Source organism: Streptomyces sp. CLV115 (genome assembly GCF_038448545.1).
Lineage (GTDB): Bacteria > Actinomycetota > Actinomycetes > Streptomycetales > Streptomycetaceae > Streptomyces > Streptomyces sanglieri.
The window spans coordinates 1-45247 of record NZ_JBCEWQ010000065.1 but is presented as its reverse complement, the minus strand read 5'-3'; the positions used below and the strand labels follow the sequence as shown (position 1 = coordinate 45247).

Here is a 45247-nt window from a genome sequence, read left to right as displayed (position 1 = left end):
CCACCCACCCGCTTCCGGGGCTCCCCGTCCAACCCCGGACCTCCCTCCCGGCACGCGCCCGGCACGCGCCCGGCACGCGGTCCCGGTCCGTCACGGCACCGACGCGAGCTCCTTCGCGGCCTTCTGACGGTCTGTCGAGCGCTTGGCTCCGGAACCGTTCGGTTTCCCCGGATCGCCCGGATCGCCCAGGACTTCCGGGTCGTCCGGCCCGGTGAACCCCTCCGGCCGTGCCGATGCACCCGACCTCTCGGCGCTGCCCGCCCGGGCCGTCAGCGCGGGCTCGCCCCTCAGCACCCGCCGGAACGCGGACGTCCCCCGGGTCAGATCGTGACCCACCGCGACCGCCTCGATGTCCACGAACGTCCTGCGCTGCCCCTCCCGTTCCTCCTCGCGCACTTTCAACCTGCCGTGCACAACCAGTGGTTCCCCGACGGAAACGGAACCGGACAGATTCAAGGCCAGAGTCCGCCAGGCCCACACCGTGAAAAAGCTGGTGTGCCCGTCCGACCAGAGCTGTTTCTCGCGGTCCCAGCGGCGTGGCGTCACCGCGAACCGGAATCGCGCCATTCCACCGGTCGCGGTCTCCCGGAACTCCACGCCCGTAGCCGCGTTGCCCACCAATGTCACCAAGGTGTCGTTCATGACTCCGCCTCCCCTTCGGCCTTCGGAACAGCGATCGCGTCCGCGCGGTCACTGATCCCAGGTTGAAGGGAAGGCGGAAATCCTGCCGGGGCCTGTGGACTACCCGCCGGTTGTGGAAATCTCCGTCACCGCCGCGTACCTCTCGCGCACCTCGCGGTACCGCACGAGCTCCGCGGCCACCGGATCGAGCACCCGGGCCCGCCCGCAGGCCGCCGCCGCCTCGCGCAACTGCCGGTCGGCCTCCTGCCCGTACCGTCGGGCCGGCCCGCGCGCCGCCGCCGCGCACGACCACTCCACGAGGGGCCCGCCGACCACCCCGGCCAGCAACACCAGGGCGGGCGTGAGGTAACCCGCTTCGAGCACGCCGACGATCTGCCCGAGCAGCCAGAGCCCGCCGAAGATCTGCAGCAGCGTCATCGCGGCCTGCGCCAGCACCGCGGCGGGCCACCACTTCGGCCGCGGCGGCTTCCCGCCCACCCGGCCGCTGTGTGCCACCCCCGAGGCCCCGGCCACGCCCGTCGCCACCACCGGCGGACCGCCCGGGGCGTGCTCCGCGCCGGCCCGTTCCACCAGCGCGTCCAGCGCCTCCGGCAGCCCGTCCGCGCCGTGCACCGCCGCCTCGCGGACCGCCTGGGCCCAGGGCCCGGGAAGCCCGTCGGCGGCCTCGTCCGCCACCGTCCGTACCGCCTGCTCGACGCGCTGCCGGGCGGTGATCTCCTCCTCCGGGGGCTCGGGCCGCGCCGGGCGTTCCGGGCTTCCGGGCCGCCGGGCCGACTCGTACCGGCGCCACAGCCGCAGCCACGGCGTGCCGCACGCCCGTCCGGCGTTCCTGCGCCACTCGCGCTCGGCCGTCTGGCCCGCCGCGGCCGCCCCGACGGCCTCCGCCAGCCGGTCGGCGAACTCCTCGCGGGTCTGTTCGTCGAGGCCGGGCCGCCCCTCGGCCACGTACACCGGGCGGAGCCTGGCCGCGGCGGCGTCCACGTCCGCGGAGAGCCTGCGCGCCGCCGCGGTCCGTTCCTGGACGAACCGGCCGAGCACCTCGCGCAGTTCGCCGACGCCCTCGCCGGTGAGCGCGGACAGGGGCATGACGGTGGCGCCCGGTTCGCCGTGTTCGCCCAGTGCCATGCCGTCCTCGTCGAGCAGCCGGCGAAGATCGTCGAGGACCTGGTCGGCGGCGTCGCCGGGCAGCCGGTCGATCTGGTTGAGGACGACGAAGGTGACCTCGGCGTGCCCGGCGAGCGGCCGCAGATAGCACTCGTGCAGGGCCGCGTCCGCGTACTTCTCCGGGTCGACGACCCAGATCACGGCGTCGACCAGCGCCAGTACCCGGTCGACCTGTTCGCGGTGTTCGGTCGCCGCCGAGTCGTGGTCGGGCAGGTCGACGAGTACGAGTCCCTGGAGGGCCTCGTCGGTGTCCGCGCCGCCCTGCTGCGGCCTTCGCCTGAGCCGCCCCGGAATGGCGAGCCGGTCGAGCAGTCCGGCGGCCCCGTCGGTCCAGGAGCAGGCGATGGGGGCGGCGGTGGTCGGCCTGCGCAGTCCGGTTTCGGAGATCTGGGCGCCCGCGAGGGTGTTGAAGAGCATCGACTTGCCGCTGCCGGTGGCCCCGGCGATGGCGACGACGGTGTGCCGGGAGGAGAGCCGCTGCCGGGCCGCCGCCTCGTCGAGCACTCGTCCCGCCTCGTCGAGGGTGTCCCCGTCGAGCCGGGCCCGGGACAGCCCGACGAGTTCGCGCAGCGCGTCCAGCCGCGGCCGGAGCGGGCCGCCGGAGGGCACATAGGCCTCGACCTGGGGCGGCCGTACGTCGTCGTCCCGGGCGGTCCCGGGCTCGAGATCCACCGCCTTGGCCACCGCCCGCCGGGCGATGAGCCCGTCGTTCCACTCCCGGCCCGGCTCCGGCACCCGGCCGGTCCCCGGCACCGGGACCGCCCCGTCCGCGTCCTGGTTCTCGTGGGAAGCGGGGCTCCCGGCCGGGCCGGTCCCCTCGTCAGTGACGGCAGTCATCGCTGCCACCTCTCCTTCTGCAGTACGGACAGCGCGGCGATCAGTTCGGCCTGCGGCTCCGGGGCCACGTCGAGCGCGTCGAGCGGTGCGAGCCGCCGGTCGCGCTCGCCGTTCAGCACCCGGTCGAGGCATTCGGTGAGCAGTACCCCGCCCTTGTCGCGCAGCCGCAGCGCGCCCTGGGCGCCGATCCGTTCGGCGAGCTGCTCCCCGGCGCCGCGGGTGCGGCGGCCGCCGAGCAGTGCGGCGGCCAGCAGCGCCGCCACGGTCTCGGCGTCGGGTGCGGCGTTGCGTTCCAGCCGCCGCACCTCTTCGTCGGCCAGCTCCTCCAGGACCCGCCACCAGCGCCTCACGGCCATGGCGATCCGGCCCCGGATGTCCTCGGCGGGCCCCCATCCCCCGGCTTCCCGGCCGACGTCCTCGAAACCGAACTCCCGGGCCGCGGGTTCGCGCTGCCAGGTCGAGCGGATCTGTTCGTCGGCGGCGGCCACGGCGCACTGCAGGAGTGCGGCGAGGCTTTCGATCAGCGCTTCGAGGAGCTCCCCCGAGGTGCTGTACTGCGGGTGGCCCCGCCATCTGGTCCGGGCGTCCCCGGCGAGCACGCCGCCGTTGCGGAGCCGGCGCCGGACCCGGGCACCCTCCGCCCGGTACGCGTCCTCGACCACGGCGGTCAGCCGTACGGCCGCCGCGTACTGCGCCGCGACGGCCCCGGCCAGCTCGGGCATCCGTACGTCCAGCGAGTCGATGACCCCGGCCGCCGTACGCCCGACCGCCTGCTGGCGGGCCGCCGGGTCCTGGGCCCGGTGGCTGAGCCAGGCCCGCAGCGGGGCGACGGCGGTGGTGGGCAGCAGCCCGCTGCCGCCACCGGCCGATTCGGGCAGTTCGGGGATGGTGAAGCGCGGCACCTCACCGAGCCCGGCCCGCGTGAGCAGCGCCCCGTACTGCCGGGACACCTCGGCGATCACCTGGTGCGGCACCCGGTCCAGGACGGTGACGAGGGACGCGTCGTACTGCTTGGCGGTACGCAGCAGATGCCAGGGCACCGCGTCCGCGTACCGGGAGGCCGTGGTCACCATCACCCATACGTCCGCGGCGCAGATCAGCTCGGCGGCCAGCCTCCGGTTGCGCACCACGAGCGAGTCGATGTCGGGCGCGTCGAGCAGCGCGAGCCCGCGCGGCAGCCCCGGTGAGGTCTCGACCCGCAGCGAGATCCCGTCCTCCTCGTCCCCGTCGAGTCCGTCGAGTCCGTCGAGGCCGTCGCACCCGCCGGGCTCCCCGGACTCCTCCGGCGGCAGCCAGACCCTGGTCAGCCGCGGCAGTACACGTGCCCCCGCGAACCAGTGGTGATCGTCCGGGTGGCAGACGAGCACGGGGGTCCGGGTGGTCGGCCGCAGCACCCCGGCCTCGCTGACCGGCCGGCCCACCAGCGAATTGACCAGCGTCGACTTCCCCGCCCCGGTCGAACCGCCGACGACCGCGAGCAGCGGCGCTTCGGGATCCCTGAGCCGGGGAAGCAGATAGTCGTCGAGCTGGGCGAGCAGCTCACTCCGGGTCTGCCGGGCGCGCCCGGCCCCCGGGAGCGGCAGGGGAAGACGCACGGCAGCGACACGGTCGCGCAGGGCGGAAAGTGCGTCGATGAGCTGAGGCCGTACGTCCAAGGTCACCACATGCGAAGAATGCCCAATTTTGGAGCCTTTTTGAAGCGTATAGCCACCTCTGCGCGCCGGTTCTCTCCCAGGGATGAAGTCGGGACAGAGGGGATGAGTGGGGCGCAGGCATAACGAGTGCACAACACCCGGGGCGCGAGGCGTCAAAAGCGGTGCACGAATCCCACCCACCTGCGATTATCGGTTCGCTTCACCGAACCTCCACATCGTGCCACGCAGGTGAAGCAACCAGGACGAGGCGATCGGAGCCCTATCCTTGTCCCGGCAGGTCACCGACCGGCCCGGCCCCAGGGCACCAGGCCGCCGAGGCCAACACCCGGCCCCCGTAGCTCAGTGGATAGAGCAGGCGCCTTCTAAGCGCTTGGCCGCAGGTTCGAGTCCTGCCGGGGGCGCAACAGGTCATTGACCGGCGCGGACGCACCAGAGGTGCGTGTGGCACCCAAGTGTCCGGCGGTGTCGGGCCAAGCGCCTTGCCGATTCCGCCTTCTCCGGCGCCCGGCCTCTCCCGGGCGCGTACGGATCCCGTACGGACGGATCCGTACGGACGGATCCGTACGGACGGACGGATCCCGTACGGCCTTCTCCTTCTCCGGCCCCGGCCCGGCGTCGACCCGGCAAGGGGGACGCCGGGGTCGACGCCGGGCGGGTCCAGGCCCTCCGGGGCGATTTCCGCGAGGGACGACAGCGGGCGGCCGGCTCCGCGTTGCCGTCCGGTTCCGCCGCGCGGAGTGCTGCGGGACGGGCATGCGCACCCCGTCCCGCAGCACTCCGCGTCGCACAGCGCGCCCCGTCCCGCGCCCCGTCCCGCGTCGCGGTCGGCGGCCAGCGGTCAGGCGGCCAGCGGTCAGGCAGTCAGCGGTCAGCGGTCAGCGGTCAGCGGTTGAAGGACGAGCCGAGTTCGGCGGACTTCGCCACCGTGCCCAGCGTTCCGTGGCCGAAGGTGAACGAGCCCTTCGCCGTCGGGCCGGCCGCCGTGGTCGGGAAGATCCACAGGGAGCCGGCGCCGGCGTTCTCGCCGGGGGCGCCGACGGCCAGTTCGCTGCGGCCGTCACGGTTGGCGTCGACCAGCTTGGCGGCGCCGCCGAACCGGTCGTTCGCCTCGGCCGCCCCGGGCACGTCCGCCGTGTCCTGGTTGAAGCCGACGGTGCCGGTCCCCGTCGGGCCGGACGCGGTGCCGGGGAGGACCAGGACGGAGCCCGCGTCCTTCGTCGTGCCGAGGTCCTCGCCCGGGACACCGACGGCGATGTCGCCGTAGCCGTCGCCGTTCATGTCACCGATCGACACCGAGGCCCCGAAACCGTCGCCCTTCTCGGCGGCGCCCGGGACACCGGCGCTGTCCTGGTTGAAGACCTTGGCCCGGTCGCCCCGCGGGCCGTTCGCGCCGCCCGGTACATAGGTGATCATGCCGCCCTTGGCGAGCGGGAGGTCCAGGTCGCTGTCGTAGCCGTCGACCGGGCGGCCCACGACGATGTCGGCGTACTTGTCGCCGTCGACCCGGCCGGCCGTGATGGTCTCGCCTGCCTGGAGACGGTTGCCATCGGCCTTTTCGACGACCGTGTAGTCCTCGGCGAGGCCGGTGGCGCCGCCGTCGCGGACGAGGATGCGGCGGGCGTCGTACTCGTCGCCGTCGTGGACGACGCCGGCCAGGTCGTCACGGCCGTCGCCGTCGAAGTCGCCCGCGGTGACGTCCATGTAGCGCAGGTCGTCCATGTCGAGGATCTCCCTGGCGGGGGCCGCCGCGCTGCCGTCGCGCTTGAACGGGCCCGACAGGACATGGGTGTTGTGCGAACCGATGGTGGCGATGTCCATGGCACCGTCGCCGTCGAAGTCACCGGCCGCGGTCAGCGCGCCGACCTCGTCGTACTGTTCGTCGCCGTTCAGGAGGGTCGCGCCGCCGGACAGGCCCTGCGCACCGCCCCAGATCACGGTGAGCGTTCCGGCGGACCCGGCCGTGCCGACCTTCTCGTTGCCGGCGCCGACCACGAGGTCGCTGTATCCGTCCTTGTCGAGGTCGGCGGAGACCATCGAGCTGCCGAACCCGTCGCCGGCCTCGGCGGAGTCCGGTATGCCGGGCGAGTTCTGGGTGAAGACCTGCTTGGTGGAGGTCTGCGGCCCGTTCTTGGAGCCGTACACCACGGCCACGTATCCGGCCTTGGCCCTGCCGTCGACCGTGGCGCCCGGAGCGGTGAACGCGAGGTCCGGGTAGCCGTCCCCGTTGAAGTCGTCACGGCGCGGGGCCGGTGCGGACACCGCCCCGTTCGCGGACGCCGACGCCGAGGTCGGGGCGCGGTCCGGCGTCGACGCCTGGGCGGTGGGGAAGGTGGTCACGGCGGTCGCCACGGTGATGGCGAGGACCACGGTGGTTCCAAGGGCACGGGATGCCACGTGCACTCCTTCGTTCGGGTGTGGGAGGTTTGCGCAAGCGGAAGTTCACCGGCGGTTCGCTGCGCCGGTACGGCACCGTTGCTGTGCAGAGTCAGACCGGCCGGGACGCGTGCCGGTTGCGTTTGCACGGCAACCGTCACAGCTCCTCCACTCGCACGGACGGTGACTGCCGGGGCCTGCCGGGCCCCTGGACGACAGGTCCCAAACGGCCGTGTTCACCGGCCCATTGACTGTGCCCGCACTCCCCGTCTAGCTTCCCAGCTACCTCATTGAATCCTTTCACGGTGTGTGGGGCACCGCGTCCCACCGGTGCGTGCCTCCGCTGAGGAGCCCTCATGAACCAGCCCGCCAAGGGCCCGGCCCCGGCACCCGCCGGCCCGGTCCTGGCGCTGAAGGACGTGAGCAAGTCCTTCGGCGCCGTACGCGCCCTGCACGAGGTGTCGCTGTCCCTGTGCCCCGGCGAGATCCACGCGCTCGCCGGGGAGAACGGCGCGGGAAAGTCCACCCTCATCAAGACGCTCGCCGGGGTGCACCGCCCGGACGGCGGGCAGGTGCTGCTCGACGGCCGGCCGGTCGCCTTCCACGGGCCCGCCGCCGCCCGCGACGCCGGGATCGCCGTCATCTACCAGGAACCGACCCTCTTCCCCGATCTGTCCATCGCCGAGAACATCTTCATGGGCCGTCAGCCCCGGCGCGGCCTCGGCCGGATCGACCGCCGCGCCCTGCGCGGGGCCACCGCGGAGCTGATGCGCCGGCTCGGCGTGGACCTGGCGCCCGAGCGACCGGCCCGCGGCCTCTCCATCGCGGACCAGCAGATCGTCGAGATCGCCAAGGCACTCTCCTTCGACGCCCGGGTCCTGATCATGGACGAGCCGACGGCCGCGCTCACCGGCGCCGAGACGGCCCGGCTCTTCTCCGTGGTGCGGACGCTGCGCGACGAGGGAGCGGCCGTGCTGTTCATCTCGCACCGGCTCGACGAGATCTTCGAGCTGTGCGAACGGGTCACGACGCTGCGCGACGGCCGGCTGATCTCCTGCGAACCGCTGGCCGGGCTGACCGAGGACGATCTGGTGCGCCGGATGGTCGGCCGCGAGTTGGCCGGGCTCTATCCGAAGCAGCGGGCCACCGTCGGCGAAGTCGCGCTGTCCGTCGGCCGGTTGACCCGCGAGGGCGTGTTCCGCGATGTGTCGTTCGAGGTCCGGCGCGGGGAGATCGTCGCGCTCGCCGGGCTCGTCGGCGCGGGCCGGACCGAGGTCGCCCAGGCGGTCTTCGGCGTCGACCGCGCGGACGCCGGGGAGGTACGGGTCGACGGCACCGCGCTGCGTCCCGGGTCGCCGACCGCAGCGATGGCCGCCGGGCTCGCGCTCGTACCGGAGGACCGCCGTCAGCGCGGGCTCGTCATGGCGATGTCCATCGAGCGCAACATCGGCCTCACCGGCCTCGGCGCCGTCCGCCGGCGCGGACTGGTCCGCCGGGCCCTGGAGCACGACCGGGCCGCCGACTGGGCGGTGCGCCTCCGGCTCAAGTACGACCGGCTCGCGGACTCCGTCGGCGTGCTGTCCGGCGGCAACCAGCAGAAGGTCGTGCTCGCCAAGTGGCTGGCGACCGAGCCGGCCGTGCTCATCGTCGACGAGCCGACCCGCGGCATCGATGTCGGCACCAAGGCCGAGGTCCACCGGCTGCTCTCCGCGGCGGCGGCGGACGGGCTCGCGGTGCTGATGATCTCCTCCGATCTGCCCGAGGTGATCGGGATGGCCGACCGGGTGCTGGTGATGCGCGAGGGCCGGCTCGTCGCCGAACTCCCGCGCCGCGCCGCCACCGAGGAATCGGTCATGGCCGCGGCGACCGGCCTGGGCGGGAGGACGGCTCCATGACCACCACCGTCGAAGGTCCGCCGGACATCGGTGCCGGGGCCCCGCCCCGCAGCGCCGCCGCGCTGGTGGACGCCGTGTTCCGGGCCCGGGAGATCTCCATCGCCGGGGCGCTCCTCCTGCTGGTCCTCGTCACCTCCGTCGCCAACCCGCGGTTCCTGTCCGGCCAGGGCATCAAGGACCTGCTACTCAACGCGTCGATCCTGGTGCTGCTCGCGGTCGGTCAGTCGGCCGTCGTCATCACCCGCAACATCGATCTGTCGGTCGGGTCGGTCGTCGGTCTCTCCGCCTTCGCCTGCGGCAGGTTCGTCGCCGGGACGGATCACGGGGTGCTCACCGTGCTGCTGCTCGGCGTCGCCGTCGGGGTGGTCTGCGGGCTCGTCTCCGGCGCCCTGGTGAGCTTCGGCGGGGTCCCGGCGCTCGTCGTGACGCTGGGCATGCTCTACATCATCCAGGGCGTCGACTACTGGTGGGCGCAGGGCGACCAGATCAGCGCCGCCGAGGTGCCGGACCGGGTTCTCGGGCTCGGCAGCGGCGGCGTTCTCGGAGTGCCGTACCTGCCGCTGATCGCCCTGCTGCTGCTCGCCGCGACCGCGTACTTCCTGCGCTGCCACCGCTCGGGCCGGGAGCTGTACGCGATCGGTTCGAGCCCGGAGGCCGCCCTGCTCGCCGGAGTCCCGATCCGCCGCCGGATCCTGGCCGCGTACGTCTTCTCCGGGGCCGTCGCCGGTTTCGCCGGGGCCCTGTGGCTGGCCCGGTTCGGCACGGTCGTCGCGGACAACGCGCACGGCTGGGAACTGACCGTGGTCAGCGCCGTGGTCGTCGGGGGTGTCGCCATCACCGGTGGTACGGGGACGGTCTGGGGCGCGGCGCTGGGCGCGCTGCTGCTCACCACCATCGGCAGCGTCCTGGTCGTGCTGAAGGTCGACTCCTTCTGGCAGGGCGCCATCACCGGTGCGCTGCTGCTGCTCGCCATCGGTGTCGACCGGATCGTGAACCTGCGGATGACCGCCGCACTGAGGAAGAGGAGCGCCCGGCATGGGAACGGCGGCTGAGACGCGGGAGGCGGCGGACATCGCGCGGTCCGGGAAGGGCCGGGCCGGCCGGGTACGGAGCCTGGCGCTGCGCTGGGACACCGCGGTCGGGGTGCTCCTGGTGGCGGTGGTCGTCGTGGGCCTCGGTTCCACGGACGGCTTCGGCTCCGGCGAGAACCTCGCCTTCGCGTTCAACGACATCGTCGAGGTCGCCCTGATCGCGCTGCCGATGACGCTGCTCGTCGTCGCCGGTCAGGTCGATCTGTCGGTCGCCTCGATGCTGGGCCTGGGCGGTGCGCTGACCGGTGCGCTGTGGAACGCCGGCTGGGCCTTCGAGACGATCGTGCCGGTGGTGCTGCTGGCCGGTGTGGCGGGCGGGCTGCTCAACGGCTGGCTGGTCACCCGGGTGGGACTGCCGTCGCTGGCCGTCACCATCGGCACCCTGGCCCTGTACCGGGGTCTGGCCTCGGTGGCGCTGGGCAGCGACGCGGTGACCGACTTCCCGGCCACGTACGCGCGGTGGACCGTCGACACGACCACGGTGCCCGGCACCTTCCTCACCTACCCGGTCCTGATCTTCGCGGTCCTCGCGGTGATCACCGCGGTCGTGCTGCACGCCACCGGGTTCGGCCGTTCGCTGTTCGCCATCGGTGCCCAGGAGGAGGCCGCGTACTTCGCGGGCATCCGGGTCAAGCGGATCAAGCTGCTGCTGTTCGTCGTGACGGGGCTGTTCGCCTCGTTCACCGGTGTTCTGTTCACGCTGCGGTACGGCAGTGCCCGCGCCGACAACGGTCTCGGCTTCGAGATGCTCGTGATCGCCTCCGTGCTGCTCGGCGGGATCGACTTCGACGGCGGGAAGGGCACCCTCTTCGGCGCGGTCGCCGGGGTGCTGCTGATCGGAGTGCTGAAGAACCTCCTGACTCTCAACGACATCGCCAACGAGGTGCAGGTGATCGTGACCGGCCTGCTGCTCGTGGCGTCCGTACTCACTCCCCGGGTGATCGCCGCCGTCGTCGAACGACGGCACCGGCGTGCCGCCGGCACCCCGTCCTGAGCCCTCCCCCGTACCTCGTCGAAAGGCAGATCGCCGCCATGATGCTCCGCTCCACCGCCGGGCGCCGCGCCGTCGCGACCGCCGCGGCCGCCGTGTCCCTCGCCCTCGCCCTGGCCGCCTGTTCCGGCACCACGAAGGACAGCGTGGGCAAGGACTCCGCGAAGTCCGGGGCCACGGCGAAGGCCGATCCGGACGCGCCGCTGAAGAAGGGCCTGAAGCTGGCCTTCCTGCCCAAGCAGATCAACAACCCGTACGAGAAGATCGTGGACGACGCGGGCATCGCGGCGGCCCTGGAGTACGGCGGCACGGGCAAGGAGGTCGGCCCCTCCGACGCCGGTGCCTCCTCGCAGGTCAGCTACATCAACACGCTGATCCAGCAGCGCCAGGACGCGATCCTGGTCGCGGCCAACGACCCCAACGCGGTGTGCGGACCGCTGAAGCAGGCCATGAAGAAGGGCATCAAGGTCGTCGCGTACGACTCCGACACCGCGAAGGACTGCCGTCAGCTCTTCATCAACCAGGCGAGCTCCGAGCAGATCGGCCGCAGTCTGGTGCAGCACCTCGGTGAGCAGATCGGCTACCGGGGGAAGGTCGCGATCCTCTCGGCCACCCAGAACGCCACCAACCAGAACACCTGGATCGGCTTCATGCAGGACGAGTTGAAGCTGCCGAGGTACAAGGACATGAAGCTGGTGAAGGTGGCGTACGGGGACGACGCCGACCAGAAGTCGTTCCAGCAGACGCAGGGCCTGATGCAGGCGTATCCGGACCTGAAGGGCATCATCTCGCCCACCACCGTCGGAATCGCCGCCGCCGCCCGCTATCTGAGCGACTCCTCGTACAAGGGCAGGGTCGTGCTGAACGGTCTGGGCACGCCGAAGCAGATGCGCAAGTACGTCAAGGACGGCACGGTCGAGCAGTTCTCGCTGTGGAACCCGCAGGAGCTGGGCCACCTCGGTTCGTACGCCGCCGCCGCGCTGGCGTCCGGGCAGATCACCGGTGCGCAGGGGGAGAAGTTCAAGGCGGGCAGGCTCGGCGAGTACACGGTCGGCAAGGACGGTGAGGTCGTCCTCGGAGAGCCGACCGTCTTCGACCGCAAGAACATCGACAAGTTCGACTTCTGACCGGACACCGGGAGCCCCGCACCATGCAGCGCGTCTGTTTTCCGCCGACCGTACGCAGGGACCGGATCGACGAGTACCGCGAGCGCCGCGCCGCGGTCCGGCCGGACATGCTCGCCGCGCTCCGTGCGGCCGGCCGGCACAACCACTCGCTCCTCCCGCGGGAGGACGGCGATGTCCCGCTCACCGAGGTCTTCCACCTCGCGTGAGCGGGGCCGCCGCCCGGCTCAGAGATCGGCCCCGACCGCTGCCAGCAGGGCGAACGCGGCGAGGGAGAGCGCCGTCCGGACCAGGTGGAGCCTGTTCCAGGGGGCCTCGAACGCCGCGCGGGCCGCGCCGTCGTCGCCGCCCTCGGACTCCGCGAGCGCCTTGTTCAGCGGAATGTTGCCGCCGATCGTGATCAGGTGCCCGGCGACCGCGCAGCCCAGCGCCACGACGGCGAGCACCCGGTCCGTGCCGCCGTCGCCGCCGAACACGACGACCGCCGGGAGGGCGATCACCCCGAGGAAGAGAAGCAGGAAGGCCGGGCCGGGCACCTTCTCGTTGAAGCGGCGCATGGCGTCGGTGAACCGCTCGTCGGTCAGTGCCGCGATGCCGGGCATGATCGCGATCCGGAACGTCAGCATGAATCCGGCGTAGAGGCCCGTCGTGATCACGGCGAGCGCCAGGAACAGGGAGGACAGGGAGGACGACATGCCGAACATCATGGCGTCGTCGGGCGCCCCGCACAGCCGGCTTGCGCAGGTCGGTGCGGACCGCGCCGGCTCTCCCCGGACCCACGTGGAGGCCGGTGCGGACCGCGCCGGCTCTCCCCGTCCCCGTTCAGTCCAGTTCGCCCTCCCGTGCTCCCCCGGAACCGCCGTCGCCCGAGCCGCCCCTGAGCCGGTCGGCCTGCCCGATCGCGGTCGCCAGCTTCCGTACGGATTCGTCCTCGGTGGCGTCCGCCAGTCCGCCCGCCCGCGAGGCGAGTTCACCGAGGCCGGGCGCGCCGGGCAGCTGTTCGCCGCGCAGCGACTCGGCGAACCAGGCCGCGATCGCGGTCACCTGGAGGCGCTTGCTGTCGCCGCCCCACAGCGGTCCGTCGATCGCACCCGTCGCCACCGTGCCCTTCTCCTCGTGCGGTGCCCGGGTCTTCGGGTCCAGCCAGCGCACGGTGGCCGTCGCCACGTGCCCCGAGGCGCCCGCCCTGAGCCGTACGGCGTAGAGCGCGGTCACCGTGTGGCCGGGGCCGACCTCGCCGCCGTCGACGCGGTCGTCGCGGAAGTCCTCGTCGGCGACCTTGCGGTCCTCGTACCCGATGAGTTTGAACTGCTTGACGGTCTTCGGGTCGAAGGCGACCTGGGCCTTGGCGTCGCGCGCGGTCAGTTCGAGGTGGGCGGGCAGCTGGTCGACGAAGACCTTGCGGGCCTGCTCCTCGTCGGCGATGTAGGTGGTGTGGCCGTCGCCCTTGTTGGTGAGCTGCTCCATGAACGCGTCGCCGTAGTCGCTGCCGACGCCGACCCCGAAGAGGGTGATGCCGTGGTCCCGGCGGGCGGAGCCGATGCGTTCCAGGACGGCCGCGGCGTCGGTCTCGCCGGTGTTGGCGAGGGCGTCGGAGAGCAGCACGACCCGGTTGTTGGCGCCCTCGACGTGGCCGTCGACCGCCTCGTCGTACCCGCGGCGGATGCCGGCCTCCACGTTGGTGGAGTCGGTGGGTTCCATGGAGTCGACCCGGTCGCGGATCCGGCCCCGGTGGTCGCGCAGCCGGGTCATCGGCAGCAGGGTCTTCGCCTCGTCGCTGAAGGTGACCAGGGAGACGGAGTCGTCGTCGCGGAGCTCGTCGGTGAGGATGTCCAGGGACTTCTTCACCAGGTCGAGGCGGCCCGCCTCGGCCATCGAGCCGGAGATGTCGACGACGAAGGTGAGTGCGGCGGGCGGGCGTTCGTCACGGTCGGGGGCGGCCCGGGTGGCCAGCCCGACCCGTACCAGCGACCAGTCCTTGCCCTTGTCCCCGGCGCGGGCCCCGTCGACGTTCACGCTGAAACCGTTGCCGTCCGGGCGCCGGTAGCCCTGGCGGAAGCTGTTGACGAACTCCTCGGGCCGCACGGTCGACGGCTCCGGCAGCCCGCCGTCGGCGAGGGTGCGGCGGGCGTAGCCGTACGAGGCGGTGTCGACGTCCAGGGCGAAGGTCGACAGGTAGTCGGGGGGTGCGGACTCCCGCAGCCCGTCCTGCTTCTTCGCGCCGTCGCTCTCGGCGGCGCCGGCCGAGGCGGCGGGCCCGGGGCCCGGACGCGAGCCGGCCCGGCTGTCGGTGGCGGCCCTGGTGTCGCTCGACGTTCCCGAGCACCCGGTGAGCAGCACCCCGCCCGCCACCAGCGCCCCGAGTGCGGCCCGCGCTCCCCGCCGTGTCCGTACCTGCCGCCCTGTGTGTTTGTCCGTCCGGCGTTCCATCGCCTGCCCCCAACGTCGTCGTGCCAGCACTTGTGAATGTGACGTGCGAGGCGGCGCCGGGGAGCAGACGAAGACGTTGCGGATCTGTCTCGATGCGGCAACAGAGGCCGGGAATCCGGCGGAACGTCAAGGTCAGGACACGATGTCCTTACGACTGAACCCCCGGAAGGCAAGCGCGAACAGAATCAGGGCACAGGTCACCGAGACCGCCGCCCCCTTGGCCATGCCGCCCCATTCCAGGTCCGGCTGGAGCGCGTCCGCCCAGGCGAACTGCCAGTGCGCGGGCAGGAATTCGCGCCAGGACCCGAGCGCGGTGACGGCGTCCAGCACATTGCCGACGATGGTCAGTCCGACCGCGCCGCCGACCGCGCCGAGCGGTGCGTCGGTCTTCGTGGACAGCCAGAACGCCAGTCCGGCGGTGACCAGTTGGGACACGAAGACGAACGCGACGACGAGCGCGAGCCGGGGCACGGTCGCCGAGGCGGCGAGTGCGCCCCCGGTGGGCAGTTCGAGCGGCCCCCAGCCGTACGCGGCGGCTCCCGCGGCCAGCGCGACGAGCGGCAGCAGCACCATCGCGGCCAGGCTGAAGCCGAGCGCCACGACGAGCTTGCTCCACAGCAGCCTGGCCCGTGGCACGGGTGCGGCCAGCAGGTAGCGCAGCGACGACCAGCCGGCCTCCGAGGCGACGGTGTCGCCGCAGAACAGCGCGACCGGGATGACCAGCAGGAAGCCGGCGGAGACGAACAGGCAGGTCGCGGCGAAGTTCGCGGCGGACGCGGTCGCGGTGTCCATCAGGGTGATCCGGTCGCTGCCGCCGCCCCGCGAGTCCGGGGTGCCGCCGATCGCGAACGCGACGATCAGGACGAACGGCAGCGCGGCCAGCACCCCGCCCATGATCAGGGTGCGGCGCCTGCGCAGCTGGCGCATCGCCTCGACGCGCAGCGGCAGGGTGTGCCGGGCCCGGTAGCCGGGGGCCGCGGCGCCCCCGGTGAGATCGACTGCGGCAGTCATGCGGAGCCTCCGGAGATCAGGGTGAGGAACGCGTCCTCCAGGCGGCGGTGCGGTCCGACACCGGTCAACGGCACGTCCAGCCTGACCAGTTCGGTGATCAGCCCGGACGCGGTGGCGCCGTCGAGCCGGACCAGCAGTCCGAGTCCGTCGTCGGTGCGGACCGCCGAGCCGATCCCCGCGAGCGCGGCGATCTTCTCCACCAGGGGCTCGGGGACCTCCCGCGCGCTGGTGACGAGCAGCATGTCGCCGGAGCCGGTGATCTCGGCGACCGGGCCCGCCTGGACGAGTCGGCCGCGGTCCATGACCACGAGGTGGGTGCAGGACTGTTCGACCTCGGAGAGCAGGTGGCTGGAGACGATGACGGTCCGGCCGCCGGCCGCGTAGCGGATCATCACGTCACGCATCTCGCGGATCTGGGGCGGGTCGAGGCCGTTGGTCGGTTCGTCGAGGATCAGCAGGTCCGGCATGCCGAGCATGGCCTGGGCGATGGCGAGCCGCTGCCGCATGCCCTGGGAGTACGTGCGGACGGCGCGGGCCAGGGCGTCGCCGAGCCCGGCGATCTCCAGGGCCTCCTCCAGGTGCGCGTCCTCGGCGGGGCGCCCGGTGGCCTGCCAGTACAGCTCCAGGTTGGCGCGCCCGGACAGGTGCGGCAGGAAGCCGGCGCCCTCGACGAACGAGCCGACCCGGGACAGTACGGGCGCCCCTGGCCGGATGGCCTGGCCGAAGACCCGGATCTCGCCGTCGTCGGGGGTGATGAGCCCCATCAGCATCCGCAGGGTCGTGGTCTTGCCCGCGCCGTTGGGGCCGAGCAGTCCGAGCACCTGGCCCTTCTCGACCCGGAAGGACAGCTCCCGCACGGCGTACCTGTCGGCGGATCCGGAGTACTTCTTCGACAGGCCGGTGATCCGCAGCGGTACGTCGGCCAGGGCCGGATCGGGTGCGGGCGTCGCGGTGCGGCGGCGGGCGGTGAGCAGCAGCAGGGCGGCGATCACGGCGGCGGCGGCCGGGAGTCCCCAGGTCCACCAGGGCAGCCCGGCCGCGGCGGTCTTCAGGGCGGGTGCCGTGGGCAGGCTCAGCGGTCCCGCGGGGGTGACGGTGTACGTCGTCGGCTCGGCCGGTGAGGCGTAGCCGAGGTCGGTGGCGGCCAGGACGAGCCGGAGCCGGTGTCCGGCGTCGAACCGGTGGTCGATGGCGGGGAGGGTCAGCCGGACCGGCTTGCCCTGCTGGTCCGGGGTGATCCGGAAGGGGGCGACGAGCTGGGCGGGCAGCACCTGCTGCTTGCCGTCCGGCGACACGTCGTACACCTTGCCGAACAGCACCGCGTCGCCGTGCCCGGCCCTGACGTCGACCTGGACGGCCGGCGAGCCGGTGACGCTCAGCGGCTCGTCCAGCGGGGCGGAGTCGAAGCCGGCGTACTGGCCGGGGAAGTCGATGGAGAGGCCGACGCCGAGGGAGGACAGCCGGGCGAGGCCGCCGCCGACTCCGGGTACGGCGGAGATGGCGGGCGGGTTGGCCCCGGCGGGGTTGCGGAACGTCTTGGTGCGCCCGCCCAGGCCGACGCTCCGTGCGCCGCTGTTCAGCCCCGGGTAGGTGGCGCTGGTCGCCCCCCGGGTGAGGGCGGCCCCGTCGGTGGAGTCGATGCCTCCGGTGCGGGTGACGCGGAAGCCGGGACCGGTGCCGGTGCCCTCGTCGTCCTTCAGGTAGCGGTCGAACCAGTCGCCGATCCGCCGCTGGACCCGGTCGGTCTCCGGGTCGCCGCCGTCGTGTCCGCCGGCGATCCAGTCGACGGCGACCGGTGCGCCGTTGCCGCTGATGGCCTCGGCCATGGCGTCGGCCTGGCCGAGCGGGAAGAGGGAGTCGGACTGGCCCTGCACGATGAGCGCGGGCACCTTGATCCGGTCGGCGACGGCGCTCGGCGAACGTTCGGTGAGCAGGGCGCGCGCCGCGGCGTCGGGCTTGCCGCTGACGGCGACGCGTTCGTACATCTCGCAGAGCCGCTTCTCGAACTTCTGGCAGCCGCCGCCGGTGGTGACGAAGATCCCGGCCCAGAGCTTCTTGAAGACCCCGTCGGGGAACAGCGCGTCGGCGAGGTTCCAGTAGGTGATCTGCGGGGCGATGGCGTCGACCCGCTTGTCGTACCCGGCGGCGAGGAGGGACACGGCTCCGCCGTAGGAGGCGCCGGTGACCCCGACGCGGGGGTCGCCCTTGGCGTCGAGTTCCACCTCGGGCCGGTCCGCGAGCCAGTCGATCAGCCGGGACACGTCCGCGACCTCGCGGTCGGGGGCGTTGAGTGAGATGTCCCCGCCCGATTTCCCGAACCCGCGGGCGGACCAGGTGAGCACGGCGTACCCGGAGCGGGCCAACTGCTCGGCCTGCGCCCGCACGTCGTCCTTGCTGCCGCCGAAGCCGTGCCCGATCAGCACGGCGGGCCGGCGCCCGGTACCGCCGGCGGTGAAGTACGAGGTGTCGACGGACACTCCGTCGGCCTTCATCATCCGGTCCTGGCGGTGCACGGCGGGCCCGCTGTCGTCGGCCGCGGCGTTCCAGGTGCCGGCTCCGGCCACCACGGCGAGGGCCGCGAGGCCCGCGGCCCACCGGCCACGTCTGCGGCGCGCCGGCCACCGCCACCTGGACCTGCTCGCTTCGGGAGTCTCCATGGTGCGACTTTAGGCGGGCTGCCGCGGCGGGCGGCCAGCCACCAGGGGGAGGTCTCCGGCCTCCTTGCGGCGTACGCGATCGGCGCCCGTACTCCATGTGCGGTATGCCGGGCCGTCGGTGTGCGGAGGGCGGCCGGACGCCTGGTGGCTCACATGGTGTTGACGATGAGGCCGATGTGGGTGAAGTAGTTGAGCCCGCCGAAGAGCAGGAACGCCAGACCGGCCAGTGCCCAGACGACGCCGGTGACCGGGGCCAGCCGGCTCGACGGCCGCCGCAGCACGAACGGGAACAGCAGCGCGCCGATGCCCACCAGGACGTACAGCCCGGACATGAAGCTCGCCTCCAGGATCGGCCACCGCGCGAACTCCCCGGAGATGGGTTCCTCGGGCGGTGCGGCGAAGAGGGTGTACTTCCAGCCCGCGGCGGCGATTCCGAAGCAGGCGAGCCCCATCCCGAACACGAAGACGGAGATGGGCATGGCGACGCGGGCCGACTGGACGATGCGGTCCGCACTGTTGAGTTCGGCCCCGCGTTTCCAGAGGTAGAAGGACGCGGCGAAGAGGAAGACTCCGAAGGCGAGCGCCGGTTCACCGAAGATGACGTTGTCGAACGGGAAGCCCTGCCCGGCGAGCGGCCAGGTCAGGGTCATGTGCAGGCCCGTGGTGACCAGGGTGAAGCCGAGGGCTCCGAACGCGAGGACCCAGCCTTCGGGGTTGATGGTGCGTCCGGGCGTGAGGAGCTGACGGCCCAGCACCACCACGAGCAGCAGCCCCGCGCCGGCGGCCACCGACATGATCGTGTTGTACGTCGGCATCCTGGCCCAGTCGATCTTCAGGCCGGATGCCGCCAGGGGGATGACATGGTGAATCATTCCGGGAGCGTATCGATGAATATGCACCTCATGCGGCATTTGTTCCCTCACTGGGGTCGCAGGTGCGCGTGAGCACCTCCCCCTCGGGGCCCGGCCGTCACGCATCGGTGACGGCCGGCCGCAATCCATGCGGTCTTGTCATGAACACCCGGTCGCGCTCTACTCGCATAGACCGATGCGACCGCTCCCTCCCGCTCACCGGATGCCGGTGGTCGCGTCGGCACCCCCGCAGTACTCCGACTCCCGGCAGGAGAGACCCTCTTGAGTACTTCCACACCGCTGCGCACGGCACTGATCGGTGTCGCCCTGGCCGCGACCGCCCTGGTCCCGCTCCAGGGCACCGCGCTGGCAGCACCGTCCGGAACGGAAACGGCGGCCGCCACCACCGCCTCCTCCTCGGTCTCCGGAATCGAGGACGCCACCGCGCTCACGCTCGCCCGGTCCCTGGCCGATCCGGACTGGAACAGAGAGGTCCGCAGAGCCACCCTGGCCGCGGATTCGGTCGGCCTCGGCGCACTGGCCGGCGACGCCACCGCCCCGGCCGGCCGGAAGCTCGCCGCCCGGATCACCGCGGCCGACCGGGGCGTCGCCGCAGCCAAGGGCCTGGGCAGCGGCGCGGGTCCGCTGCTGCGGCTCGGCCTGGCGGACGCGTCGATGAAGGACCGGCTCGCCTCGGGCACGGCCCCTCTGGTGGCGGCCGCTCCGTCCGACGACGACGGCGCCTCGACGTTCACCGCGTACGACAGCCGGGGCGCGGCCCATGAACTGCCCCTGGACAGCCCCACCGACCGGCCGGTCTACCTCGTCGACATCGACGGCGCCAAGGCCGTCGCCGAGGGGCTGGAGGTCATCGACAAGACCCTGGCGGCCAAGGGCCTCCGCCCGACCGCGCCGTCCGCCGGAGCCGGCCTGTCCGCCGCGTCGGGCATCGACACCACCCGGATCGACTCGGTACGGCTCAGCGACGTCGAAGAGCCGTTCTTCAAGGGCGACGCCGAGATCTTCACCCTCGTCACGGGCTTCGGCAAGGACGGCAAACCACGCGTCGACACTGTCGAGATGCCCTATCTGAACAAGGAGGACACGACCTACTACCCGGGCCAGGTCCTGGTGAACTGGTCCTCCTACAAGTACGACATGGCCGACGCGGTCATGATGGAGGACGACGGGGACACCAACTACCAGGCGCTGGCCAAGGCCATCGCCGCGGTCCTGCTCACCATCACCGACCAGGGCGCGTACATCCCGCTGGTCGACGCGCTGCTCGACGCCGTCCCCACCAGCTGGTGGACCGACGACCCGGACTACGTCGAGTCCTGGTACACCCTCGCCAGGAGCAGCAGCGGTCAGCGCAACGGTGCCGCGGGCAACGGCTGGATGACCGTCTCGCCGTACCACGTTCCGGAGCTCTGATCGCCCGGGACATCACACACACCATCACGCACCATCACGCGCCGGAGCATGCGCAAAGCGCGGTGCCGCGCATGCTCCGGGGCCGGGGCCGGGGTCAGGCCGCCGCCCGTGCCGGGCGCGGGACGCCGCCGAGCGGGTACGGGGTCTCCTCGGGCAGGAGCGCCGCCGCGTCGTCGAGCCGCCCGGCACGCACCCGTTCGTGGACCTGCCGGGCGAGCGGGGTGGCGTCGCGGACGGACACCGTCCACTCGTCCGCGTACCGCCGTGACGCCTCGCCGCTGAGCCCGAGCTGGAGGGAGCGGTACGGCAGCCGGTTCAGATGCAGGTCGCGCTCGGGGTCCCACTGGACGCGGGCCGGGGCGCGGCGCAGGTCCCGCTGCCAGGTGGCGCGGTCGGGGTGGACTCCCCTGACGTAGTGGGAGAGTTCGGCGTTCTCCAGGGCCCAGTCGAAGCCCTCGCGGGTGATCTCGACGGCCAGCACGGTCTCCTGACCCTCCTTCAGCGCCCAGCCGCAGCGGTACATCATCCACAGGAAGCTCGGCTTGATCCATGTCATGCGATCGCGCTTCCAGGCTTCGGGGAAGCGCCCGTCACGGGCGGCGGGCACGCCGATCAACGGGGCGTACGCCTGGTAGACGGTGACGGTGGTGTCCGTGTGCTGGGCGCGGATCTCGTACTGCGGCCTGGTCGGAGCGGTCATGGCCCCATCAGAACACCGGCCCGGCGGGCGCGGCGAACGGTTTACGGCCGTACCGGAGTCCGGGGCTCCGCAGGCTGGGTGGCCGGACCTGTCATTCACGGGGGCTGACATTCGTCATACGGAGTCCGGTACACGCGGCTCTGCCGGGCACCGGGCCCCGGCGGCCAGTCTGTACGTATCGAGGGCGGGGCCGGAAAGGCACCGCCGATACGCGGGAGAGGACCCCCTCATGACCAGCCCGGCCGCCACCGTCACCGCCCCGGTCGCAGATGTTCCGGCCGCCACCGCCCCGCACCCGCCGCGCAATGCCCTGCTGAACAGCCTGATGCCGCTGCTGGTCGATGTGGGGGTGCCGCTCGCCTTGTACTACGCGCTGAAGGCGGCGGGCCTGGGCACCTTCGCGGCGCTGGCCTGGAGCAGTGTGCTGCCGGCCGTGCGCACCGTGTGGGGCGTGGCACGCAGGCGTCGGCTCAACGGGCTGGCGGCGCTGATCGTGACGGTCAATGCGGTGAGCCTGCTGACCAGTCTGGCGGTCGGGGACCCGCGGCTGATGCTCGCCAAGGACAGCGGGGTGAGCAGCATCATCGGGCTGGTGATCCTGGTGACCGCGCTGAAGGGGCAGCCGATGATGACCGCGGGGGTGCGGCCCTGGCTGGTGAAGGGGGATGCGGCCAAGGACCGCGCCTGGCAGCGGCTCGCGGCGGGATCGGCGGCGTTCCGGCGGGCGGAGATCCGGTTCTCGGCGGTGTGGGGTGCGGCGCTGCTGGGCGAGTGCGTGCTGCGGGCCGTGGGCGCGTACACGCTGCCGGTGGAGACGATGGTGTGGCTCGGCACGGTGGTGATGGTGGTGACGCTGGTGTTCGCGTTCCTGCTCTCGGGCCGGGTGGGCGCGGTCCCGATGGAGCGGATGATCGCCGAGGAGGCCGGTGCCGGGAAGGCGGCGGACGCCGCGCTCTGACCGGCCGGACCCGGCGAAGGGGCCGGTGGGGCAGCCGTTCGCGGCTCCCCCACCGGCCCCTTCCGGGTCTCCTCGGGGCTCCGGCGATTACCTGGGAGGTAATTGAGCGGCCCCCCGCCCGCTCCTACCGTTCCCGTACGGGCCGGCCGGCGGCTGCTCGCCGCCCGCGCGACAACGGAAGGAAGACCCCATGACGTCGTCCCACGACGCGGGTACGGTCACGGCTGCGGACGCCGCCCGTTCCGACGGCCTGCTCCGGTTCGCCCTGCTGGCGGACGTGGTCCTCACCGGCGCCAACGGCATCGGTTATCTGGCGCTCGCCACGGTCCTGGACTCGTTCCTCGGCGTGGACCGCTCGGTGCTCTACCCGGTGGGGGTGTTCCTCACGGGGTACGCCCTGTGGCTGCTGACCGTCGCCCGCCGGGAGGTCATCGGCCGTGGCGCGGTCGCCGTCGTCATCACCCTGAACACGGCGTGGGCGCTCGCCGGTGTGCTGGCCGTCGCCGTGGACGCGCCGACCGCCACCGGCGTCGGCAACGGCTGGATCGTCTTCCAGGGTGTGGTGGTGGGGGCGATGGGGGCGTTGCAGTACGCGGGGCTGCGGCGGCTGTGAGCCGTACGGCGACGGCCCGTACGGACGCGGGGGCATCCGTACGGGCCGTCGGGGCCGGGCCGTTGATCAGTGGTTGCGGGGGAAGCCCAGGTCGACACCGGCCGGGGCGTCGGCCGGGTCCGGCCAGCGGGTGGTGACGACCTTGCCGCGGGTGTAGAAGTGCACGCCGTCGTTGCCGTAGATGTGGTGGTCGCCGAAGAGCGAGTCCTTCCAGCCACCGAAGGAGTGGTAGCCCACCGGCACCGGGATCGGCACGTTGACGCCGACCATGCCGGCCTCGATCTCCAGCTGGAAGCGGCGGGCGGCGCCGCCGTCGCGGGTGAAGATCGCGGTGCCGTTGCCGAACGGCGAGGCGTTCATGAGGGCGACGCCCTCCTCGTACGTCTCGGTGCGCAGCACGCACAGGACCGGGCCGAAGATCTCGTCCTTGTACGCGTCCGAGTCGGTGGACACGTGGTCGAGGAGGGAGAGGCCGATCCAGTGGCCGTCCTCGAAGCCCTCGACGGTGAAGCCGGTGCCGTCCAGGACGACGTCGGCGCCCTGGGCGGCGGCGCCCGTGACGTAGGAGGCGACCTTGTCGCGGTGGGCGGCGGTGATCAGCGGGCCCATCTCGGACGCCGGGTCGTTGCCGGGGCCGATCTTGATCTTCTCGGCGCGCTCCTTGATCTTCGCGACGAGCTCGTCGGCGATGGAGCCGACGGCCACGACCGCGGAGATGGCCATGCAGCGCTCGCCGGCGGAGCCGTACGCGGCGGAGACCGCGGCGTCGGCCGCGGCGTCGAGGTCCGCGTCGGGCAGCACCAGCATGTGGTTCTTCGCGCCGCCGAGCGCCTGGACGCGCTTGCCGTTGGCGGTGGCCGCGTTGTGGATGTAGCGGGCGATCGGGGTGGAGCCCACGAAGGAGACCGCGGCGACGTCCGGGTGGTTCAGCAGCCCGTCGACGGCGACCTTGTCACCGTGCAGGACGTTCAGCACACCGTCCGGCAGACCGGCCTCGGCGGCCAGTTCGGCCAGCAGGTTGGCGGCCGAGGGGTCCTTCTCGCTGGGCTTGAGGACGAAGGTGTTGCCGCAGGCGATGGCGAGCGGGAACATCCACATCGGCACCATGGCCGGGAAGTTGAACGGGGTGATGCCGGCGACGACGCCGAGCGACTGGCGGATCGAGGAGACGTCGACCCGGCTGGAGACCTGGGTGGACAGCTCGCCCTTGAGCTGGGTGGTGATGCCGCAGGCCAGCTCGACGATCTCCAGGCCGCGGGCGACCTCGCCCAGCGCGTCCGAGTGCACCTTGCCGTGCTCGGCGGTGATCAGCGCGGCGATCTCGTCGCGGTGGGCGTCGAGCAGCGCCCGGTAGCGGAACAGCACCGCGGTGCGGGCGGCCAGCGAGGACGTGCCCCAGGTGGCGTAGGCGTCCTTGGCGGCGGCGACCGCGGCGTCGACCTCTTCGAGGGAGGCGAGCGCGACCTGGGTGGTGACGGCGCCGGTGGCCGGGTCGGTGACCGGGCCGTAGTTGCCCGACGCGCCCTCGACGGTCTTGCCACCGATCCAGTGGTTGACGGTCTTCATGACAAAACTCCTTCAGAGGTGGGGGCGTCGGTCGGCGACGTGACGTTCGTACACTTCCCTGGCTTTCACAGCCGGTGGCCGGGTGGCCGTTTCGGCTACGGGAACATCCCACCACGCCTGCGCCGGAGGGGGGCCCGACACAGTGTCTGCCGTTTCGGTCTCGACGTAGACACAAGTGGGACGGTCCGCACCGCGCGCCTCGGCAAGGGCTTCACGCAGGTCACGCACCGTCCTGGCGCGCAGTACCCGCATGCCGAGCGAGCCGGCGTTGGCGGCGAGATCGACGGGCAGCGGCGGGCCGGTGAACAGGCCGTCCGCCCCTCGGTGCCGGTAGGCGGTACCGAGGCGCTCGGCGCCGACCTGCTCGGACAGGCCGCCGATGGAGGCGTAGCCGTGGTTCTGGAGGACGACCAGCTTCACCGGGAGTTCCAGCTGGACGGCGGTGACGATCTCGGTGGGGTTCATCAGATACGTGCCGTCGCCGACCAGCGCCCAGACGGGACGGCCGGGGGCGGCGAGCTGGACCCCGATCGCGGCCGGGATCTCGTAGCCCATGCAGGAGTAGCCGTACTCCACGTGGTACTGGTGCGGGGAGCGGGCCCGCCAGAGCTTGTGCAGGTCGCCGGGGAGCGAACCGGCCGCGTTGATCAGGATGTCGTCGTCGGTGACCAGGTCGTCCAGGAGGCCGAGGACCTGGGCCTGGGTGGGCCGGGCGTGCGGGTCCGGGGCGGTGAACGCGGCGGTGACGCGTCGCTCCCACTTCTCCTTGGCGTCGGTGTACTCCGTCTCGTGGGCGGGGTCGACGCGGTGGTTGCGGGCGGCGAGCGCGGCGGTGAGGGCTTCGAGGGCGGTGCGGGCGTCGGCGACGAGCGGGAGGGCGCCGAGCTTGTGGGCGTCGAAGCCGGTGATGTTGATATTGAGGAAGCGGACCGCCGGGTCGGCGAAGAGTGTGCCTGAGGCGGTGGTGAAGTCGGAGTAGCGGGTGCCGATGCCGATGACGAGGTCGGCGGTGCGGGCCAGCTCGTCGGCGGTCGCGGTGCCGGTGTGGCCGATGCCGCCGACGTCGGCGGGGTGGTCGTGGCGCAGCGAGCCCTTGCCCGCCTGGGTGGTGGCGACGGGGATGCGGGTGGCGGCGGCGAACGCGGCGAGGGTCTCCTCGGCGGCGCTGTGGTGGACCCCGCCGCCCGCCACGATCAGCGGCCTGCGGGCGGTGCGCACCGCCCGTACCGCCCGGTCGAGTTCGTACGGATCGGGGGCGGGGCGGCGTACGTACCAGACGCGTTCGGCGAAGAACTCCGCCGGCCAGTCGTACGCCTCCACCTGCACGTCCTGGGGCAGCGCGAGCGTCACGGCGCCGGTCTCCGCCGGGTCGGTCAGGGTCCGCATCGCCTGGAGGGCCGCCGGGACCAGGGCCTCGGGGCGGGTGATCCGGTCGAAGTAGCGGGAGACGGGGCGCAGGCAGTCGTTGACGGAGATGTCACCCGCGAACGGGACTTCGAGCTGCTGGAGCACGGGGTCGGCGGGCCGGGTCGCGAAGGTGTCCCCGGGCAGCAGGAGGACCGGGAGGTGATTGACAGTGGCGAGGGCGGCGCCGGTGACGAGGTTGGTGGCGCCTGGGCCGATGGAGGTGGTGACGGCCTGCGCGGAGAGCCGGCCCGACTGGCGGGCGTAGCCGACGGCGGCGTGCACCATGGCCTGTTCGTTGCGGCCCTGGAGGTAGGGCATCGCCCGGCCGGACTCGACGAGCGCCTGGCCGATGCCGGCGACGTTGCCGTGGCCGAAGATGCCCCAGGTGGCGCCGATCAGGCGCTGCCGGCGGCCGTCGCGCTCGGTGTACTGGCGGGACAGGAAGGACATCAGGGCCTGGGCGGTGGTGAGGCGGCGGGTACTGCTCATGGGCGCGGCTCCGTCCCGTGGAGAAGGCGGCTGGTCATGGGCGCGGCTCCGTCCCGTGGAGAAGGCGGCTGGTCATGGGCGCGGCTCCGTCCCGTGGAAGGGGAGTCTGGGGTCCACCGGCTGCGCGGGCCAGGTGTCGCGGATCCAGCCGTGGTCCGGGTGGTCGCTGATCAGCCACTCCCGCTGCTCCCCCGGGCCCGCCATCACGTTGAGGTAGTAGAGGGTGCGGCCGGGCGGGGCGATGGACGGGCCGTGCCAGCCGTCGGGGATCAGGACCGCGTCACCGCTGCGGACCTCGGCGAGGACGTCCGTACCGCCGGGGCGGGAGGGCGAGACCCGGTGGTAGCCGAGGCCGTCGTGCTCCACCTCGAAGTAGTAGATCTCCTCCAGCACGGATTCGGCGCCGGGGCGGTGCTCGTCGTGCTTGTGGGGCGGGTAGGACGACCAGTTGCCGCCGGGGGTGAGGACCTCGACGGCGATCAGCCGGTCGCACTCGAAGGTGTCGGCGGCGGCGAAGTTGTTGACCTGGCGGGAGCAGTTCCCGGAGCCGCGCAGCTCGACGGGTACCTCCGGCGCGGGGCCGTAGCGAGCGGGGAGTCGTCGCTCGCACTTCGCTCCTGCCAGGGCGAAGCGGCCTCCTGCGCCGGAGGCGATCTGTGCATGGGCGTCGCGCGGTACGTACGCGAAGTCGGATACCCCGCTGAACACGCTTTCCCGGCCCAGCAGTTCAAAGATCTCACCTGAGGAGTGCACCGTACAGCCACCGGTCAACGGCAGAACGATCCACTCGCTCCCGCCGGTGACGAGCGTGTGGACTGCGCCGGGGGCGAGTTCCAGGACCCGCAGGCTCGACCGGTCCCAGCCGGCCCGCTCCGGGCCGATGTCCAGGGTGTACGAACCGTTCGCCGTGCTCCCGGCCTTCAGGTGGTACCGCGATCCGTCGTCCGTCGTCATGGTCGTTCTCCACCCGTTGTCCGGCCCGTTTCCGGCTCTCTCGGCTCCAGCAGTGAAACGGCCGTGTCGACGGCCGCGGTCACCTCTCCGTCGGCCGGGTAGAGCAGCGAACGCCCCACCACGAGCCCCTGGACGGTGGGCAGTCGCAGCGCCGTGCGCCATTTCTCGAACGCCCCGTCCAGGTCGTCGCCCACCTCCCCGCCCAGCAGCACCGCGGGCAGCGTCGACGCCTCCATCACCCGGGCCATGTCGTCGGGATTCTCGGTGACGGGGACCTTGAGCCAGGTGTACGCGGACGTCCCGGCCAGCCCGGACGCGATGGCGATCGAGGTGGTGACCGCCTCGGCGCCGAGGTCGTTGCGGACGTGGCCGTCGGTGCGGCGGCAGAGGAACGGCTCGACGAAGACCGGCAGCCGGTGCGCGGCCATGGCGTCGATGGCGCGGGCGGTGGCGTGCATGGTGTCGAGCGAGCCGGGGTCGTCGTAGTCGATCCGGAGCAGCAGTTTGCCCGCGTCGAAGCGGAGCCGGGCGAGGTCCTCGGGGCGGTGGCCGGTGAACCGGTCGTCGAGCTCGAAGGCCGCGCCCGCGAGTCCGCCGCGGTTCATCGAGCCGATGACGACCTTGTCCTCCAACGCGCCGAGGAGCAGCAGGTCGTCGAGGATGTCGGCGGTGGCGAGCACTCCGTCGACACCGGGGCGGGCGAGGGCGAGGCGGAGCCGTTCCAGCAGCTCGAAGCGGTTGGCCATGGCCAGTGCGCGGTCGCCGACGGAGAGCGAGCCGCGGGCCGGATGGTCGGCCGCGATGATCATCAGCCGTCCGCCGCCGCCGACCAGGGGGCGTCTGCGGCGTCGCGCGGCGGCTTCGGCGACGGCCTCGGGATGGCGCATGCGCAGCTGGACGAGCTCGGAGACGGAGGAGGCCGGGGGTGTCATGGGGTGGCTCCGGTGGGGCGGGAGGTGACGGCGCCTTCGGTCAGGGCCGCTTCGACCTCGTACGGGAACGGCATGGCCGACGAGCAGGCGAGCCGGGAGGCGACGATGGCCCCGGCGGCGTTGGCGTACCGCATGACGCGCGTGATCCCCCAGCCCGCGAGGAGCCCGTGGCAGAGCGCCCCGCCGAAGGCGTCACCGGCACCGAGGCCGTTGACCACCTCGACGGGCAGGGGCGGCACCTCGGCCACCGTGCCGTCGCGGTGGACGGCGAGCACGCCCCCGGGGCCCTGTTTGACGACGGCGAGTTCGACGCCCGCACCGATCAGGGCACGGGCGGCGGCGTGCGGTTCGCGCTCACCGGTCGCGATCTCGCATTCGTCGAGGTTACCGACGGCGACGGTGGCGAGGGCGAGGGCCTCGCGGTAGCGGGCTTCGGGGGCGTCCTCCCGGACGTTCCAGAACATCGGGCGCCAGTCGAGGTCGAAGACGGTGGTGCCGGAGCGGTCGCGGGCGCGCAGTGCGGCGAGGGTCGCGCTCCGGCTCGGTTCGGCGCACAGCCCGGTGCCGGTCATCCAGAAGACCCGGGCGGAGCGGACCGCCGCGAGGTCCAGCTCCGAGGCGTGGATCTCCAGATCGGGGGCCTTGGGCTGCCGGTAGAAGTAGAGGGGGAAGTCGTCGGGCGGGAAGATCTCGCAGAAGGTGACCGGTGTCGGATACGCGTCCACGGGCGTCACCCACCGGTCGTCCACCCCGAACTCCCGCAGCTGGTGGTGGAGATACTCCCCGAAGGCGTCCCGGCCGGTGCGCGTCACCACCGCCGTCCGCCGGCCGAGCCTGGCCGCCGCGACGGCGACGTTGGACGGTGAGCCGCCGAGGAACTTCCCGAAGCTCTCGACCCGGGCCAGGGGCAGACCGGTCTGCAGCGGGTAGAGATCCACACCGATGCGGCCCATGGTGATGACGTCGTACCGCTCAGGCATGACCATCCCTTCGACCGCCGTCCGGGGTGACTGCCCCCAGGTCTAGCCCTCCCCCGGAACCCTGTCAATGCTTTGTCCGGACATACGGACGAATGATTGACAGCTGCCGCCCCGGCCGGAACCCTGGACGGCATGACCTCCTCCGCAGTGGCCCCGTCCCGTATCCGCATCGGTTCGGCACCCGACTCGTGGGGGGTGTGGTTCCCCGACGATCCGCGCCAAGTGCCCTGGCGGCGCTTCCTCGACGAGGTCTCCGCGGCGGGTTACGAGTGGATCGAGCTGGGCCCGTACGGCTACCTCCCGACCGACCCGGCCCGCCTCACCGACGAGACCCGCCGCCGGGGGCTCTCGGTCTCGGCCGGGACCGTCTTCACCGGATTGCACCACGGGCCGGGCGTCTGGGACCGGACCTGGGCGCATGTCGCCGACATCGCGGCACTCACCCGGGCGACGGGTGCCGGGCATCTGGTGGTCATTCCCTCGTTCTGGCGCGACGACCGGACGGGCGCGGTCCTGGAGGACCGTGCTCTCACCGCGCAGCAGTGGCGCGATCTCACCACCCAGACGGAGCGGCTGGGCCGCGAGGTGCTGGACCGCTTCGGGCTGCGCATCGTCGTCCATCCGCATGCCGACACCCACATCGACACCGAGGAGAACGTCGCCCGCTTCCTCGACGCCACCGATCCGGACCTCGTCTCGCTCTGCCTCGACACCGGGCACTACGCCTACTGCGGCGGCGACAGCGTCAAGCTGATCGAGACCTACGGCGAGCGGATCGGCTATCTGCATCTCAAGCAGGTCGACCCGGAGGTCCTGGCCCGGGTGGTGGCGGACGAGGTGCCGTTCGGCCCGGCCGTGGCGCGCGGCGTGATGTGCGAACCACCGGGCGGGGTACCCGCGCTGGAACCCGTGCTGGCCGCCGCCCGCGGGCTGGACGTCGACCTGTTCGCCGTCGTCGAGCAGGACATGTACCCGTGCCCGCCCGACAAGCCGTTCCCGATCGCCCGCCGCACCCGGGACTACCTCCGCTCCTGCGGGGGTCCGGGGCGGGGGCCGGACACGCCGAGCGGTCCGGGGACGTGACGTAGCGGCGGTGTGCGGTGTTGTCCTCGGTGAGAGGCCGGGGCGCGGCCCCGGTCGCGTCCCTCCGCCGTACGCCACACCACCGCACAAGGAGCAGTTCGCCATGATCCTCCGCAAGTTGCTGCCGCCCCTCGGGACGGCCACCGCCCCGGCACTGACCGCGGCCGCCCTGACCTCGGTCGCCCTGGTCGCCGCCCTCGCCTCGGCGCCGGGAGCCTCGGCCGACGGCACGGGCAACCCGGCACCGCCGCCCGGCTCCAGCCCGGTCTGCGCCTTCTACGACGGCGACCGGCCGACCGCCTTCGGCGAGCGGGGAGAGCAGGTCTCCCAGGTGCAGTGCCTGCTGGCCAACCGTCACTATCTGCGGTGGTCCGCGGTCGACGGGACGTTCGGGGCCGAGACGCTCGTCGCCGTGCAGCGCTTCCAGACGGACCACCCGCCGCTGGTGCCGGACGGCCGGGTCGACGGGGCCACCTGGTCGGCGCTCTGGCACGCGGGACCGAACCGTGTCACCCCGCTGCCCTTCCCGTAACGCACCCGCTCCCTCCGCAGGCCCCTCCTGAGCACCGTGCGGTGCGTCCTGAACACCGCGTGGCCCCTCCCGAACGTCCCGCGGTGCGTCCTGTACACCGCGTGGCCCCTCCCGGACGCCGTGCGGTGCCTTCCGAACGCCGTGCGGCGCCCCTGAACACCATGCGGCATCTTCTGTCCAGAAGATCACCTCCTCGTCACTGATGTCACCATTTCGCTGCCCTTCGGTCACAGGGGGTCGACAGCCGCTCCCCCGAGTCCGCCCGATGTCGTTGCACCGGGCGCCGGCTGAGTGATCGTCAGCGGCGCGCAGCTCCCCCGGCGGCCTCCCGGGCCGCCGCTGCGGTGCAGAGAGGTGTCACTCATGACGGACAGAAGGCTCTGGTCCTACAAGGACATTGCCGCGCACATCCAGGTGCAGCCGGACACCGTCCGCTCCTACCGCAAGCGCGGTCTCCTCCCGGCGCCCGACCGGGTGGAGAGCGGCAAGCCCTACTGGTACGCGGACACCGTCCGCGCCTGGGTCGCCTCAAGACCCGGAAACCGGGGGCGCGGGGCCTGACGCCCGCACTCCCGTACGGCGGCGGGCGGAGGCGCTCGCCGCCGTACGGGACTCCGCCCCTCGCCGCCGGCGACCCCTCCGAGGGTGCCCCGCGGTCCGCCCCAGGACACCCCCTGCCCCCACCGGCTCCGCCGCAGCCGCGCCCGAAGCCCTGGAAGCGGTGTCCGTGGGGCGGCATTGCCTCCGGCTGCCGACCGCGAGAGCGCCGGCCACGCCTTCGATGCCGCCGTCACCATGAAGGGCATCGACCTGCGCGCACTGCTGGAGACCGAGGTGCTGCGCGGGGTGCTCGCCCCGTTCGGGCACGGGCTCCGGACCGCGATCGCCGGTGGCGTACGGCTCTCGTTCCGGAAGCCGAACGGGCGTTTCCGGCTCGCCGCGCCCGCGATCGGCGCGTATCTCGGAGTCGCCGTGCTGCACTCGTCTCGGAGTCGCCGTGCTGCACTCGCTCTGGGACTCGATGCACGGCATCGCCATCTGGCTGGTGGCCAGGTCACCGACACAGGCCCGAGCCGTGCGCTCTTCGCACGCGGATACACCCCGGCCCCCACCGGCGAGCAGCGGCACCTGTTCACCGTCTTCTCGATCGGCGGCCTGGTCGTGATCACGCTCGTCGCACCGGCCTGGCTGCGGTCACTGGCGCGCGGCACACGGAACGCCGGAGCGGACGAACGGCCACCCGCTCGCATTCATACCCCCTAGGGGTATAGTGTGAAGTGTGTCGGGGCGCACCGGGCTCCGGAAGTTCCCGATGCACCGCCTTCTGCACCCCTCACCCCTTGTGCTCGTCGAAGAGGAGAACACCATGACCGCCGAGACCCAGCTCCCCCAGGCCACCGGCTCCTGCTGCTCGCCCAGCGGCTCCTGCCACGACGGCGCGGACGCCGGCGCCCAGGCGGGCGGGGTGACCACCGTCTACCAGGTGTCCGGCATGACCTGTGGACACTGCGAGGGCGCCATCTCCGAGGAGATCTCCGGCATCGAGGGTGTCACCTCGGTGAAGGCCGTGGCCTCCACCGGCCAGGTGACCGTCGTCTCCGCGGCCCCGCTGGCCGACGACGCCGTGCGCGCCGCCGTCGACGAGGCGGGCTACGAGCTCGTCGGCCGCGCCTGAGCACCGTCGGCAACACCCGATACACCGGGCGCACCCGCGTCCCCCTTTGCCGCCGGGCCGGACCTGCCAGCAGATACTGGTGGAGTACGGCCCGGTCGGCATTTCAGGAGTTCGGACATGCACAGCACAGCGGAGACCGAGGCCCGGACGGCGGAGGACTCGACCGCCGAGCTCACGATCGGCGGGATGACCTGCGCCTCCTGCGCGGCCCGCGTCGAGAAGAAGCTCAACCGGATGGACGGCGTCACCGCCACCGTCAATTACGCGACCGAGAAGGCAAAGGTCGCCTTCGGGCCGGGGACCGGCCTCGCGGATCTGATCGCCACGGTCGAGAAGACCGGCTACACCGCGCAGCCGGTGCGCCGCCCCGAACCGCCCGCGCCCAGCCCACCGCCCACTCCGCCACCGGCGACCTCGACGGCCGGAGCCCGCACCGACGCCGAAGACCGGGTCACGCACCGCACCGACACCGACACCGGCACCAGCGCTCGTGCCGGCACCGCCACCGGCACGAGCGCTTCCGAACACCGGGACGCCGACCCGGCCCTCGCCTCGCTGCGGCAGCGTCTGATCGTCTCGGCCGTCCTCGCCGCCCCCGTCGTCCTGCTCGCGATGGTCCCGGCCCTCCAGTTCGACAACTGGCAGTGGCTCTCGCTCACCCTCGCCGCTCCCGTCGTCGTCTGGGGCGGGCTGCCCTTCCACCGGGCGACCTGGACCAACCTCCGGCACGGCGCGGCCACCATGGACACCCTGGTCTCGATCGGCACCCTCGCGGCCTTCGGCTGGTCGCTGTGGGCGCTCTTCCTCGGCGACGCGGGCATGACGGGGATGCGGCACGGCTTCGACTTCGCCGTCTCTCGGGACGGCGCCTCCTCGACCATCTACCTGGAGGTCGCGGCCGGCGTCGTCACCTTCATCCTGCTGGGCCGCTATCTGGAGGCGAGGTCCAAGCGGAAGGCCGGTTCCGCCCTGCGCGCGCTGATGCACCTGGGCGCCCGGGACGTCTCGCTGCTCCGGGACGGCACGGAGGTACGCATCCCCGTCGCCCGGCTCGCCGTCGGCGACCGCTTCGTGGTCCGCCCCGGCGAGAAGATCGCCACCGACGGCACCGTCGTCGAGGGCGCCTCGGCCGTGGACGCGTCCATGCTCACCGGTGAGTCGGTGCCCGTGGAGGCCGGGGTCGGCGACTGGGTCACCGGGGCCACCGTCAACACCTCCGGCCGGCTCGTCGTAGAGGCCACCCGGGTCGGCGCCGACACCCAGCTCGCCAGGATGGCGAAGCTCGTCGAGGACGCCCAGAACGGCAAGGCCGAGGTGCAGCGCCTCGCCGACCGGATCTCCGCCGTCTTCGTACCCGTGGTGCTGCTGATCGCGCTCGTCAGCCTGATCGCATGGCTGCTCGTCACGGACGACGTGACCGCCGCGTTCACCGCAGCCGTGGCCGTACTGATCATCGCCTGCCCCTGCGCCCTGGGACTGGCCACCCCCACCGCCCTCATGGTCGGCACCGGACGCGGCGCCCAGCTCGGCATCCTGATCAAGGGCCCCGAAGTCCTGGAGACCACCCGCCGCGTCGACACGATCGTCCTCGACAAGACCGGCACCGTCACCACCGGCCGGATGACCCTCCTCGACATCCACACCGCCGAGAACACCGACGAAACCAACGTACTGCGGCTCGCGGGAGCACTGGAACACTCCTCCGAACACCCCATCGCCCAGGCCGTCGCCGCCGGAGCCGCCGAACGCACCGGCGCACCCCTGCCCACCCCCGAGGACTTCGCCAACATCGCCGGACTCGGCGTCCAGGGCACCGTCGAGGGCCACGCCGTCCTCGTCGGCCGCGAACAGCTCCTCGCCGACGCGGACATCGACGTTCCCGAGGCTCTGTCCGGCGCCGTCACGGACGCGGCGGCCGAGGGCCGTACCGCGGTCATGGTCGCCTGGGACGGGAAGGCGCGCGGCGTCCTCGCGGTGGCCGACGGGATCAAGGACTCCAGCGCCGAGGCCGTCGCCGGGTTCCGCTCACTCGGACTCCATCCCGTTCTGCTGACCGGTGACAACCGTGCCGTGGCCGAGGCCGTGGCCCGTGCCGTCGGGATCGACGAGGTCCACGCCGAGGTGCTCCCCGAGGAAAAGGTGCACGTCATCGAGGGGCTGCGGGCCCGAGGGCGCTCCGTCGCCATGGTCGGGGACGGGGTCAACGACGCGGCCGCCCTCGCCACCGCGGACCTCGGACTGGCGATGGGGACCGGCACGGACGCCGCGATCGAGGCGAGCGACCTCACACTGGTTCGTGGAGATCTCAAGGTGGCCGTGGACGCGATCCGGCTCTCCAGGCGCACTCTGACCACGATCAAAGGCAACCTTTTCTGGGCATTCGGCTATAACACAGCCGCCCTGCCCCTTGCGGCATTTGGCCTGCTCAACCCTATGATTGCGGGAGCGGCGATGGCGTTCTCATCGGTCTTCGTCGTGACGAACAGCCTCCGGTTGCGCGCCTTCACGTAATTTCCACAAAGAGATCCAGATCACATGGATTTCAGGGTAACCATCCGGCGGGTTCGTGAGTCTAAGAGTGCGATGCCAAGGATGTCTTGGGGGACGTCCGTCGGAGCGTCTTGGGGGACGCTGCGGGCAAGCGTTGGCCGGGGCACGTGCACCGGGGAGCTTTGAGCGGCCCTCCCGTGCGTACGTACCCCGGCAGATCGCACCGGAAGGACAACTGAAGAGCGCAGCGCACGCAGTGCGCGGTGATCGAGGAACGCAGGAGCTTCGGCTCCCACAGACGCCCGGCCGGATCCCGTGGGGGGAATCCGCTCCGGGACATGGGAAGCGCCTCGCTGTCGGCCCGTGGGGGGATCGATGGCGAGGCGCTTCTTTCTGTCCTGCCGGCAGACCGCGCGCCCGCCCGTGCGCGGACCGCGCGCCGATCCCGGGCGCACGGGGCGCACCGGGCACGCAAATCGCCCCGGACACCGCGCTCTGTGCGAAAGCGCGGTACGCGGGGCGAAGTCGACCGGCCTCGGTGGCCGGGGCCGTGCGGGGGGGTGTTACGAGGTTCAGCGAGCCTCGACCGGGACGAAGTCGCGCAGGACCTCACCGGTGTAGATCTGGCGCGGGCGGCCGATGCGGGAACCCGGCTCCTTGATCATCTCGTGCCACTGGGCGATCCAGCCGGGGAGACGGCCGATCGCGAAGAGCACGGTGAACATCTCGGTCGGGAAGCCCATGGCCCGGTAGATCAGACCCGTGTAGAAGTCCACGTTCGGGTAGAGGTTGCGCGAGACGAAGTACTCGTCGGAGAGCGCGTGCTCCTCCAGCTTCAGCGCGATGTCGAGCAGCTCGTCGGACTTGCCGAGCGCGGACAGCACGTCATGGGCGGCGGCCTTGATGATCTTGGCGCGCGGGTCGAAGGACTTGTACACCCGGTGGCCGAAGCCCATCAGGCGAACGCCGTCCTCCTTGTTCTTCACCTTGCGGATGAAGGAGTCGACATCGCCGCCGTTGGCCTGGATGCCTTCCAGCATCTCCAGCACCGACTGGTTGGCGCCACCGTGCAGCGGGCCCCACAGCGCCGAGATGCCGGCGGAGATCGAGGCGAACATGTTCGCCTGCGAGGAGCCGACCAGACGCACGGTGGAGGTCGAACAGTTCTGCTCGTGGTCCGCGTGCAGGATGAGCAGCTTGTCGAGCGCGGAGACGACGACCGGGTCCAGGTCGTACTCCTGGGCCGGGACCGAGAAGGTCATGCGCAGGAAGTTCTCGACGTACCCGAGGTCGTTGCGCGGGTAGACGAAGGGGTGGCCGATCGACTTCTTGTAGGCGTACGCCGCGATCGTCGGCAGCTTGGCCAGCAGCCGGATCGTCGAGAGGTGGCGCTGCTCCTCGTCGAACGGGTTGTGGCTGTCCTGGTAGAACGTGGACAGCGCGCTGACGACCGAGGACAGCATGGCCATCGGGTGGGCGTCGCGCGGGAAGCCGTCGAAGAAGCGCTTGACGTCTTCGTGCAGCAGCGTGTGCTGGGTGATCTCGTTCTTGAAGGTCGACAGCTCGTCGACCTTGGGAAGCTCGCCGTTGATGAGCGTGTACGCGACCTCCAGGAACGTCGAGCGCTCGGCGAGCTGCTCGATGGGGTAGCCGCGATAGCGGAGAATGCCCTGCTCACCGTCGAGGTAGGTGATGGCGGATTTATAGGCTGCGGTGTTGCCGTATCCGCTGTCCAGTGTCACCAGACCGGTATTGGCCCGGAGCTTCCCGATGTCGAAGCCCTTGTCGCCGACGGTGCTGTCGATCACCGGGTAGGTGTACTCGCCGTCGCCGTACCGCAGTACTACAGAGTTGTCGCTCACGTCATCCCTCACCGACGTAGTGCCTCTTCTTCGAGGTTCCCTGACTGTCTCCACCCTCCCCCATTTGGCTCAGGAGAGTGCACTCGGGGTCGTCCATTGGACCTACTCGCGGCACTGAGTGCCGCGAACTTACTCATCCTGCCCCCTCGGTTCCGGTTCCGGAAGGGCTGCGTGATGTTTCCCACCGATTTGATCGATCATTTTTTCCGCCGATCCTCCGCCCGGGCCCCCCGACAGCCGGTAATCCAGCGCCGTACAGCGTCTGCCTGCGGAAACCGTGCGGACCGCCTGGCCGATCGCCTGCCGTGAGCCGACCAGCACGACGAGCTTCTTGGCCCTGGTCACGGCGGTGTACAGCAGGTTCCGCTGGAGCATCATCCAGGCGCTCTTCGTCACCGGGATGACGACGGCCGGGTACTCGCTGCCCTGGGAGCGGTGGATCGTCATGGCGTACGCGTGGGCCAGCTCGTCGAGCTCGTCGAAGTCGTAGCCGATCTCCTCGTCCTCGTCGGTGAGCACCGTGAGCGTCTGTTCGTCCAGGTCGAGGGCGGTGACGACGCCGACCGTGCCGTTGAAGACGCCGTTCTCCCCCTTGTCGTAGTTGTTGCGGATCTGGGTGACCTTGTCGCCGACCCGGAAGACCCGGCCGCCGAACCGCTTCTCGGGGAGGTCGGGGCGGGCCGGGGTGATGGCCTGCTGGAGGAGTCCGTTGAGCGTGCCCGCGCCGGCCGGGCCGCGGTGCATCGGGGCGAGGACCTGCACGTCCCGGCGCGCGTCCAGCCCGAACTTGGCCGGAATGCGGCGGGCCGCCACATCCACCGCGAGCACTCCGGCGTCCTCCGTCTCGTCCTCCACGAAGAGAAAGAAGTCCTTGAGGCCCTGAGTGAGGGGCGGAATGCCGGAGTTGATCCGGTGTGCGTTGGTGACGACGCCGGACTGCTGGGCCTGGCGGAAGATCGTGGTGAGCCGGACCGCGGGAACCGGGCTGCCGTCGGCGAGCAGATCGCGCAGCACCTCCCCCGCGCCGACCGAGGGCAGCTGGTCGACGTCGCCGACGAGCAGCAGATGGGCACCGGGTGCCACCGCCTTCAACAGCTTGTTGGCGAGCAGCAGATCGAGCATCGACGCCTCGTCGACGACCACCAGATCGGCGTCCAGCGGACGGTCCCGGTCGTACGCGGCGTCGCCGCCCGGCTTCAGTTCGAGCAGCCGGTGCACGGTGGACGCCTCGGCGCCGGTCAGCTCGGAGAGCCGCTTGGCCGCCCGCCCGGTCGGCGCGGCCAGCACCACCTTGGCCTTCTTGGCCCGCGCGAGCTCCACGATCGACCGGACGGTGAACGACTTCCCGCAGCCGGGCCCGCCGGTCAGCACCGCGACCTTCCGGCTGAGCGCGAGCCGGACCGCCGCCTCCTGCTCAGGCGCCAGCTTCGCCCCCGTACGCGTACCGAGCCAGGCCAGCGCCTTGTCCCAGTCCACGTCCGCGAAGGCCGGCATCCGCTCCTCGGGCGTCCGCAGCAGCCGCTGCACCTGGGCGGCGAGGGCGGTCTCGGCGCGGTGGAAGGGCACGAGGTAGACGGCGGTGACGAGTTCACCGCCCTCGGGCGACGGCACCTTCTCCCGCACGACGCCCTCCGGGTCCTCGGCCAGTTCGGCGAGGCACTCGATGAGCAGGCCGGTGTCGACCTGGAGCAGCTTCACCCCGTCCGCGATCAGCCGCTCCTCGGGGAGGAAGCAGTGTCCCTGGTCGGTGGACTGCGACAGCGCGTACTGGAGACCGGCCTTGACCCTTTCCGGGCTGTCGTGCGGGATGCCGACCGCCTGGGCGATCTTGTCGGCGGTGAGGAAACCGATGCCCCAGACGTCGGCGGCCAGCCGGTAGGGCTGGTTCTTCACGACGGAGATCGAGGCGTCCTCGTACTTCTTGTAGATGCGGACGGCGATGGAGGTGGAGACGCCGACGCCCTGGAGGAAGACCATCACCTCCTTGATCGCCTTCTGCTCCTCCCACGCCGCGGCGATCATCTTCGTGCGCTTGGGGCCGAGGCCGGGGACCTCGACGAGCCGCTTCGGTTCGTTCTCGATGATGTCGAGGGTGTCGACGCCGAAGTGGGTGGTGATCCGGTCGGCCATCACCGGGCCGATGCCCTTGATCAGCCCGGAGCCGAGGTAGCGGCGGATGCCCTGGATGGTGGCGGGCAGGATCGTCGTGTAGTTCTCGACGGTGAACTGCTTGCCGTACTGCGAGTGCGAACTCCAGCGCCCTTCCATCCGCAGCGACTCACCGGGCTGCGCACCGAGCAGCGAACCGACCACGGTGAGCAGATCGTTGGCGCCGCGGCCGGTGTCGACGCGCGCGACCGTGTATCCGTTCTCCTCGTTGGCGTACGTGATGCGCTCCAGCACACCTTCGAGGACGGCCATGTTGGACATGCCCCCGACGGTACCCGGCGGGTACGACACTCCTCCTCGGGCCTAGGCGTCGAGCACGTGCGCCATCGCCAGGGCGATGCGGTCGATCCAGTTGATCGCGTCCGTCACGTCGGGCTCGGCGATGGGGCGCCGTTGCTTGAGGTCTCCGGCCACAAGATCCGCGTCGTGCGCGATCTTGTTGCGGCGGGTGGTGATGCTCATGAACTGCGCCTTCAGCGTCTTGTCCGTGTACGCGGTGCGACCGCCCTGCCAGGTGTTGATCTGCGCGGCTGCGCCCTGCCAGATGTTCTTCTCGGTGACGAGCCTCAGTACATCGGAGATGGCGCGCGGATTCTGGAGTGAGGCGCTGCCCCACCTCTCCTTGACATGCTCGACAACCACCTCGGCCAGCGTGACATCACCACGCTGCACGGCCTCGACCCGGTGCAGAGGGATCTCGTAGTTGCGAAGCTGGAGCGGCATCTCGGGGCTGTCCTTGGCCGCCAGTTCGGCGACGCGGCGGAAGAGCTCCTCGTGGAACCAGTGGTCGATGGCCGCCACGGCCTGCACCCAGGCGGCACGGTAGAAGTCGTCGACATCGACCGTCCCCGGCTGGAACGGAGCCAGATACCGCCCCGCGTCGACCATCTTGCGGGCGTAGGCGAGGTTCGTGGTGAACGCCTCGAACTGGCTGGTCTGCGGCCTGGGAATGGCCATCGTTGAGCCCCCGTACTGTCACATGTTCTCTGAACTGCATGAACAGGTTTGGTGACAGCCCGGGAGCCCGTCAAGCGGCTTATGGACTCATCGGATGTCGATGTCCGGTTCTCGATGCCTGGGCCCGTCGATGTCCGGAACGGACCCACTCGCGTTCAGTCGCGAACCCCGGCTCTTGGCGACTGCCTTGACCTCCCGCAGCGACTCGCTCAGCCGGCTGGCGAGGAAATGGAGCTCCGGCCCCGTGACGCTTTGGTCCGCCAGCAGTTCGGCGGCGTGGTCGAGCAGATCGCCCGCCATGCCGAGCTGCACGCTCTCGATGCCGTCGGCCATCCGTGACACGTAGCCCGTACCGTCCCCCAGGACGTAACTCGGCTTGCCCTCCGCCCCCGTCCAGGGCAGCAGCCTGAACGTGTGGTGCTGGTGCCGCTCCGCGCTCACGCGGCAACCCCCGCTCCGAAGACGGGCCGGGGACTGATGTCCACACCGTGCACAGCGAGCCACAGCGTGCGCCGCCGACGTCGGGCCTCGGCCATCTGCCGCTCGTGCGCCACGAGATACGGACGGACCAGTGGACTGTCCTCGCCGCGCGACGGACGCTCACCGGTACGGCGGGCGGTGGGACCGGCCACGTACACGCAGGAGTAGGGATGAACGGTGGCGGGGCCTGGGCGTGCCAGCCGCATCAGCGACTCGGTGACCCGGCGGACGAGATTCTTCATGTCGACGTGCTCTCCCTCTGAATACCCACGAACGGATGCGCTCTGTGGCGAACTCATCACAGAGTGGGGTCGTGCGTGGCTACGCTCCAGAGGTTCGGGCTTGACAGCCCGCCGGTCAGACAAGGGAGTTGGGGCTGAATGGCGATGAACCGGAAGCCGCGTACGCCGAGGGAGAAGTACGGGGAGGAGCTGAGGCTACGACGGACAGCGGCAGGGCTGACTCAGGAGGCCCTGGGTGATCAGGTCGTGTGCTCGCCGACGCTGATCAGTCATTACGAGGCGGGGAGGCGGTTGCCGAAGCCGGATGACGCGCACCGCCTCGACATCGCGTTGAAGACTGACGGCTTCTTCGTCCGCTGGTTGGGCGACTTGGATTCGAAGTTCGCCCGGTACTTCGCGGTGGCTGCCGAGTTGGAGCGCGAGGCTACAGAGATCCGCCAGTACGCTGCGTCCCTCATCCCTGGCCTACTCCAGACGGAGGGATATGCCCGTGCCGTCTTCCAGGCATATCGCCCCAACTACCGCGCGGAAGAACTTGACGAGTTCGTTGTCAACCGCATGGAGCGTGGTCGGCTACTCAGTGGGTCGCCGACTCCAATTGCCTGGACGCTTCTCGACGAGGCGGCACTCAGGCGCTGCGTCGGCGGGCCGCACGTCATGGCGGAACAGCTGCGCAAAGTAGCGGACATGGCCGAGTCCGGTCGTCTGCGTCTGCACGTGCTGACTTTCGCATCGGGAGCACACGCACTCCTGGAAAGCATGGTCTACCTGCTGAACTTCGCGGATGCCGCTCCGGTCGCGTACGTCGAGGGTCTTCAAACTGGACATCTGATGGATGATCCGGCGCTGGTTGACGCCTGCCAGACGGCCTACACTCTCGCCTTGGGCGACGCGGCCCCACATCAGGAGTCAGTGGCCCTCGTCAGAGCCATCGCGGAGGAGCACGAACATGCACAGCACCGAGCCCACCATCGCTGACGCCAGGGCGCTGACCGGGTGGCGCAAGTCCAGCTACAGCGGAGGCGGCAACGGAGAGTGCCTTGAGGTCGCTGACGGCTACACCGACGTCCCCGTCCGCGACAGCAAGACCCCGAGCGGCCCCGCGCTCGTCTTCTCCGCCGATGGCTGGTCGTCGTTCGTTGGCGCAGTCAAAGGCGGCCACATCACCGTCTGACCCGTGCCGTGCCCCGCAACCATCCCCGCACTGGCGGTCGAGTTGCGGGGCACTGTCACATACGCGCGAGAAAGCCCTCACGCAGGGCCGAGTCGCGCAACAGGTCGAGGGTCTCTTCCTCACCGTCGAAGAGCAGGTCCGCAGCCGGGTGGTCCGACTGGTGGAACATCGCGGCCAGCACGTCGGCAAGCGGACGATTCCAAGCCACTCGCACCACTTCGGCCGCCTTGCTGTGCTGGCCCCTGTCCGTGGCGATACGCCACAGTTCAACCGATTGCTTGGCCGTCCCGTAGGCCGTCCTGCGTCCCTCGACGAGGACCCCCCGCTCGTTGAGGCCGAACACCTCTATGCAGGCCTCACCTTGGGCCGTCAAGCCCTTGTACTCACAGAGCGGCAGCACCAACCGCAGATGGTTCAACGGGTCCTGGAGCGTGGGGTCTAGGAGGAGCGGGCTGCCGTCCTCGTCGGAGCGAGGGAACTTGTTCCGCTTCTGGTTGCTGTTGCAGTACGAGCAGGCCAGCAGGTGGTTGAGCCAGTCAAAGGTACGGAGAGGAGCAAGGCTCTTCGGCTCGAAATGGTCGATGTCCGTTCCCTGGCCGTCACCGCAGTACATACAACGCTGGTGACCGGGAGCCATGTCGGCGAGGGTGGTGAGGAGCCCGTCGCGTACGCGGCGTCGCACGGTGGTGTTGCCCCACAGATCAGCCGCCTTGGCCTTTCGGCCCGGCTCCGCCGCTTGCGCGATCTCCTGGGTGTATGTCTTCAAGTGTGCTGCCGTGTCCGGGGGTAACTTGGTACGTCTCAGCCGAATCACTCCGCCTCGCCGTCCTCTCCGTCCTCGATCTTCGCGGCGATCTTCTGGAGCCGAGCGGACGTCTCGTGGACGCGTGCGGTCGGCGAGCTGGTGAGCAGCCCCTTCAGCTCCTTGTACCGCGAGACCGTCTCCGGCGAGGTGTCCCCGTCGTACACCTTTGATTCCAACGCCACGAACTCGGCCCGGAGGTGCTCCGCTCGTTCGGAGTACGGAGTATCGAGGCCGAAGAGGTCGGACAGGACCGCGTCGTCACCGCTGCCGTAGACCACACGCTCGTACAGGTCTTCTGGTACGACCTCGGGCGCTGCATCCTCGTCCACACCGGGCAGGCGGATCAGGCCGCCTGCATCGGCGGCCTGGCAGATGTACGGGCTGTGCGTGGTGACGATGAATTGGATGTTGGGAAAGTGCGAGGTCAGCCAGGGGCCGATACGGCGCTGCCAGGAGACGTGGAGGTGAGCGTCGATCTCATCGATGATCACGACGCCGGGGACCTGGAGGGGACTCGGGCCGCCGCCGTCCCCGCCGAACGCCTCATCGCCGAAAGCGTCGTGAATCTGTTTCAGCAGGTCGACCACCAGCGCCGCCACGGAACGGAAGCCGTCGCTCATCTCTCTCAACGGGAATCGGTGGCCGTCGCGCGTAACCCACAGGCCCTCAGAGTCCACGTCCTCGACGCGGTATCCGTCAGGGAGGAGCCCGTCTCCCAGGATGGAGAGCGCCGCCTCTTTGAGTGCTGCGGCGCCGTTCCGGCCTTCAAGCGCGCGCAAATGCTGCTCGATCAGCCAGGCGACCCCTTCGGCCAGTGAGGCGTCCTCGTGGAACAGGCTGGCCTGTCGAGCCACCGCCCCCGAGGCCTGCATCACTCGCTGCATCTCACCCGAGCCCCCCGCCAAACGCCGGAACGGCCCGTACGCGGCGCAGAACCAGCCCACCGGGTTGTCAGCCCAGGGGCCCTGCCGAGCAGGGTTGTCACCTCCCGGCCTCGGGTCGTCCCTGATTTCGGTCAGCACCGGCTGAGGACTCCTGCGCCCTCCGGCGCCCTCTGCATGCTCTGTCCACAGCAGTCTTGTCCAGAATCTGTCCTGGGCGCACCCCGACGCCGCGAACTTGTCAAAGGCCGGATCTGTGACGACCTCCGCCTGAGCAGTGCCGAACCCCTCCCACTCCCGGGTGACCCAGTTCTCAAAGTTCTGGACAAGACCACGGGCCAACACCGGGCCGCTCAGCGTCAGGGCCAGAGCCCGCAGCAGCGTCGTTTTTCCGGCCCCGTTTCGGCCTGCCAGGACCGTCCAGCCTGCGTGTGAGCCGTCCGGGCGAGTGAGCGTCAGTTCGACGGTGCGCAGGCCATGGAACGGCTTGATGTTCTCGATGTGCACGCGGGAGACATACATGGATGGGCGGTTCCGTCCGGTGTGGGAAGGGGGAGGTACTACTCCGGTTCCGCGTCGGCCGGGACCTCGCCGCCGAGCGCCTCGGCGATCGCCGCGAATTCGCTGAGTGCGGCCTGGAGGTCCTGGACGATCTCGGCGGCGATCACCTCGGGCGGCAGGAGGCTGTCAGCGTCCTCCAGGGCCGGGTCCTTCATCCAGGTGAGGTCGAGATTGACCTTGTCGCGCTTAACCAGTTCCTCGTACGTGTACGCCTTGAAGCGGCCACCGTCGTCAGCGGACGTGTCCACGCGGTCGGCGGGCTTCTCGCCGTACGCCTGGACGAACTCCTCCAGGTCCGCCCGGGTCAGCGGGCGCTGCTTGAGGGTGAAGTGCTTGGCCGTGCGGAGGTCGTAGACCCAGACCTTGGTGGTGTGCGGCTTGCCGTCCGCGCGAGGGGTCTTCTTGTCGAAGAAGAGGACGTTGGCCTTCACGCCGCCCGCGTAGAAGATGCCGGTGGGCAGGCGGAGGATCGTGTGCAGGTCGAACTCGTCGAGCAGGCGTCGGCGGATCTTCTCGCCCGCGCCGCCCTCGAAGAGGACGTTGTCGGGGAGGACGACGGCAGCGCGGCCGTCGATGGCCGTCAGCGACATGATGTGCTGGAGGAAGTTGAGCTGCTTGTTGGTGGTGGAGGCGCGGAAGTCGTCGCGGTCGTAGCTGATGTCCTCCTTCTCCGCCTTGCCGTCCGAGCCGATCACCGTGATCGCGGACTTCTTGCCGAAGGGCGGGTTGGCGAGGACGAGTGACGCGTGCTTGCCGCTCGGCTTTGTGGCGAGCGCGTCACCGATGTCGATCAGGCTCTTGCCCTCGCTGCTGCCGATGCCGTGGAGCAGAAGGTTCATCGCTGCGAGGCGGGCGGTGCCGGGAACAAGTTCGTTGCCCCAGATCTTGCCGTCACCGAGCGCGAGGCGCTGCTCGCGGGTGAGGTCCTTCATGTGGTGCTTGCGGATGTAGGAGTGCGCGGCAATGAGGAAGCCGCCGGTTCCGCAGGCGGGGTCGGTGATGGTGTCCTCGGGGCGGGGGCGCATCACCTCGACGATCGCGTCGATGAGCGGGCGGGGCGTGAAGTACTGGCCGGCTCCGGTCTTGGTGTCCTCCGCGCCCTTGGCGAGCAATCCCTCGTAGGCGTCGCCCTTGAGGTCCGCGTCGCCGACGGTCCAGTCCTGCTTGCCGATGAGATCGACGACGAGCTTTTCGAGGAGGGCGGGCTCTGTGATCCGGTTCTGCGCCTTCGTGAAAATGGTGCCAAGCGTGGTGCCGGGGCGGGTTCCGAGGGCGTCGAGGACGTTGCGGTAGTGGAGTTCGAGCGCCTGGCCCTTCTTGCTGGCGAGAGACTTCCAGTCGTACGCCTTCGGCACGATCTCGGCGGCGTCTGCGTCTGAGAAGGGATCGTCGTTGATCTCGTCGACCATCTTGAGGAAGAGGAGGTACGAGAGCTGCTCGACGTACTCGATGGTGGAGAGGCCGTTGTCGCGGAGGACGTTGCAATAGTTCCAGAGCTTGGCGACCAGGGTGTTGGTCTGGGCTGCGGCCTGCGGGGCGAGCACGATGTTGTCCTCGACGGGAACGGGGCGGGGGCCCTGGT

At 71.1% G+C, this 45247-nt stretch carries 39 protein-coding genes and 1 tRNA gene; 17 read left to right on the top strand and 23 right to left on the bottom strand.

From position 1 onward, the window contains the following. Window positions 1-90: 90 nt before the first annotated feature. The 3 genes from AADR41_RS22520 to AADR41_RS22510 all read right to left on the bottom strand — a co-directional run bounded on the left by AADR41_RS22520 (window position 91) and on the right by AADR41_RS22510 (window position 4298). Entirely contained in the window at window positions 91-642 is a 552-nt protein-coding gene (locus AADR41_RS22520; protein WP_342283190.1) for a single-stranded DNA-binding protein, read from the bottom strand. Between the two features lie 99 nt (window positions 643-741). Continuing rightward, window positions 742-2643: a YfjP family GTPase gene (locus AADR41_RS22515; protein WP_446751094.1), complete on the bottom strand. Its 1902-nt coding sequence runs from the start codon at window positions 2641-2643 to the stop codon at window positions 742-744. Further along, entirely contained in the window at window positions 2640-4298 is a 1659-nt protein-coding gene (locus AADR41_RS22510; protein WP_342283192.1) for an ATP-binding protein, read from the bottom strand. Before AADR41_RS22510 ends, AADR41_RS22515 begins: the two co-directional genes overlap by 4 nt. Before the next feature lie 328 nt (window positions 4299-4626). Between AADR41_RS22510 and AADR41_RS22505 the strand changes: the two genes are divergently transcribed. Then, a tRNA-Arg gene (locus tag AADR41_RS22505) sits at window positions 4627-4699 on the top strand. Window positions 4700-5180: 481 nt separating this feature from the next. On the opposite strand, the gene AADR41_RS22500 is transcribed toward AADR41_RS22505, so the two are convergent. Beyond that, window positions 5181-6692 (bottom strand): FG-GAP and VCBS repeat-containing protein, encoded by a 1512-nt coding sequence (locus AADR41_RS22500; RefSeq protein WP_342283188.1) that lies wholly within the window; start codon window positions 6690-6692, stop codon window positions 5181-5183. A 335-nt stretch (window positions 6693-7027) separates the two neighbouring features. Here AADR41_RS22500 and AADR41_RS22495 point away from each other — a divergent pair, with 335 nt between their 5' ends. The 5 genes from AADR41_RS22495 to AADR41_RS22475 are packed head-to-tail and all read left to right on the top strand — an operon-like array spanning window position 7028 to window position 11981. After that, window positions 7028-8566, top strand: a complete 1539-nt coding sequence (locus AADR41_RS22495) for a sugar ABC transporter ATP-binding protein (protein WP_342283187.1) — start codon at window positions 7028-7030, stop codon at window positions 8564-8566. Then, window positions 8563-9618, top strand: coding sequence for an ABC transporter permease (locus tag AADR41_RS22490; protein WP_342283186.1), 1056 nt, complete (start codon window positions 8563-8565; stop codon window positions 9616-9618). Before AADR41_RS22495 ends, AADR41_RS22490 begins: the two co-directional genes overlap by 4 nt. Further along, a complete protein-coding gene (locus AADR41_RS22485) occupies window positions 9602-10651 on the top strand; it encodes an ABC transporter permease (protein ID WP_342283185.1) in 1050 nt (349 codons plus the stop codon). Before AADR41_RS22490 ends, AADR41_RS22485 begins: the two co-directional genes overlap by 17 nt. A 38-nt stretch (window positions 10652-10689) precedes the next feature. Beyond that, complete coding sequence (rhaS, locus tag AADR41_RS22480; RefSeq protein WP_342283184.1) at window positions 10690-11775, top strand: rhamnose ABC transporter substrate-binding protein; 1086 nt, start codon at window positions 10690-10692, stop codon at window positions 11773-11775. Between the two features lie 23 nt (window positions 11776-11798). Next, a complete protein-coding gene (locus AADR41_RS22475) occupies window positions 11799-11981 on the top strand; it encodes an L-rhamnose mutarotase (RefSeq protein WP_446751093.1) in 183 nt (60 codons plus the stop codon). A gap of 18 nt (window positions 11982-11999) precedes the next feature. Here AADR41_RS22475 and AADR41_RS22470 read toward each other — a convergent pair whose 3' ends face one another. The 5 genes from AADR41_RS22470 to AADR41_RS22450 all read right to left on the bottom strand — a co-directional run bounded on the left by AADR41_RS22470 (window position 12000) and on the right by AADR41_RS22450 (window position 18742). Beyond that, on the bottom strand, window positions 12000-12467 hold the full coding sequence (locus AADR41_RS22470; RefSeq protein ID WP_342283183.1) for an anthrone oxygenase family protein: 468 nt from the start codon (window positions 12465-12467) through the stop codon (window positions 12000-12002). 127 nt (window positions 12468-12594) lie between these two features. Further along, a complete protein-coding gene (locus AADR41_RS22465) occupies window positions 12595-14202 on the bottom strand; it encodes a vWA domain-containing protein (protein WP_342283182.1) in 1608 nt (535 codons plus the stop codon). 132 nt (window positions 14203-14334) lie between these two features. Next, on the bottom strand, window positions 14335-15213 hold the full coding sequence (locus AADR41_RS22460; protein ID WP_342283181.1) for an ABC transporter permease: 879 nt from the start codon (window positions 15211-15213) through the stop codon (window positions 14335-14337). Continuing rightward, window positions 15210-17870 carry an alpha/beta fold hydrolase gene (locus tag AADR41_RS22455; protein ID WP_342283180.1) on the bottom strand — a complete coding sequence of 887 codons (2661 nt, stop codon included), beginning with the start codon at window positions 17868-17870 and terminating at the stop codon, window positions 15210-15212. Before AADR41_RS22455 ends, AADR41_RS22460 begins: the two co-directional genes overlap by 4 nt. 149 nt (window positions 17871-18019) lie before the next feature. Then, the gene (locus AADR41_RS22450) at window positions 18020-18742 is read right to left on the bottom strand and encodes a DUF981 family protein (protein WP_342283179.1); all 723 of its coding nucleotides are present in this window, start codon (window positions 18740-18742) and stop codon (window positions 18020-18022) included. 261 nt (window positions 18743-19003) lie between these two features. Between AADR41_RS22450 and AADR41_RS22445 the strand changes: the two genes are divergently transcribed. Then, a complete protein-coding gene (locus tag AADR41_RS22445) occupies window positions 19004-20155 on the top strand; it encodes a DUF3103 family protein (protein WP_342283178.1) in 1152 nt (383 codons plus the stop codon). Between the two features lie 94 nt (window positions 20156-20249). Here AADR41_RS22445 and AADR41_RS22440 read toward each other — a convergent pair whose 3' ends face one another. Beyond that, complete coding sequence (locus tag AADR41_RS22440) at window positions 20250-20855, bottom strand: DUF4291 domain-containing protein (protein WP_342283177.1); 606 nt, start codon at window positions 20853-20855, stop codon at window positions 20250-20252. A 229-nt stretch (window positions 20856-21084) separates the two neighbouring features. Between AADR41_RS22440 and AADR41_RS22435 the strand changes: the two genes are divergently transcribed. Then, a complete protein-coding gene (locus tag AADR41_RS22435; protein ID WP_342283176.1) occupies window positions 21085-21813 on the top strand; it encodes a VC0807 family protein in 729 nt (242 codons plus the stop codon). Window positions 21814-22003: 190 nt separating this feature from the next. Further along, window positions 22004-22426, top strand: a complete 423-nt coding sequence (locus tag AADR41_RS22430; protein WP_342283175.1) for a hypothetical protein — start codon at window positions 22004-22006, stop codon at window positions 22424-22426. A gap of 66 nt (window positions 22427-22492) precedes the next feature. Here the strand turns inward: AADR41_RS22430 and mmsA are convergent, their stop codons facing one another. From mmsA to iolC, 5 genes are all read right to left on the bottom strand, one after another. Beyond that, the gene (gene mmsA / locus AADR41_RS22425; RefSeq protein WP_342283174.1) at window positions 22493-23992 is read right to left on the bottom strand and encodes a CoA-acylating methylmalonate-semialdehyde dehydrogenase; all 1500 of its coding nucleotides are present in this window, start codon (window positions 23990-23992) and stop codon (window positions 22493-22495) included. A gap of 12 nt (window positions 23993-24004) precedes the next feature. Then, a complete protein-coding gene (gene iolD, locus AADR41_RS22420) occupies window positions 24005-25888 on the bottom strand; it encodes a 3D-(3,5/4)-trihydroxycyclohexane-1,2-dione acylhydrolase (decyclizing) (protein ID WP_342283173.1) in 1884 nt (627 codons plus the stop codon). Window positions 25889-25960: 72 nt separating this feature from the next. Continuing rightward, window positions 25961-26842: a 5-deoxy-glucuronate isomerase gene (gene iolB / locus AADR41_RS22415; RefSeq protein WP_342283172.1), complete on the bottom strand. Its 882-nt coding sequence runs from the start codon at window positions 26840-26842 to the stop codon at window positions 25961-25963. Further along, window positions 26839-27774 carry a Cgl0159 family (beta/alpha)8-fold protein gene (locus AADR41_RS22410; protein WP_342283171.1) on the bottom strand — a complete coding sequence of 312 codons (936 nt, stop codon included), beginning with the start codon at window positions 27772-27774 and terminating at the stop codon, window positions 26839-26841. Before AADR41_RS22410 ends, iolB begins: the two co-directional genes overlap by 4 nt. After that, on the bottom strand, window positions 27771-28754 hold the full coding sequence (gene iolC, locus AADR41_RS22405) for a 5-dehydro-2-deoxygluconokinase (RefSeq protein WP_342283170.1): 984 nt from the start codon (window positions 28752-28754) through the stop codon (window positions 27771-27773). The genes AADR41_RS22410 and iolC overlap by 4 nt, the downstream gene beginning before the upstream one ends. Window positions 28755-28886: 132 nt before the next feature. Here iolC and AADR41_RS22400 point away from each other — a divergent pair, with 132 nt between their 5' ends. From AADR41_RS22400 to AADR41_RS22375, 6 genes are all read left to right on the top strand, one after another. After that, window positions 28887-29837, top strand: a complete 951-nt coding sequence (locus AADR41_RS22400) for a sugar phosphate isomerase/epimerase family protein (RefSeq protein WP_342283169.1) — start codon at window positions 28887-28889, stop codon at window positions 29835-29837. Window positions 29838-29940: 103 nt separating this feature from the next. Next, window positions 29941-30369, top strand: a complete 429-nt coding sequence (locus AADR41_RS22395; RefSeq protein WP_342283168.1) for a peptidoglycan-binding domain-containing protein — start codon at window positions 29941-29943, stop codon at window positions 30367-30369. A gap of 363 nt (window positions 30370-30732) precedes the next feature. After that, window positions 30733-30930, top strand: coding sequence for a helix-turn-helix transcriptional regulator (locus tag AADR41_RS22390; RefSeq protein WP_342283167.1), 198 nt, complete (start codon window positions 30733-30735; stop codon window positions 30928-30930). Window positions 30931-31107: 177 nt separating this feature from the next. Next, window positions 31108-31632: a hypothetical protein gene (locus AADR41_RS22385; RefSeq protein WP_342283166.1), complete on the top strand. Its 525-nt coding sequence runs from the start codon at window positions 31108-31110 to the stop codon at window positions 31630-31632. Between the two features lie 103 nt (window positions 31633-31735). Then, a complete protein-coding gene (locus AADR41_RS22380) occupies window positions 31736-32044 on the top strand; it encodes a heavy-metal-associated domain-containing protein (protein ID WP_326765681.1) in 309 nt (102 codons plus the stop codon). 117 nt (window positions 32045-32161) lie between these two features. Further along, on the top strand, window positions 32162-34555 hold the full coding sequence (locus AADR41_RS22375) for a heavy metal translocating P-type ATPase (RefSeq protein ID WP_342283165.1): 2394 nt from the start codon (window positions 32162-32164) through the stop codon (window positions 34553-34555). Window positions 34556-35106: 551 nt separating this feature from the next. Here AADR41_RS22375 and AADR41_RS22370 read toward each other — a convergent pair. The 5 genes from AADR41_RS22370 to AADR41_RS22350 form a co-directional block, all read right to left on the bottom strand. Beyond that, window positions 35107-36396 carry a citrate synthase gene (locus AADR41_RS22370; RefSeq protein ID WP_266418968.1) on the bottom strand — a complete coding sequence of 430 codons (1290 nt, stop codon included), beginning with the start codon at window positions 36394-36396 and terminating at the stop codon, window positions 35107-35109. Window positions 36397-36525: 129 nt separating this feature from the next. Further along, complete coding sequence (gene recD2, locus AADR41_RS22365) at window positions 36526-38826, bottom strand: SF1B family DNA helicase RecD2 (protein ID WP_342283164.1); 2301 nt, start codon at window positions 38824-38826, stop codon at window positions 36526-36528. A 42-nt stretch (window positions 38827-38868) separates the two neighbouring features. Next, window positions 38869-39522 (bottom strand): hypothetical protein, encoded by a 654-nt coding sequence (locus tag AADR41_RS22360; RefSeq protein ID WP_342283163.1) that lies wholly within the window; start codon window positions 39520-39522, stop codon window positions 38869-38871. An 87-nt stretch (window positions 39523-39609) separates the two neighbouring features. After that, the gene (locus AADR41_RS22355) at window positions 39610-39963 is read right to left on the bottom strand and encodes a hypothetical protein (protein ID WP_342283162.1); all 354 of its coding nucleotides are present in this window, start codon (window positions 39961-39963) and stop codon (window positions 39610-39612) included. Further along, window positions 39960-40244 (bottom strand): hypothetical protein, encoded by a 285-nt coding sequence (locus AADR41_RS22350; RefSeq protein WP_342283161.1) that lies wholly within the window; start codon window positions 40242-40244, stop codon window positions 39960-39962. Before AADR41_RS22350 ends, AADR41_RS22355 begins: the two co-directional genes overlap by 4 nt. 138 nt (window positions 40245-40382) lie before the next feature. Between AADR41_RS22350 and AADR41_RS22345 the strand changes: the two genes are divergently transcribed. Together AADR41_RS22345 and AADR41_RS22340 are read left to right on the top strand one after the other, a co-directional pair. Continuing rightward, the gene (locus AADR41_RS22345) at window positions 40383-41222 is read left to right on the top strand and encodes a helix-turn-helix domain-containing protein (protein WP_342283160.1); all 840 of its coding nucleotides are present in this window, start codon (window positions 40383-40385) and stop codon (window positions 41220-41222) included. After that, window positions 41194-41418, top strand: coding sequence for a DUF397 domain-containing protein (locus AADR41_RS22340; RefSeq protein ID WP_342283159.1), 225 nt, complete (start codon window positions 41194-41196; stop codon window positions 41416-41418). The genes AADR41_RS22345 and AADR41_RS22340 overlap by 29 nt, the downstream gene beginning before the upstream one ends. A gap of 55 nt (window positions 41419-41473) precedes the next feature. On the opposite strand, the gene AADR41_RS22335 is transcribed toward AADR41_RS22340, so the two are convergent. From AADR41_RS22335 to AADR41_RS22325, 3 genes are read right to left on the bottom strand one after another with little or no spacing between them, the layout of a single operon-like run. Continuing rightward, window positions 41474-42184 (bottom strand): HNH endonuclease, encoded by a 711-nt coding sequence (locus tag AADR41_RS22335; protein ID WP_342283158.1) that lies wholly within the window; start codon window positions 42182-42184, stop codon window positions 41474-41476. A 44-nt stretch (window positions 42185-42228) separates the two neighbouring features. Then, a complete protein-coding gene (locus tag AADR41_RS22330) occupies window positions 42229-43626 on the bottom strand; it encodes an AAA family ATPase (RefSeq protein WP_446751092.1) in 1398 nt (465 codons plus the stop codon). Between the two features lie 38 nt (window positions 43627-43664). Next, window positions 43665-45209 (bottom strand): class I SAM-dependent DNA methyltransferase, encoded by a 1545-nt coding sequence (locus AADR41_RS22325; protein WP_342283191.1) that lies wholly within the window; start codon window positions 45207-45209, stop codon window positions 43665-43667. Window positions 45210-45247 lie beyond the last annotated feature (38 nt).

Bases quoted from the DNA above. Each gene is read 5' to 3' on its own strand.
- AADR41_RS22345 (WP_342283160.1), top strand. From the start codon at position 40,383: ATGGCGATGAACCGGAAGCCGCGTACGCCGAGGGAGAAGTACGGGGAG.
- AADR41_RS22400 (WP_342283169.1), top strand. From the start codon at position 28,887: ATGACCTCCTCCGCAGTGGCCCCGTCCCGTATCCGCATCGGTTCGGCA.
- rhaS (WP_342283184.1), top strand. From the start codon at position 10,690: ATGATGCTCCGCTCCACCGCCGGGCGCCGCGCCGTCGCGACCGCCGCG.
- AADR41_RS22375 (WP_342283165.1), top strand. From the start codon at position 32,162: ATGCACAGCACAGCGGAGACCGAGGCCCGGACGGCGGAGGACTCGACC.
- AADR41_RS22485 (WP_342283185.1), top strand. From the start codon at position 9,602: ATGGGAACGGCGGCTGAGACGCGGGAGGCGGCGGACATCGCGCGGTCC.
- AADR41_RS22390 (WP_342283167.1), top strand. From the start codon at position 30,733: ATGACGGACAGAAGGCTCTGGTCCTACAAGGACATTGCCGCGCACATC.
- AADR41_RS22435 (WP_342283176.1), top strand. From the start codon at position 21,085: ATGACCAGCCCGGCCGCCACCGTCACCGCCCCGGTCGCAGATGTTCCG.
- recD2 (WP_342283164.1), bottom strand. From the start codon at position 38,826: ATGTCCAACATGGCCGTCCTCGAAGGTGTGCTGGAGCGCATCACGTAC.
- AADR41_RS22465 (WP_342283182.1), bottom strand. From the start codon at position 14,202: ATGGAACGCCGGACGGACAAACACACAGGGCGGCAGGTACGGACACGG.
- AADR41_RS22520 (WP_342283190.1), bottom strand. From the start codon at position 642: ATGAACGACACCTTGGTGACATTGGTGGGCAACGCGGCTACGGGCGTG.
- AADR41_RS22350 (WP_342283161.1), bottom strand. From the start codon at position 40,244: ATGAAGAATCTCGTCCGCCGGGTCACCGAGTCGCTGATGCGGCTGGCA.
- AADR41_RS22470 (WP_342283183.1), bottom strand. From the start codon at position 12,467: ATGTCGTCCTCCCTGTCCTCCCTGTTCCTGGCGCTCGCCGTGATCACG.
- AADR41_RS22490 (WP_342283186.1), top strand. From the start codon at position 8,563: ATGACCACCACCGTCGAAGGTCCGCCGGACATCGGTGCCGGGGCCCCG.
- iolC (WP_342283170.1), bottom strand. From the start codon at position 28,754: ATGCCTGAGCGGTACGACGTCATCACCATGGGCCGCATCGGTGTGGAT.
- AADR41_RS22410 (WP_342283171.1), bottom strand. From the start codon at position 27,774: ATGACACCCCCGGCCTCCTCCGTCTCCGAGCTCGTCCAGCTGCGCATG.
- AADR41_RS22395 (WP_342283168.1), top strand. From the start codon at position 29,941: ATGATCCTCCGCAAGTTGCTGCCGCCCCTCGGGACGGCCACCGCCCCG.
- AADR41_RS22340 (WP_342283159.1), top strand. From the start codon at position 41,194: ATGCACAGCACCGAGCCCACCATCGCTGACGCCAGGGCGCTGACCGGG.
- AADR41_RS22440 (WP_342283177.1), bottom strand. From the start codon at position 20,855: ATGACCGCTCCGACCAGGCCGCAGTACGAGATCCGCGCCCAGCACACG.
- iolD (WP_342283173.1), bottom strand. From the start codon at position 25,888: ATGAGCAGTACCCGCCGCCTCACCACCGCCCAGGCCCTGATGTCCTTC.
- AADR41_RS22515 (WP_446751094.1), bottom strand. From the start codon at position 2,643: ATGACTGCCGTCACTGACGAGGGGACCGGCCCGGCCGGGAGCCCCGCT.
- AADR41_RS22430 (WP_342283175.1), top strand. From the start codon at position 22,004: ATGACGTCGTCCCACGACGCGGGTACGGTCACGGCTGCGGACGCCGCC.
- AADR41_RS22450 (WP_342283179.1), bottom strand. From the start codon at position 18,742: ATGATTCACCATGTCATCCCCCTGGCGGCATCCGGCCTGAAGATCGAC.
- AADR41_RS22495 (WP_342283187.1), top strand. From the start codon at position 7,028: ATGAACCAGCCCGCCAAGGGCCCGGCCCCGGCACCCGCCGGCCCGGTC.
- AADR41_RS22475 (WP_446751093.1), top strand. From the start codon at position 11,799: ATGCAGCGCGTCTGTTTTCCGCCGACCGTACGCAGGGACCGGATCGAC.
- AADR41_RS22455 (WP_342283180.1), bottom strand. From the start codon at position 17,870: ATGGAGACTCCCGAAGCGAGCAGGTCCAGGTGGCGGTGGCCGGCGCGC.
- AADR41_RS22360 (WP_342283163.1), bottom strand. From the start codon at position 39,522: ATGGCCATTCCCAGGCCGCAGACCAGCCAGTTCGAGGCGTTCACCACG.
- AADR41_RS22330 (WP_446751092.1), bottom strand. From the start codon at position 43,626: ATGTATGTCTCCCGCGTGCACATCGAGAACATCAAGCCGTTCCATGGC.
- AADR41_RS22380 (WP_326765681.1), top strand. From the start codon at position 31,736: ATGACCGCCGAGACCCAGCTCCCCCAGGCCACCGGCTCCTGCTGCTCG.
- AADR41_RS22460 (WP_342283181.1), bottom strand. From the start codon at position 15,213: ATGACTGCCGCAGTCGATCTCACCGGGGGCGCCGCGGCCCCCGGCTAC.
- iolB (WP_342283172.1), bottom strand. From the start codon at position 26,842: ATGACGACGGACGACGGATCGCGGTACCACCTGAAGGCCGGGAGCACG.
- mmsA (WP_342283174.1), bottom strand. From the start codon at position 23,992: ATGAAGACCGTCAACCACTGGATCGGTGGCAAGACCGTCGAGGGCGCG.